This is a genomic window from Streptomyces sp. NPDC056061 (genome assembly GCF_042266885.1).
Lineage (GTDB): Bacteria > Actinomycetota > Actinomycetes > Streptomycetales > Streptomycetaceae > Streptomyces.
Window position 1 is genome coordinate 1 of the sequence record NZ_JBHJWQ010000028.1, and the last position, 54,196, is coordinate 54,196.

Genomic DNA, 54,196 nt, shown 5'->3' on the forward strand with positions numbered 1-54,196 from the left:
GCTTGTTTAGCGCTCCGTGGACCCCGACCACCCCCCGGGCCTCCCGTCCGGTGGTGCCGGCGTCGTTCCGCCCCGCCGGCTGGGCCGCGACCCGCCCCCCCCCCCCCCCAACGCCGGGTGTCCGGGTCCGTGGCCCCGGCAGACCCGTACCTGCCCCGCCCGGCTCAGACCTTGGCGGAACTGCCGCTTGCCGCTGGTTCCCTGCGCGTGGCCAGTTCCGGCAGGGGCACGGCGGCCCTTCCGGCTTCCTCTTCGACGAACCGGGTCAGTGCCCTGGCGCTTTCGAGGAACTGGGCGGGGAAGACGATCGTGGAGTTCTTCTCCGCGGCAGTCTCGGCGAGGATTTGCAGGTTGCGTAGTTGCAGGGCGATGGGGTGGTCACTGATGACGTCGGCGGCCTCGGCGAGGCGGTCGGCGCTCAGGGCTTCCCCTTCGGCGGCGATGATCTCGGCGCGCTTCTCGCGCTCGGCCTCGGCCTGGCGGGCCATGGCCCGTTGCATGGTGGCCGGGAGCTCGATGTCCTTCAGTTCCACCAGCAACACGTATATGCCCATTGCTGGGTGAGGACGTCGAGGATGTCCTTGATCCGGGTATTGAGCGTCTCGGTGTCGGTGAACACCTGGTCGAGCAGCGAACGGCCGACGACATTGCGCACGGTGGTCTGGGCGACCTGCCTGATCGCTGACGACACATCCTCGATCTCGACGATGGACCTCACCGGGTCGACGCGCCGGAAGTATGCGACGGCTGCAACGCCGATGGAGACGTTGTCCCGGGTGATCACCTGCTGGGAGGGGATCGGCATGGTGACCGTCCGCAGCGTCACCTTCCACATCCGGTCCGCCAGAGGAATCATGAACCCTATGCCAGGTTTGCGTACATTGCATAGTTTTCCGAACCGGAAGACGACACCGCGCTGGTACTGCCGGACAATCGCGACTCCGAGTCTGGCCACGGGACTCATCTCCTTGAGGCTCTTGCTTTCATCGTGGTTCGGCCTACCTGCCCCGGGCTCGGGCCGACCGTCCCTCGCCAGGGGCCGACCGGCCCCGGCGCGATCTGATTTCCGTATGGGGATCCTCTCGGTGGCAGGCCGCCTTCAGCACGTATCCTGCGTGCTGTCGCGCTTTTGTCAGGGGCGCCGCCAGGAATGTCGCCGGCCGCCCGCCTATGGGCGTCGGCCGTACACGTGCAACGGCTGAGGCGGGCTGCCCCGGATTCAGGGCGCGACGGGGATCACCGGCTCACCGAGTCATCGGGCAGCGGTGCCCCAGGCCCCGGCCAGCACACTGCGAGCCAGGGCAAGGGCCTGGGGCTGTTCGCTGTCGAGGAACAGCGGTGTACCGACGTGCACGTGCAGTCTCGGGCGGTGCAGCGGAGCGGTGAGCAGTCTGGCCACCTGTTCAACGGGGCTTCCTAATGAAGCTTCTATATCCCGTCAACCCCCATCGCCGTAGCGGCGCTGTTGAGGTGGCGATAGAGGCGTCGGGCGAGGTATCGCTTGAGGCAGCGGCGGATCTCGCGGTCTGTCTTGCCCTCGGTGCGCCGTCGGTCGGCGTAGGCGCGGGTTTGGGGGTGATGCACCATGCGGACCATGGCGATGACGTTCAGGGCGCGGTTGAGACGCCTGTCGTCGCCGCGGTTGAGCCGGTGGCGGGTGGTGTTGCCCGAGGAGGCGGGAAGCGGGCTCACTCCGGCGAGGGCGGCGAAAGCGGCCTCGTTGCGGATCCGCCCTGGGTGAGACCAAGCGACCAGGACGGTGGCGGCGGTGACGGGACCGATACCGGTTTCCTCAACCAGCTCGGCGGCAGGGCTGGCGTCGACCAGCTCGCCTATCCGGTTCGTGTTGTCCGTGATCTCGGCATCGAGGACGAGGATCCTCTTGGCAAGGCGGACTGCCTCGGTGCGGGCCGTCGCGGTGGCGAGGTCTTCCTCGCGGGGGCGCCAACGAGCGATCTCGCCAACCTTCTTGGCACCGAGGGAACGCCGGGCATCGATGCCGAGGTCAGCGGTGCGCACGAGGGCGGTCAGGGCGTTCACAGCCCTGGTTCGCTCGCCGGTGAGTTCGTCCCGCGCGGTGAGGAGGATCTGGGCTGCCGCGCGAATCCCCTCGTCCATCCGCGGGTTTCGCAGCTGTTCTTCGGAGAGCGGAAACACGGCTGCGGCTATGCGCCGGGCATCGATTGGGTCGGACTTGCCGATTCCGCGGCGCCCGCCGCGGCCCATGCGGGCGGCCTCGGCCACCCGGTAGCCGGCAAGTGCGCTCTGGCGGGCGATCTGGGCCCCGTAGCTGCCGATGCCTTCGATAACCCACAGGGCGCCAAGGTCCCCGCCGGTGCGGCGTCCGACCCAGTTGATCGCGCGAGCCCTGCCGGCGTGGGTGTTGGGGAATGTCTCCGTGTCCAGGTGCTCGCCGTTCGCGGCGAGAACGGCGTAGGTGTGGGTCCTGGCGTGGGTGTCGACGCCGATGACGAACGAACGTGTGTGGGCGACAATGGTGTTCACGCGATCGGGATTCCTCTCCGTGAGACGGTAATCGCGGTCGCTGCGGACCGGCGCCGTGCCCGGGAGAGGTCACTTCGAGGCAGAACTGTGATGGGCCACGGCCCCTTCGGGGTCGGGCAGGCTTCTTATCAGGCCACCGAGGTGGGCCGGGTCGGCGCCAGCCGCCCGCCGCTGTCGGACAGTTCATTAGCAAGGCACCTACGGGGCCATTGTTGTCACGAGTCACGACAGCGACGAGGCGACCGACGTCAACCCTGCCAGCCGGTCCCGGACCAGCCAGGTAAAGACTCACAGCTGTTGTCAAGCAGCTGTAGTCACTGGGCAAGGCCACGAAGTTAAGGGCTTGCCGATCAATAACTCGCCGTCTTGATCTCCGGTTTGGGGATGCCGAGGTGTGTGGCGAGGTCGGTGAGATCGTCGAGGGTGGCCAGTTGCGTCACGGCGGGTTCGATGACGTGCCCCATGTCGTGGAGGAGTCGGCGGGTTTGGCTGATGGCCCGGTTGAGGGTCACGGGAGTCACGGTGAAGAGCGGGGCGAGAGCGACCTGGGGGAGCTTGAACCTCTGGTAAAGGATGGTGGCCAGGACGGTCGACGAGGGTGAGGCCGGGGCGTCGGCCGGTGTAGAGGCCGGCGGCAGGGGTTTTCTGCCGGTCGCCGCCGCGTCGCTGGTGGAGGTCTGCTTCCCGCTGCGCCACGCGGGCCGCTGCCAACTGGGTGACCAGCGAGTCCCACTGTTCGTGCGGGATGCCGGTGAGGGCGGGATGGGTCAGCCAGTGTCGTCCGGGGCCGGCTTCGTTCTGGGGCGGCATCGGGAGGACGCCGTCCCGGCGGTGTTCCTGGGGGCGGAGCGTGTAGTTCCAGTCGCCGTGCCAGTGGTGGCGGCTCAGTGGCAGGGCACTCAGTTGCCCGTCACTGATGCGGACGCCGGTCTCGTAGACGGCGGTGTCGAGTTCGGCGCGGACTGTCAGTCCCGTGCGGGTGGTGGTCGCTTCGATGCTGTTCACGATGACTTCATGGCTGGTCAGCGGCCTGCCCCGCCAGTTCATCGTGATGTGGGAGAACAGTCGGTGCTCGATTCGGTTCCACTTGGATGTGCCCGGAGGAAAGTGACACACGGTGATCTCCAGGCCGGTCGCGACAGCCAGCGCGGCCAGCTCGAACTTCCAGGCCCGGGTGCGGTAGCCGTTGGAACCGCCCGCGTCCGCCGTGATCAGCAGACGGTGTGAGCGCGGGTAGGTGTCGCGCCCGACCGCGTGCCACCAGCGGCGGACGGAGGCGACGGCGAAGGCTGCGGTGTCGTGGTCGGTGCCGACGTTGACCCAGCCCGTGTCCGCGGTCAGGTCGTAGATCCCATAGGGGATCGCCTTGCCCAGTTCGGCATCGGGAAAGTCGTGAGTGTGAACCTGGGCCGGATCACCTTTGCGATGCCACTCGTGGCCGGCGTTCTTGTAGTTACCGACCAACTCCTTCTTCTTGGTATCCACGCTGATCACCGGGTCGCCGGTGGCCTGGAAGTCCTTGGCTTGGCCGTTGATATAGCGGAACTGTGCATCACGGTCAGGGTGTTGGGCGCCTTCGACGGTCTTGGCGTTGCCCTGGAGACTGAAGCCCTCCTCGCGCAGCACGACGGCCACGGTGTCCGCCGAGACCCGGTGCCCCTGCCGGGTCAGCTCGGCAGCCAGGTGCCGGGTCGACTTCGTCGTCCAGCGCAGCGGCGACATCGGGTCCCCGCGTACATCTGGTTCCACCAAGGCCAGCAACGCGGGCCGAAGGCCCGGATCCAGGTCCACCGAACGCTTGCGGCCCCCACCGGGCCGGCGCACCCGCCCCAACGGCGCCTCGCCCGAATCCAGCTCCGACACCCCGCGCGACACCGTCCTCTCGCGGGCTCCCGCCGCACGAGCAACGAGCCTGATGCCTCCATGGCCCAGCGACCGTGCCTCTGCTCCTATGGCCAGCCGCCGCTGCCGCTCGTCGAGATGCGGGAACAGCGTCGCGAACTTCGCGGCCAGGGCCGCCTCAATCCCCTCCGAACTCCCCATACCAGGGCAACGAGCCTCAGAGCCGAAAGCGACGGCTTATTTCCCGGCAGACTCTAAAACTACCCGGCCTTGGGCCAAGGCCCCAGCGGCATCTCACCCCATTTCCGGCCCCGCCGACACCTGATGACCACCGCCGAACACCGCTTGGAGATGAACATCCTCTTCACCATCTGGGACCAGATCACCGAGAACATCAGCCGGCCAGCCGCGGGCTGAACCGGGATCCCGCCGCAGGGGAAACCGCGCCCGAACGCGCCGTCAGACACCCACGCACCCAACAACGCCCTCGCGGTCGATGTCGGATCCGACTTCCATCCGACATCGACGCCGCATCCGGTGCTGCCGAAACGCGCCCCACAGGAGCGGTATGGGCCGTTCCACAGGGCGCTTCCAGCCATTCCGTCACATGTGTGGCTCCCCTCACTCTGGCCCCTGTGATCGCCGCTTATGTTCATTGGGCCCGATCAACCGAAGACCGAACAAGGAGTCATGTACGTGTAATAGTGACCGTCGGTCTCGTGGCGGCACTGGCACTGCCTGCCACCGCCGCCGTCGCCGTCGCCGTCGAGATCTCCGGCAGCCGCCTGCCCTTTTCCATCGCGACGTCCGGCTCCGCGGAGGACAGCGACCGCTGGAACGGCCCGAGCTCCGGCCATGCCAAGCCGTGCGGGGACGTCCCGGCCTCGCAGCCCAACTCGTTCAGCGCCTACATCTACGAGGACAAGTCATTCCTGCCCGACCCGCAGATCGCCTCGACCTCGCGGGCCTATTCTCAGGCGTACGGCTGCGGCTCGTACAAGGGCACCAACACGGGTGGCAAGTACTACACCAAGGCCACGTGGTCCGGCATACCCGGCAGCCGTGCCAACGGCTACGTGGCCGCGGAGAACTGACCGGACGCCGGACCGGACAGGCCGGAAGGCAGACCGGAAACCGAACGACAGACCGGACGAACTGGCAGGAAACCGTGTCCGTAGAAAGTCACACCACCGCAGCCGGCAGCGCGCCGACCGCGACCGTCGAGGGTGCCACGGTCCGATACAAGACCGTGGTCGCCCTCGACGGCGTCCACGCGGAGTTCCACCCCGGCACCACCGCCCTGCTCGGGCCGAACGGCGCGGGCAAGACCACCCTGCTCTCGCTGCTGAGCACCGCCCGGCAGCCGGACCAGGGGACGGTAAGCCTGCTCAGCGCGTCCGTGCGCGGACGCGCCGGAGTGCGCGGGGTGCGGGAGCGCATCGGCGTACTGCCGCAGTCCTTTGGCTACTACCCGCGCTACACCGTCCGGGAGTTCACCGAGTACGCAGCCTGGCTGCGCCGGGTGCCGCATGTGGAGCGGACCGAGCGGGTGCGCGAGGCGCTGAACCTAGTGGAGCTGGAGCGGTACGCGGACCGGCGGATGGGTGCCCTGTCCGGCGGCATGCTGCGCCGGGCCGGGATCGCGCAGGCAGTGGTCAACCGCCCGGCCCTGGTCCTGCTGGACGAGCCGACGGTGGGCCTCGACCCGGTGCAACGGATCGGCTTCCGCACCCTGATCCGGGCGCTCGGGGAGCGTTCCGCGGTGGTGATGAGCACGCACCTGGCGGAGGACGTGGCACAGGTTTGCGACCGTATTCATGTCCTGCTGCAAGGCCGGATGCGGTTCACCGGGACGGCTGCCGAGCTGTGCGCCCAGGCCGACGGCCACGACGGTGCGACGCTGGACGGCTCGGCGGTGGAGGCCGGCTACCTGGCCGTAGTGAAGCGGAACGGGGCGCCGGTATGAGGCGGGTGCTGTTCACCGAGATGCGGCGCGGCGAGGCGGGCAAGGCCGCGCTGCTGTCGGGCGTGGCCGGCCTCTGGTACCTGCTTTCCGCAGACGCCGCGACCAGCGACTGGATCGGCTGGTGGAACCAGGCGAGCATCAAGGTCCAGGTCTTCGGCGTAATCGTGATGGGCTCGCTGATGAGCGCCGCCGCAGCGTGGACGGCGGGCCGCGCCCGGCGGACGCGGGCAGACGCCTGGACCGACACCACGCCCCGCGGCGGCTGGCCACAGGCGGTGCTGCTGTGGGCAGCCGCCTGGCTGTGGTCGCTGCTGGTATACGCGGTGATGACCGCTGTCGCCTTCCAGCGTACGGCGGCCGTCAGCGAGGCCACCGAGCCGGTGTGGAGTCCGCTGATGCTGGGCGCCGCGATGACTGGGCTTCAGATCGCGGCGGGCGTCTGCGCGGGCACCCTGCTGCCGTCCCGGATCACCGCGCCGGCCGTGGGTGCGTTGTGGTACCTGGTGTTCGTTCTCTTCGCTTTCCTCCCGGGCGTCCCGCTGGCACGGCTGTTCCCGGCAGTCGACGAGCACTGGGACGCCATGTTCCAGCCGCACACGGGCCGTCTGCTGATCGCGGCCCTGTGGTGCGGCGCGGCAGCGCTTGTCCTGTTGGCGCTGCCCGCGCTGGTGCGGCGCGCGCCGCTCTCGCCGGGGCCGATCGTCGCTGTACCGGCTGTGTTGGCGGTGGCGGCCGGCGGAGCGCTGTTGGCCTTCCGTGCCCCGGTGTCCGAGCCGTTCTGGGCGGTACGCGCCGAGCAGCCCGCCGAGCCGGTGTGTGTGACAGAGGGCCACGTCCGCGCCTGCCTGTGGCCGAACGACCGGCATCTGCTGCCACAAGCGCGCGAGGCGGCCCGGGCCGTCGACCGCACGGTCGGCCCGCTGCCGGGGTTCCGCCGCGACTTCCGCCAGGTCGGGCTACGGTTGGTCGGCCCGGGCAGCGCGGAACTCCCGGTGTACCGGCCGGTCCTGGACTCGGGCACGATGACCGAGGCCATGCTGAGCGCCGCCCTCCCGCCGCGGCCGGAGGGGTGTGCGCCGCACGTCCTGCCGGATACCGGCGGCTATCCAGATGCCTTCCTGGTGGAGGCCGTGGTCAACTCCCGTGCGAAGATGCCCACGCCGTACTACGGGGACCGTTTCGCCAAAGCCCTGGAGCGGGTCCTCGCCGCGCCGACCGCCGACCAGGACCGCTGGCTGTCCGCCGCCGCCGGTGCCATCGGCGCGTGCCGGCCCGTCCCCGTACCGCCCCGGTGACCCCCGTCCTCGCCTTCGCCCGCAGCCGCAACCTGCCCCGTGCGGCGGCTGGTGCGCTGGTGATGGCTCTGGCCACCGCGGTGTTCGCCGGGACGCGGGTCGAGATCCCAGACTTCCGCTACCTGGTCGACTACGGCATTCCGGTGGCGGCGGTCGCGCCGGTGGCCCACGCCGTCGTCCTGGGCACTACGCTCCACTCTCCCATGGCCGACCTGGAGCACACCGCCGCCCAGCCCATGGCTCTCTTCCGGCGCCTGCACCTGCTCGCGCTCACCCTGATGGCAGCCGCCCTTTCCGCGCTGCCGATTCTCTTCGGGCTGCCCGCCGACGTAGCCGCTGCCTCGGTCCGCAACGCGGTCGGCTATCTGGGCCTGGCCGGGATCAGCGCACGGTTCTTCGGCAGTGGCCTGGCCTGGCTGCTGCCGCTGGGCACCTTCGGTCCTACCCTGCTGCTTGGTGTGGCGCCGGACAACACCCCGGAGTGGTGGGCTTGGTCGATCCACGCCCCGTCCGCTCCCGGGTCCCTGGCAATCGCCGCTCTCCTCTGGCTGACCGCCTTCCTCCTGCCGACCGCCCCGCCCCGGGCAGACGACCGCGCGGAGGCGTAGCACCGTAGGGGCGTTGTCACGTTGTTGGGTGCGTGGGTGTCTGACGGCGCTTTCGGGTGCGGTTTCCCTGCGGCGGGATCCCGAGTCAGCCCGCGGTTGGCCGGCTGATGTTCTCGGTGATCTGGTCCCAGATGGTGAAGAGGATGTTCATCTCCAAGCGGTGTTCGGCGGTGGTCATCAGGTGTCGGCGGGGCCGGAAATGGGGTGAGATGCCGCTGAACGCGGACAGGAACCTTTGGACTCCACCGACGCTGCGGAAGCCCTTCATCGCTCGTTCGCGCCGGCGGGTGGGCTGGTGGCTGTTCTCCGCCCGGTTGTTCAGCCCCTTGTGCGAGCGGTGCTCGATGGAGGGCATGACCTCACGGTGGGCCGCGCCGTAGGAACGGAGCTTCTCGGTGACCATCACCCTCGGCACCGCACTGGTCTTCTTCATCAGGCGACGCAAGAAACGCCTGGCCGCGGCCTTGTCCCGGCGGCTCTGAACGAGGATGTCCAAGACGTTGCCATCCTGGTCGACGGCCCGCCACAGGTACTTCCGCTCTCCGTTGGTCTTGACGAACGCCTCGTCCAGGTGCCATTTGTCGCCGGGCCGGGGCCGGCGGCGGCGCAGACCGTCGGCGTAGGGCCTGCCCGAACTTGGCGCACCAGCGGCGGACCGTCTCGTAGGAGACGATCACGCCGCGCTGCAGCATCAGCTCCTCCACCTCACGGAACGACAGTGGGAAACGGAAGTACAGCCACACGCAGTGCGCGATGATCTCCACCGGGTACCGGTGCCCCTTGTACGACGGCGACGCGGACGACACGAGTGAACCCCTCGCGGCACGATCAACCACAAGATCATCCCGCGCGGTCAGTCAACGTGACAGTGCCGCCTGAACAACCGGGCCGAGAACAGTCATCAGCCCACCCGGCAGCGCGAACGCGCCATGAAAGGCTTCCGCAGCGTCGGCGGAGCCCAGCAGTTCCTGGCCGCGTTCAGCGGCATCCCGCCCCACTCCCGCCCCCACCGCCACCTGATCACCGCCTCCGACCACCGAGCCGAAATGACCGTCCGCTTCGCCATCTGGGACCAGATCACCGACGTCACCCTCCTGCCCACCACGGCCTGACCACAGGCCCGGACCGCGGGCCCCGCCAGGCCACGACGCACCGTCAGGCACCTGCAACCCAACAACGTGACAGCACCCTATGGAGCAATGAGATGAGCAACCCCGCAGCAGCAGGCGGACCCCTGGCGCCCGTGACCGTCCTCGGCCTGGGGCCCATGGGTGCGGCGCTGGCCCACGCGTTCGTGGACAAGGGCCACCCGACGACCGTCTGGAACCGCTCCGCGCACAAGGCCGACGACCTCGTCGCCAAGGGGGCACTCCGCGCGGAGACCGCCGCCGATGCCCTGAAGGCCGGCTCCCTCGTGGTGGTCTGCGTCTCCGACTACGAGGCGATGCGGCAGATCCTGGAGCCCGCGAAGGCCGAACTGTCCGGCAAGACCCTCGTCAACGTCACCTCCGGCACCCCCGACGAAGCCCATGCGGCCGTGAGCTGGGCCGCCGAGCACGGCGCGGAATACCTGGACGGGGCCGTCATGGTTCCCCCGGCGGCCGTCGGCGCCCCGGAGGCGGTGTTCTTCTACAGCGGATCGCGCGCACCGTTCGACGCTCACGTGGACACCCTGCGCACCATGGGCGGCGACGCGAAGTACCTCGGCGCCGACCCCGGTCTCGCCGTGCTGTACAACACCGCCCTTCTCGGCTTCATGTGGTCGACCGTCAACGGCTACCTGCACGCCGCCGCCCTGGTCGCCACAGCCGGTGCGACTGCCGAGGAGTTCACCCCCGTCGCCCTGGACTGGTTCCTGCCCTCCGTCGTGACGCCGATCACCCGGACGGCGCCAGCGGAACTCGACTCCGGTACCTACCCGGGCGACAACGGCACGGTCCGCATGAACCTCACGGCCGCCGACCACCTGCTCCAGACCAGTGTCAGGCAGGGCCTCAGCGACGCCGTCCCCGCGTTCCTCAAGGGGCTCCTCAACCGCACCGTCGCCGAAGGACGCGGTGACGAGAGCTACTTCGCCATAGCCGAGGTCCTCAAGAAGCCCTGACGGACTCCGCTCCGTCCGCAACGGTTCAAGCCTGGGCCCCGCCGCAGTGACGGCGGGGCCCAGCTGTCGTGCGTGCGGGACCTCACCGACGCGCCTCGGCCCGGTACGCGCGCAGGAAGGTCCGTACCCCCTCGACGATCAGCGGCCGTACGCGGGTGTCCTGCGCGGCATTCGCGGAGCCCAGGCGGTCCAGTGCGACGCCGAAGGTCAGCGCGAGGAACTGGTCGGCCGCCAGCCGGGCGTCGGGGACGTCGAGCAGTCCGGCCTCGGCGAAGGCCGCGAACCGCTCGGCGATCGCCTCGTCGGGGGTGTCCGCCATCGGGTTGCAGGGTGCTGTCACGTTGTTGGGTTGCAGGTGCCTGACGGTGCGTCGTGGCCTGGCGGGGCCCGCGGTCCGGGCCTGTGGTCAGGCCGTGGTGGGCTGGCCGACAGCTTGGGTGATCTGGTCCCAGATGGCGAAGCGGACGGTCATTTCGGCTCGGTGGTCGGAGGCGGTGATCAGGTGGCGGTGAGGGCGGAAGTGGGGTGAGATGCCGGCGTCCGAGTAGGAACGGACCAGGAAACCGGTGTTGCTGTCAGAAGTTTTGACAGGCCGTGATCGGCCGAAGCCCTTCGATCCGAAGGCGCCGGTGACCAGCAAAACGGCGGAGGCCTTCGACATCTCCCAGGTCGGAAGCCCCTTGGTTGTGAAGCCCGCATGGCTTGCTACGGGGTCTCGTTCCCGAGGGCGTTGACGCGGTTCGCGTACTCGCGGCGGGCCTTGCGCTGGGCCGGGATTGCCGAGGGGGCGTCGCGCGGCTGGCAGCGGTCGAGGAGTTGGCGGTGGACCGAGGGCGCCGCGGGGATGCGGAGTGTGTAGCCCTGGCCGCGCCGTACGGTCAGGCCCTGGTCGAGCGCGTCCCGCTCGGCGGGCTCCAGTTCGGCCGCGCGCAGGAAGTCGGCGACCTTGCCCGGCATGTCGAGGGCGACCGCGATCTCCGGTGCTGGGGTGTCCTGGGATGCGTCGGTGTGCTCGGGCATGAGGTCGGCGACGGCTGTACGGATGGCGCCGCGGCTGACGTGGTGGTCGCGGGCCAGACCCGCGATGGACTGGCCGCCCAGGTACCCGGCGCGCACGGCGGCCTTCGCGGCCGTGACGACCGGTCGACGGCCGCCCTTGTTGCCCTTGGCCTCGGCGGCCCGCAGCCCGTCGTAGGTCTGCTCGCGCTGGAGGTCGCGCTGGAGTTCGCCGGCGGCGGCGAGGGTCTGCACCATGAACTTCACGGTGGACAGCAGCTCTCCGGTGCGCAGGTGGCGGGCGGTGAGGTCCATGGCGGAGAACGCGCCGTCGTGGATGCGCAGGGCGAGACGGTCGCGGTGGAAGACGTCGAGTACGTCGAGGATGTGCCCGGTTCCGCGCACGAGGCGGAACATCTCGGAGATGTGCACGGTGTCGCCCGGCCGCGCGTACGTGAGCAGCTCGCCGAACTTCGGCCGCTGGAGAGGGTGGAGACGGCTGGAGGTGCCGGGGTCCTCCTCGAAGACGACCGGGTCCTCGATCCCGGCCTCATTGAGGACGAGGTTCTGACGGTCGGTCGACTGCTGGTCGGTCGACACCCGCTTGTAGACCAGGTTGGCCATGCCGCTCCCCGTTGTGGTGGTCGCATTCGACCCTAGCTGTCAGCAAACCCTGTCATCAGCCGCCATCGGATCTGATTGGATCCGAGCCGCCGTCAGGCCCCTGAAAATCGGGGTTCATTGGATGCCAGTCGCGCCTGTCGTCATTCGATCGTTTGCCGACAGGCACAAGCTGGCCGACAAAAACCTGGGGATCCGGTAGACGCAAACCCAGGACCGGTCGGCGAGGCCCCGGGCTCCACAGCGGCGGCCACTCATCGGACCGGCTCCGCAACGCCCCGCTCCTCGATCGATACTGCCGCCCTCCGCTAATCGGTGATACCGTATAGCGGTACTCGGTAGCACGTAGTACTGACAGGCTGAGGAGCACCCGCGATGGACGACCTGACGGAGATGTTGAAGGGCACGCTCGAAGGGTGCGTGCTCGAAATCATCGGCAGCGAGGAAACCTACGGGTACGCCATCACCCGTCAGCTGAACGAGCTCGGCTTCACCGACGTCATCGAGGGGACGGTGTACACCATCTTGCTGCGGCTGGAGAGGAACGGGCTCGTCCAGGTGACGAAACGGCCATCCGGGGTCGGTCCGCCGCGCAAGTTCTACGCGCTCAACGACGCCGGACGCGAGGAACTCGCGAAGTTCTGGGCCAAATGGCAGTACCTCTCATCACGCATCGACAGGCTCAAGGAGGGCGGGAGATGAACTTCTGGGAGAAGGTCACAGGCAGCGATCTCACCAGGGAATGGAAGGCGTTCGAGGCCCGGGCCGATGTCCTGCCGGACGACTACCGAGCAGCGTGGGGGCAGATCATCGCCCACCTTTTCCCCTACGGGGACTTCACCGGTCGCAACCTGATGCCGATTCTCGACTCCGCCCTGGGGCTGCTCGAAGTAGCAGCGGCGGACGGCCAGAGCGTCCACGAGGTGCTCGGCGAGGACATTCAAGGCTTCTGCACCGCGCTGGCCGGCGGAGCAGACGCCCGGACTTATCGCGACCGGTGGCGCGAGCAGTTGAACAGGAACGTCGCGAGGAAATTGAGCCGGCTGGGAGGCTGACGTGAGCATCCAGGACATCATCGAAGGCAAGAAACAGTGGCGGGCGCACGTGGCTCGGGTCAAGGCACTCCCGCCGGACTACCAGATCGTCTACAAGGAGATGCAGAAGTACCTGTTCAAGGTCGGACCGATCAGCCTGCCTGACGGTCCCCTGCTACCCGGGATCCTCGACTTCTTCGAGGAGGGCGTCGCCGCAGGCAAGGGGGCTGTGGAACTCATCGGCACCGACGTCGCCGCGTTCTGCGACGACCTGGTCAAGGACTCCCCCACCTACGCGGATATCTACCAGGCATCCATCAACGCGGAACCCGGCACTGACGAGAATTGACGCCCGCCGCACGGGTGCGGGCCGAAAACGAAGGCACTGCATAACCGTCGAGCAGCACCCTCGCGCTCACTCCTCGCCCTCTTCGTCCTCATCCAGCTCGGGCGCCTCCGGGTCGCACAGCGGACGCAAGGCACCGGCGGCAGGAACGCTGGCAGTGAAGCTGTAGTGGCCGAGCAGGTCCCCTGGGCCGCTACCTGTTCAACATCAAGGCCAGCGCTCCAGGCCAGGGCCTGCGCCCCTTCCGGGACCCGGACGCCGCCGAGAACGACGAGAGCGACTGACCGCCTCCCGAACGGCTGCACAGTGGCCGAGGGGCCTGGTAATGCCTGGCAGTCGACAGCTGCCTCAGAAGCCGAAGGAGTTGTGCGGTTCGGGATCGACGCGGAACAGCCGGGATAGCTGCGCGATCCCGCCGTCGGCGTGCGGAGTGATGCGACCCGCATACATCAGGTCATGGGCCGACATGCCGCCGAAGTAGAGCGAACTGAGCGCCGAGATTGTGATGGTCAAATCCGCCTGCTGGTCGGTGGCAAAGCATGTCACTGACGTACCGCCTGTGCGGAGAAGCCATGTCCGATTGTTCGCCGGGCACATTTGGTCGTCATCGATGGTGAACGCCACCTCGCCGACCGTGTCGTACGAGCGTTGCGTCAGGGCACGGGGGACGTCGAGAAGGCGTGCCCACAAGTTGTCGGACTGCCGGGTGATGCGCATCGCTCGCGGGTTCGCAAGCATCCACCGCAGTGGTTCGTCGCGCGGGCGGCCGGGCGCCACGATGGTCCTGGTGAGGTCGAAGTCGACCAACAACCTCCACAGTGCGCGATACGCCGTCGGGTTCGTCGCCTCCAGCGCCTCAACAACGAGTGTCCCCGCGTCGACGGCTGTCGAGGACCACGGCAGCCGGAAGTTGGCGATGCCGTCCACCTCGCCGTGCTGGTCGCGGTGGGCGAGATACCGCAGCGGTCCGTTCGTGCCGTCCGCAGCGTCGGACAGGCTGTCCCAGTGCCCGGGCAGGGGGGTGAGCTCACCGGTACGGTGTGTACGCACCTCCGCGTGCACCACAGGCCAGAACTGCTTCGCCTGCGCGGCGTCGACCAGTTCCAGCGAACCCGGGTCGGGTGCGGCCGGAAGAAGGGCAGCTTCGTGACGGTCCAGCTCCCACCGCGTGCGGAAGGTTGCCGGCGAGAACCCGAATCGGCCGTAGATACTGCCCTCGCTAGCGCTGAGCATCGCCAACGGCTCGCCTCGGTCCAAGGCGGCGTCGAACATGGCCTGCATCATCCGCCGCAGGTAACCGCGTCGGCGGTGTGTAGCGATCACCCCGGTAGAAGTAACACCGGCTATCTTGACCGCGCCCCCACCAGGAACCGTCACGTCGAAGGAGATGGCGGCCGATGCGCCGACGCACGCACCGTCTGCGAAGGTCGCGATCGGGTGGAAAGACTCGTCCTTGACGTCAGCTTCTGCCCACTCCTCTAGCTGCTCGGCGGTCGCCGGAGCGCGCCGCGGGGGCCACGGCTCCGGACCACCGTGCCACGCGGCATCAGCCGGCTCCCACTGCGGCAACCCGTTCGCGAAGGGCAAGGCCCGGTAGTACGCGTTCATCTCATCTCGCTGTGGTGGGCGCACCTGAGTAACCATGGCGGCCAGTAGATCCACAACCATCGTCTACGGACAACCGATTACTTGATCGTCGAGCTACCAATCTTCAAGAAACCTTCGTTTCTTGAAGATCACCCCGCGAGGCCGCGAGAACCCGGCAGGGCCTTCAAAAACCCCGGACCACCCTTTTCTGACATGATCCAGGGCCATGACCGCCCTCGAACCGGGCGACGAGCCGGGCCTCCTCGTCGCCGAGCCCCTCATCCGCACCGAAATCAAGATCGGGTACAACCGGGTCTCCACCGGCGGGCAGAAGCTAGAGCGGCAGCTCGACGCACTCACCGCCGCCGGATGCCGGAAGATCTTCGCGGACAAGAAGTCCGGCAAGAACGCGCTCCGCCCCGAGCTGAAGGCATGCCACGCGTTCCTTGACTCCGGCGACACCCTGGTCGTTCCCTCGCTCGACCGCTACGGCCGCAGCCTCCAGGACCTCATCAACATGGTCGCTGAACTGCGCGAGCGCGGGATCGGCTTCACCTCGCTCCACGAGAACCTCGACACCACCACCCCCGGCGGCCGGCTCGTCTTCCACGTCTTCGCCGCCCTCGCGGAGTTCATCCGCGAGCTCATCGTCATCGGCACCAACGAGGGCCTGGCCGCCGCCCGCGCCCGCGGCCGAGTCGGCGGACGCCCCAGCGTCGCCACGGACGAGGTCATCCGCACCGCCCGCGACCTCCTCCCCGACCCGGGCCGCTCGATCACCTCGATCGCCAAGCTCCTCGGCGTCTCCCCGGGCACCCTCTACAACCACATCCCCGACCTCCGGGGACTCCGCGCAAGCACCGTGCCCCGCCAGCTCGAAGCCCCCCGGAAGTAGTCCAGCACCACCAAGATCAATCTCAGCGGCACTTTCTGTACCGCAACTACTCACGCCCGTGGACCGACCCCGCCGCGCGGCCGCCCACGACGTCCGCGCGCTCGTGGCCGGGCTGCCCGAGGACGACGGCCGCCGGCTGCTCGCCGAGTTCGTCGTGGACCAGGCCGAGGACTGCCTCGCCCGGCCGTCGCACGACCTGGCCCACGCCAGGGACCGGGCCCGTACGCTGCGAGCACTGTACGAACGGCTGGACCGGCTCCAAGGCACCGCTCCTGCTGCGGAGGCGACCACCACAACCTCCCCTTGATCGTCGCCCGGCGCCGCCTCCCCCGTCGGCTCCGGGCGACCCCACGAAGCCCCCGGCGACCGCTGTACGCCAGCAGTCGCCGGCGGCTTCCCTTGTCCGCTCCCCGCTGTTGAGGCCGCACCATCGGCCCCGGCCGTGACGCCCGGTGACCCGGGCGTTCTCCAGGTGGGGGGTTGTGTCGGCTGAACCGGGCAGGGCCCGGTCCGGCCGGTTCGGCATCAGCCCGCTTTGGTCTTCGTGGCGGCGGCCCACGCGGCGGCTTCGGTCTCGCTCATGAGCAGGACCTGCGTGGGGTGGGCGGTGGAGCGCTGCACGGTGTGGAAGCGGCCCGGGTGGGTGCTGCCCTTCGGGACGGTGGCGACCTGCGGGGCCGCCTGGCTCCAGGTGCGGGTGGTGACCCGGCCCAGGAGCACGGTGGAGAACCGCTCGCGTCCCAGCGCGGCGCTGTAGCTCTGGGCGCCGGCGAGGATGTGGATGCGGGCCTCGCGCCCGGCGAAGAGGAGCTGCGCGGTCAGGGTGCGCAGGGCGATAAAGGTGCCGCCGCCGGAGGCGGAGCAGACCAGGACGTGCGGCGATTCGTTGTCCAGGTCGATGCAGACCGGCTGCCCGTCGGTGCTGCGGCCGATGAGGACCTGGGGGCGGGCAGCGCTTCCAACTGCTCGCGGACGCCCGGGTCAGTGAGGCGCAGCTGCTGCGGGAGGGTGCTCTTCTTGGTGGTCTTCCACATGGGGGCGGTGTTCCATTTCTGTGCTGTGCCTGGTGAACCGGGTGTTCTTCCAGGCGGGGGATCGTGTCGTCCGGACCGGACAGGGCCGGTTCGGACGTCGGCGAGCCGGAACTGATCAGTCCAGGTCGGTGGTGCCGACCGCGGCGCGGGGCCTGTTGCGGGCCCACTTCTTGAGGTCGCCGACGCGGTAGAGGAGTTCGGCGCCGCGCTTGTCGACCGGGCTGGGGAAGTCCGGGTCGTTGGCCCGCGCCCAGCGCAGGGCGGCGAGCGTGATCTCCGGCAGGTGGTCCTGCTGGGCTTTGCGCAGTCCGACCACCACGTCGTCCTGGTCGGGTACCGGGGCCGGGGTCGCCGGCGGCGACACCGTGGTGTCGGCGGGGTCGGCAGCCGGGGCCGCGGTCGGGGGCGGCGAGGTGAGGCTCCAGGCGTCGGCGAGGGAGGCCCTGTCGGCGGCCGGATCGGCGGCGGGCGCGGCCGGTATCTCGGGGGCGCTGAGGCTCCAGGGATCGGCGAGCAGGTCGGCGGCCGGGCCCGGGGGTACGGCCTGCTTCTGCAGGGCCGGGCCCGTCGTGCCCGTCGAGTGGGCACCCGACATCGCCCACTCGCGGGCCTCCGCGTTCGACAGGTTCAGCACCTGCGTCTCCTGGGCGCGGCCGCGGGTGACGACCTGGACGCGGCCGGGATGCTCGCTCGGCATCGGGATGGGGCTGACCTCGGGCACGAGCATGCGCCAGGCGTTGAGGGTGTAGCGGACCAGGATCCGGGTGGAGAAGTTCTCGCGCATCTCCGGGCCGCCGATGGCGCGGGCGGTGGCGGACTGCGCGACCAGGAGCACGTGCTGGCGGACCTGGCGGCCCATGAACAGGATCTCGACGAGCGCGTCGACGGCCGGGGACGTCTTCGGGTCACCGGACTCGCGGATCTTCGCCCAGTACCGCTTGAGCTGCGCCATGGTGGCGTTGACCTCTTCGAGGAGGATCACCAGACGGGGTCCGACCCGCCACGGCTCGCGCTCCAGGACGTCGTCGGCCAGCTGCTCGGCGAGGCCGAGCCGGCGCCGGCCTTCCTGTGCGAGACGGATCAGGGCCTCGTGGATCTCCGCGATGTCGCGGCAGTAGGTGACGCCGGGCACGCCACGGGCCCAGGTGTGGGAGATCCGCTTGAAGTCGATGACGAACGCGTGCGCGCCGTTGTGGATGAACTGGCAGCAGATCGCGCGCAGGATGGTCGACCTGCCGCCGCCGGTGCCCGCGGAGATCAGGACGTGCGGGGATTGGTCGTCCAGGTCGACGGAGACCTTCTTCTTGCCCGAGCCCAGGCCGATCAGCGGCGCGGACTCCGGCATCTTCGCCAGGACCTCCCGGACGCCCGGGTCGGACAGGCGCAGCATCTTGGGCGGGACCTTGCGCTTCTTCACGATGACGTGGGTGTCCTTGCCCGCGCGGCGCCAGGTGAAGGAAACGTTCTCCAGGGCGAGCTTCTTCACGATGAGGTCGGCGACCAGGTCCTCGTTGAACCTCATGTGGGTGGGGACGTCGATGCGTATCTGAGCGTCGTCGTCGGAGAAGTCGCGCGGGATGTGCAGGTAGCGGCGTGGGTCGGTCAGCTTCGGCATGCCCAGCGGCACGGCGAGCGCCTCGTGCAGCGGGATCACCCACTCACGCATGAACTCCCGGCGCCCCCGGGTCAGCAGCCCGTACGCGATGCCGCCGACAGCCGCGGCCGAGGCGGCGGCGATGCCGCCGGTCTCCAGCGTCGCCAGGGCGGGGCCGGGGTCCTCCCAGATACCGCGGGCGGTGGCGAAGGTGGCGTCCTGGTTCTCCCACAGCGCCCAGTAGCCGGTCCCGCCCGTCGCGGCCAGGCCGCCCACGCGGACGGTCAGGCGCTGCCACCCGGCCCGGTAGGAGGAGCGGGACACCTTGCCTTCGACCTTGGGCAGGACGCGGGTGCCCTTGCGCCAGAACGTCGCGTCCGTCTTCCGTTCCCCGTCCAGGGGGCGGCCGGCCAGGAACCGGCCGATGCCGAACGCTACGGATTCGGCGGCCTCTTCCACCTGCTTGTCGAATTTGGTTTGTGCCATGACGGTGCCCCTTCGGCGTGCATCCAGGCACCTCACACCCGGAAGCGGACACCCCCTTTTCCAGGAGCCCGGCCCTGTGGATAAAGTCCGGCGATTTTGCGGGCCGGGGCCCGGACCTGTGGTCGGCCTCGGGGACCAGAAATCCGCAGGCCCCACGGTTGTGGAGCGCGGACGGTACAACGAGGGAAGGGATCAACTTGGGAGGTGATCGCATGCCGGAACACGAAGAAGCGGTAGAACGCGCAAAGCGGTACGAAAGCCTTGCCGTGAGCTACGCCAAGAAGGCGCAGCAGGGCGATGCGGGCGCGGCAGTGATGGCGCAGACGTTCGCGTCGCTGGCGGTCGCTGCCCGGATGGAACGCGCGGACTATCGCATGCGGGTGCTCGGTGACCAGCTCGGAGACGTGAAGAAGGCGATGGACCTCCTTCGCCGCAAGCTGCCCGACCGCTGACCTCTACGTCGCGCGGTTCGCCGTGGCCTGTTCGCGGCCGGCGCCGGGGTGGGTCAGGGTGTGTCGCCGGAGTAGTGGAAGCGGCAGACCCCACCTGGGCCGCCCTGCGGGCGCGGGTCGCCGGGGCGCGAGTCGTACAGCGCGCGGCCGCCGGGCCACCGCGAGAGCTCGGTGGACAGGGCGACGCCGTCTTCTACTTCCTCCGGCCGCCGGCCCGTGATGTCGAGCAGGAGTCAGTCCAGCGGCCCGCCGACGAGGGCGGCGTACGTCTGGTGCGGGAGCGGGCCGGGGTTGGGGGCGTCGTGGTCGTGGCCGTACACCCGGCCGCGCAGCAGCTGCTCGTCATCGGCGTGCATCCGACCAGCCTTGCAGCCACCACCGACAGCGCGGTGGGGAACAGCGACGGGCCCGGCCTGGGTGAAGGACGGGCCCGCAGCGTGTGCGGCGCGACTACTGAGCATGGAGGGCGCCGCGGTCGATGAGGCCCTGGATGTAGGGCGGCCAGTCCCGTTCCAGGCTGGTGGTGATGGCGGCGTGGACGTCAGCGCTGACCTGCGGGGTGACGTGTTCGACGTCGCCGCCCGGGTAGTACAGGCGCACCCCGTCGCGGCTGGCGTCGCACAGGATGGCGTGGGCCTTTTGTACGAGCGTCATGTAGAGCTGCGGGACCGGTGCCTTGACGAGTTCGTCGATGACGGCTTCGTAGTCGGCTCCGAAGTCCGCCCAGTCCTTGCCCTGCTTGTCGAGCCAGAGGGTGACGTCGGAGAAGAAGACCGCTTTGCCCGGCCCGTCGTTCGGGTCGCGGGCCAGGCCGGTCGCGAGATCGAGCGCGATGCCGGCGCCCTTGCTGACGAGGTGGCGGGGGATCATCGTCGGGGCGATGGCCACGGCGCACTCACCCCAGCCGTCTTGGGTCTGCTCCGGCCAGGGCAGTCCCAGTACGAGCCAGCCGTCCGGTGCCAGCAGCTTGTTGCTCACCGTGTTCTTCCCCCTCGTTCGTGGATGGTCCGCATCCGATCTTTCCGCCCCGGCCCGGCAGCGGACAAGACGTCCTCCGCCCGCCGCCCCGCGCCGGCTACCTGCGGCGGCCGAAGAAGCCGCGGTTCTTCTTCTCCCCCGCTTCCGCCGCCTCGCGGGCCGCGGCTTCCTCCGCCTGGCGGCGGGCTACGCGCTCAGCCTCCGCGCGGTCGGCGGCCTCCGCCGCGCACGGCCCGCACAGCCGGTCCCACTCGCCGGGCCACGAGGACCGCGTCGTCTCCTGCCAGCGGTCGTCGGTGAACTTCGCACCGCACTGCGTGCACACCGGCCGCTGCGCCTCTCGGTGCGCGGCCTCGCGCTCCGCCTGGCGCTGGCGGGCGTCCCGGAGCTGGACCGCGTACAGCCGCTCGCCGTCCGGGTTGTCCAGGGCCTCGGACAGCGTCTGCCACTCATCGCGCCGAGCCTGCGCCACACCTTCCCCGCCGCCCCGGCCGGGTCGGCGGTGATCCGCTCCAGCTCGGTGACGACCACGGGCACCGCCTGGTGGTAGTCGACCGCCGTGATGCCCGCGCCGCGGCCCGGGTACGAAGCGCCGACGAAGTAGCGGCGGGCGGCCTGCTCCAGGCGCTGCATCCGGCTCGGCGCCGGTCCGGGTCGTCGACGCCGATCTCGTACCAGGACTCACCGCGCTGGAGCCGGTACAGGGTGTTCACCCAGACTGCGACGGTGATCGGGCGGCTCCGCGGGCACCTGACGCCCCAGAACGTCACCACCGACTCTCACCGCCACCGACACGAAACCGAGAGATCGCACCCGCTCCATGCGAACACCCGTCCCTGTGCCCGCAGGTGTGACCGACTGCGTTTGGCCATGCCCCTTCGGAATCCGGCGACTTTGAGTCACCAACCGCGTCGCATGCGCGACACGCCAAGGTCGTCGGGCACACTGCCGCCGGGCAAACTCGTCCGCGCAGCAACAGGAGTGAGATATGTTCAGCAAAATCCGCACCGCCAGGATCACCGCCGCCGCTGCCGCCACCCTCGCCGTGAGTCTGGGAGTCGTGGCCGCGCCGTCTGCCTCGGCGGCCGACAACTGCTGGCCCGGAGAGAGCAACCGGTGGTACTGCCACAACGTGCCCGGCTCCCCGGTCTACGGCACGGTGGGCAACAACCACAGCTACCCGGACCCCTCCACCGTAGTCGGCTACATGAACTCCAACCCCAGCTGGTTCTCGTGCAAGGAGGACAACCAGGACTGGGTCGGCGGGCCGCACCCGACCCGTTGGCTGATGACCGTCGCCGACAACGGCCAGCTCGGCTTCATGAAGGACACCGCCATCTACAGCGAGACCGATCCCGTTCCGGACTGCTACCGCTAAATCACCGGTATTGCCCCTAGATGCAATACCGGTGATTTAGGTCTTTTCCGGGAGGTCGGGGCTGGTTTGGTGCGGCCGACGAGGGTGACGACTGGGGTGTCCGGCTGGGGCTGGTTGTTGTGTTCAGCGCGTTTGAGGGCCCAGTTGGACTGTGCGGCTTCGGCAGGCTCCAGCCCTGAAAGCGTCGTAGACATCTGCGCCCGCACCCACGATCACGAAAGAGTCGACGTCGCTATCGGCGGCCTCCAGCCCTGCCTGATCCACGCGCTGTCGGCGAGCCGGGTCTACTCCGTCGACACGGTACAGATGACAGACGGTCTGATCACCGCGTACCGCAGAATCATCAATCCCGACAAACTCGTGCGCGTCCGAGCTGCCACACCCGGAGGGGCTACCTCGGCTCCCTGACGAGAACGCAGCGCGCTCGAGTCGCCCCTCCCAGTAAGGACCTGTATGCAAGCCATCACTGTGCGAGACCGTAACGCCGGTCTTGCCGGGATGTCCCTGACAGACATGCCCTACCCCCATGCGGCCGAGAACGACGTCATCGTGCGGGTGCACGCCGCGGGCTTCACCCCTGGCGAGCTGGACTGGCCGGGCACGTGGACCGATCGCGCCGGCCGCGACCGGACGCCGAGCGTGCCCGGGCACGAGCTGTCCGGTGTCGTCGTAGAGCTGGGGTACGGCACCACCGGCCTGACTGTCGGCCAGCGGGTGTTCGGCCTGGCTGACTGGACCCGCAACGGCTCGCTCGCCGAGTACGCCGCAGTGGAGGCCCGCAACCTCGCACCGCTGTCGGCGGACATCGACCACACCCTGGCAGCCGCACTGCCGATCTCCGGGCTCACCGCCTGGCAGGGGCTGTTCGACCACGGCCGCCTTACTACCGGCCAGACCGTCCTGATCCACGGTGCTGCGGGCGGCGTCGGCTCGATCGCGGTACAGCTCGCCTGCGAGGTCGGCGCCCGCGTCATCGGCACCGGCCGGTCCGCCGACCGTGACAGGGCGCTCGCTCTGGGCGTCGACACCTTCCTGGACCTGCAGACGGAGAAGCTGGAGGACGCCGGCAAGGCCGACGTCGTGTTCGATGCGATCGGCGGCGACATCCTCGACCACTCGGCCGCCCTGGTCCGGGCCGGTGGCACGCTCGTCACCATCGCCATGCCGCCCAAGGTCCAGCCCAAGGGCGGGCGGGCGGTCTTCTTCGTCGTCGAACCCGACCGCGCCCGGCTCACCGACCTCGCCCAGCGGCTGAGGGACGGCCGGCTCAAGCCGGTCGTCGGTGCTGTGCGGCCGCTCGCCGCAGCACCCGCCGCGTTCGCCCCCGGCAAGCGCACCCGGGGCAAGACGATCATCCGCGTCACGGAAGACTGAACAGGAGACCGGGCCTTTTGCCACACCTTCGGCCGTGGTGAGGGCAAGCATCAGATGGTGCCGGGCTGGCCGTACTCGAAAGTGGCCGCGCTGGAGACCGGCCGCACCTCCTGGACCGCGGTGCTGGACGCGGTCCGCCTGGAGCCCGGGGCGGACGTCGCCGCAGTGACGACGGTGCAGATCCGCGAGGTCATCGAGCGGCTGGTGGACGCCAGGCAGTGGCAGCCTGGCGACCCGGAGGTGCTGGTGGTGATGGACGCCGGATACGACGCTCCCCGCATCGCTCACCTGCTGGACGGTCTGCCGGTGCAGGTCCTTGGCCGCCTCCGCTCCGACCGCGTGATGCGGCGCCCGACGCCGCTGCGGGTCTACGACTCGAAAGGCGGCCGACCGCCCAAGCACGGGGGCGAGTTCGTCTTCGGCGATCCTGCCACCTGGGGCACTGAGCAGGCCGTGACCGTCCCGGACACCCGCCTCAACGGGAAGGCGACCGCGCGGGCATGGGACCGGCTGCACCCTCGGCTGACCCGCCGGGCGGCCTGGCTCGACCACGACGGGCCGCTGCCCATCATCGAGGGCACCGTCGTTCGCCTGGCCGTCGAGAAGCTGCCCTCCGGCGGGGTCAACAAGCCCGTCTGGCTGTGGTGGTCGGAAACCCAGCGCCACCCCCGACGACGTGGACCGCTGCTGGCAGTCATTCCTGCGCCGTTTCGATCTGGAGCACACGTTTCGCCTGTTCAAACAGACCCTCGGCTGGACGAAGCCCCGGCTTCGCAGCTCAGAAGCGGCCGACCGGTGGACGTGGCTGGTGATCGCCGCCTATGCCCAGCTCCGGCTCACCCGCCCGCTGGCCACCGACCTCCGCAGACCCTGGGAGAAGCCGATCGATCCGAACAAACTCACCCCCGCCCGCGTCCGCAGAGGGTTCAGGAACCTGCGTGCGAAGACCGTTTCCCCGGCCGGTGCACCGAAACCGACCCGCCCCGGCCCGGGCCGGCCGCTCGGCTCGAAAAATCACCGCACGGCAAACCGCTACGACGTGGGGCGAGTCCTTGCCACCGGCCAGGCATACAGCCGCCCCGCACACCACAAGGCAGGAACCAAGCCCCGCCGCACTGGATGAACCCGCAGCCCACAGCACCTACGACGACCAAGTGGGTCTCGCACCCGGCAAGATGAGCGGTATGGTCAATGAGGGAAACACGGGCTTCACGCTGCCGCGGGGTGCGACAGGCTTCTTCGTACCGAAGGACGGCCCCCTTCCGGAAACCGACCTGCGGGCGTTCCGGACCGCTTTGTATACCGCTGCCCGAGTCGTCGAAGGCCAAGTGGGCGAGATCGAGGGCCAGGAGTACCCCCGGACCTTTTACACCGCGTCGGTCGTCGATCGCACTGGCGAGAGCATCATCCTGTGTCACGCCCATCACCCCTGGATTGCCTTCGCACAAGAACGCCGGAACTGGTACGCAGAGGAGTTTCTCCCCCCTCCGCCGTGGGCCTCTACCTTCGCTGAAGCAGGCTTCGTGGTTCTGAGTAGCGAGCAGCTCGCCACACCTCTCTCCGACGTGGACACTTCGGTGCTTGCACAGGGCGAGTGGCGCCAAATTCGCTCCTACGACATCACCACGTTGGGCGGAACGCTCTTCAACGCATGGGCCTGATGACCAAGCAGGCTCGTGATTGCAGAGTTGGGGGTATGGATGGGTCGGGGACGATTGCTGCGCTGGGCTGCCTGCGCTGGGCTGGTGAGTGTCCTTGCTGCGGGGACGGGATGTACGGATCGTTCGGAGGGGGCAGAAGGGCCAGGCATGCCGGCCGCTGCCCGGTCATACCTGTCGGAGGTGCTGGACATCATGGAGAAGAATGCGCTCGTCCGCCACCAGGTCAAGTGGACGGGGGTACGCCGCCAGGCATTCTCACAGGCCCGGGCCGCGCAGAAGCCGTCAGACACCTACGACGCGATCCGCTTCGCCCTTCAAACAGTCGGCCATGGGTACAGTTCCTTCTTCGATCCCAAGCAGGTTGAAGAGGCGATCGAGGCCCCGCCGGACTCTTCCTTCCAAGGGCCGGAGGCTCGCTCGCTGGGGGATCACGTGGCGTACGTGTCACTCCCTGCAGTACAGGGATCTGACACGGTGTACGAGCGGTATGTGCGGCAAGGCCGTGAGGCTGTGGCGAAGGCTGACCGCCCGGGGGCATGCGGCTGGGTCGTGGACCTGCGCCGCAACCACGGTGGGAACATGTGGCCCATGCCCGCCGTCGCAGGCCCGGTTCTGGGGGACGGCAAGGTCGGCATGTTCGTGGATCTCGACGGTAAGAAGTACCCGTGGACGATCCAGAACGGCAGCCCGCGCGAGAACGGCAGACCGTTCAACTGGGGAGACAGCGCTCCCGTGGCTAACCCTGACGCCCCGGTCGCGGTCCTGACGGACGGGGTAACGGCCAGCGCGGGTGAGGCGGTGGCGGTTGCCTTCCGGGGGCGGCCACAAACCCGGTCCTTCGGCGAGGACACGTACGACGTCCCCACCGGGAACAATGAGCACCGCCTCTCCGATGGTGCCGTACTGGTCCTCACAGAGGTCAAGGACGCTGACCGCACCGGCCGTAGCTACGATGCGCCGATCTCTCCTGACGAGGAGATCCCCACAATGAAACTGAGGAGCGGAGCTCACGTAAACCAAGTTCTGCAGGCAGCGAAGAACTGGCTGCGCAAGCAGGCTGAGTGTCAGTGACGTCGGTCGTGAGGCGGCGCCTGCGCTCCACACGGCCCTCGGTCCGCGCCGCCTCCAGCCACCGCGCATGACCTCGCGCACCGTCAAACTCTTCGGCGACGCAGCCAACCCAGAGGACCTCTTCCGCGGGCAGTGGCAGGGCCGGCCGTCCAAGCTGGACGCGTTCAAGCCCTACCTGGATGACCGCTGGAATCAGGGCTGCACCAACGTCTGGACGGTATGGGAGGAGATCGTGCCACTCGGCTATCAGGGCAGCTACCAATGCGTTCGCGCCTACTTCCGAGAGAAGAGGACCTCTCCCAACCCGATCACAGCTCGGCCACCGTCACCCCGCGTCATCGCAGGCTGGATCCTCCGGCGCCCCGAGACACTCCCAGAGATCGCCCACCTTCGGCTCAAGGCCGTCCTGGTCCACTGCCCCGAACTCGACGCTCTCACCACTCACATCCAATCCTTCGCCCAGATGCTCACCGAGCGCCAGGGCGAACGGCTGCCGCAGTGGCTGGACGCCGTCCGGCAAGACGATCTCCCCGGCCTCCACACCCTCGCCGCAGGCATCGAACGTGACCGCGATGCCGTCATCGCTGGGCTCACCCTGCCCCGGGACTCCGGCGTCGTCGAAGGACACGTCAACCGGATCAAGATGCTCAAGCGGCAGATGTTCGGCCGTGCCGGCTTCGCTCTCCTGCGGAAGAGGGTTCTTCTGGCCAGCTGACCACAGGCACACATAGGGTGACTGCTGACGAGAGAAGATGCACTGTGGATCCCCGCGTACCCCGCCTGCGTCGCAAGCTGGCCGCGATCCCGTTCCAACCGCTGCGCAGCCACTCCTTCGGGGAAGAGCAACACGGGTTTCGCCTCGGTCCCAAGCTGGCGGAAGCACGCGTCGATGCGTTTGAGGCCGAGCACGACATCGTCCTGCCCGACGCCTATCGGCAGTTCCTCACGCACATCGGCGGCTCAGGCGCGTCGCCGTTCTACGGCCTCATGCCGCTGGAGCGGTGTTCCCTGCTGGTCATGAATCCGCGCGGAAAACCGGGGGCGCCCCGCGGCTTCGACGGCACAGGATCCGGGAACCACGAACGCGACCTCTTCCTCCACGTCATCGAAATGGGCTGCACCGACGTCTGCGTCATCGCGGTGACTGGCCCCCTCACCGGCCGCGTCCTCACCGGCAACGGGGACGGCTACTGGGGCCCCAACGTCTCCTCCGCCACCGACTTCCTCGACTGGTACGAACGCTGGCTCGACCAAATGAGCGCCGGACGCGACAACCGGGCCCTGGAACTCACCTCACCCCAGCTTCGTGCCCATCCCAACCGGCATCGCATGGCCCCGAAGATCTGACTCTCCGTAACAGCTACGCGGAATGTGAGCCAGAACCCGAGAACGGAAGGCACTTCCCGGAGCTCGGCAACAGCGTGATGACGGCCGCCATTCGATGAGGACGCGGCCTTCCGGAGGGCCACCGCGGCTACCGCGGGCCGAAGGTGTTGAGGAACACCACGGGCTCTGAGCCGAAGTGGCCGGCCGCGTCGAGGTCGAGCAGGGCGGCGAGGGCCTTGGCGGTGTAGGTGTTCTCGAGTTCCAGCCCCTCCTCGGAGCCCGCCCGGTCGAGCGCGGCGCGCCCCTGCGGGGTGGGATGAGCGTAGCCCGGGCCGATCCAGCGGTGTTCCGTGACAATGTCGTGGGGGGCGGGGGCTGCCACCGCTCGCAAGTCGGCGCCGCGTGAGCGGAGGAACGCCAGGGACCTCGCGGCGAGCCGGGCGAGGGTGGCGCTGTCGAGTCGGAGCGTGTCGTTGACGATGACGCCGAGGACACGGGTGCGCAGACCCGCGAGCCGGAAACCCAGGGCGAGGCCGGCCGCAGTGCCGCCGGATCCGACCGGGGTGACGATCCAGGCCGGTTCGGGCAGGAGCCCGTCGGCGACCTGATCGGCCAGTTCGAGCGCGCACTCGACGGACCCGAGTGCGCCGAGCGGGGAGGACCCCCCAGCGGGGAGGTAGTGCGGAAGAGCGAGCCCGTGCGTGTGGCGGGCGAACAACCACGGTGCGGCGAGGACCAGCCGCGTCCGGGTGTGCAGGAAATGCAAGGTGGCGCCGGAGGCACGCAGGCGGTCGAGCTGAGCCCGGACGTGGTCGTCCACCGGATGGTCGATCAGACCAAGGGCCACGTCGAGGCCGTACTCACGGGCGTACAGCGTAGCCGCCAGGCCCCAGTTGGTGCCGAGGCCGCCGACGGTGAGAATTGTCCGGGCCCGGCGGCGGGCCTCGGGCAGCAGCCACTCCAGCTTGCGGACCTTGTTCCCGCCCCAGCCGCCCCTGCCGTAGCTGCTGTCGTCCTTCAACCACACGGGGCATCGGAGTCCGAGCCCTGTCAGCGGACGGACCGGCGTCGGGCCGTCTCCCAGCGGCAGATGGGGCAGCGACTCGGCAAGGGTCGGCCAGCGCCGGTGGAGCAGCGGACGCGATGTCATGACAGCGACTCTAGAACGGAGTCAGGCACGCGTCTGGGCCGATGCGCGAAACGGAACCGCCTTGGAAGGCGGCCCCGGGCTTCGCACAGGGGATGAGTGCGCCGCTGCTGTGTCCGGTCCGGGCCCCTGCGGGAGGCTGGCGGACGGCCATGCTACTGAGGCCCGACATCGCCCGGTTCGGTCGGCGGAACCGCCTCCTCATGGCGGGTCGTTGCTTCGGTGAGGCGGTCCAGGCGCTCGTAGAGGGTGCGGACGAGGAGGGCCCGGCCCTGGACGCACCGGACCGAGCCGCGCAGTGGGGCGGTAAGGCGCCGTTCGGTGTCTTCGAGGATGAGGTCGGTGAGCGCGCGGGCCGGGCGGTCATCGGGCAGCTGGTGTATGGCGGTGCGGAGGTCGTGGGCGACAGCTCGGGCGTCGCCGGTGAGCTGGAGTGCGATCTGGTGGTAGTCCGCGTCGTGCAGGCCCGGGTCGCTGCCCCAGGCAAGGACGGCTTTGACCAGGCATTTGTGGGAGCGGCGGTCGAGGGGGAGTTCGGCTTCGATGCGCCCGTCGGGGTCGTGGAGCACGATGTGTGTGTCGCTCATCGGTGGCCCGCCGCGTCGTCTTGGCTGTGGTCGCCGGGGGTGGCGTCCGGGGCCTGGACGGCGAGAGGGTGGGCGTCGGCGCGTTCCAGCAGCGCTGGGGAAGGCTGGCCGCGATCGGGGCGCTGGGGGCCGGGGCCTTCCGGTGCGGGGCTGGCGGATGTGGGTGTGTTCATGGGGTGCCGCCTCCGTTGCTGGGGTGCGTCGGTGTGGTTCGACGCTACGGACGCCCCCGCACGGTACTCAACGAAATTGCGGGTAATTGCGGAGGTTCACTCCAGGGCGTCGATAGCGGCCCGGATGAGGTCGCGGGCCTCATCGCCGTAGACCGCCATCTCCGCGAGAGCGGCGAACGCCTTGGTGTAGTCGGCGATCTCGCGCGGCTGTGTCACCTTGATCTCCGCCGTGAGTGTCTCGACCACGGCCGTGGTGTCGTCGTGGACGTAGAACGCCTCCAACGGCCAGATGGTGCGCTGCGCGCTGAAGGGGATGATCCCGAGTGAGACGGACGCGAGGGGCATCACTGTCAGGAGGTGGCGCAGTTGCCCGTGCATGGTGTCGGGGTCGGCGGTGCGGTAGCGCAGGACGGACTCTTCCATGAGGACGACGAAGCGGTGGTTGCCTTCGTAGAGGAAGCGGGAGCGGGCGACGCGGGCGGCGACGGCTTCGGCGACGTCGTCGGGGGTGCCCTGAAAGGTGGTGATCTGGTTCATGAGGGTGGTCGCGAACGCCGGGGTCTGGAGGAGGCCGGGGGGCAGGTTGGAAACGTAGACGCGGCAGTGTCGGGTCTGTTGGTGGAGGGTGTACCAGTCCTGCTGGACTTGGCGCATGCCGCCCTGGTGCAGGCGGCGCCACTCCAGGTACATCGAGTCGACGGCGCGGGCGGTGGCGATGAGGCCGTCGGCCTGCTCGTCCGCATCACAGGCCGCGCACCAGGCGCGGATGTCCGAGTCGGAGGGCAGGACCGCGGCCTTCTGGATGCGGGTGGTCTTGGCGGGGTGCCATCCGCACCGGGCGGAGAGTTCCTTCCCGGTGAGGCCAGCGTCCTTGCGCAGGTGCTGCAACCTCACGGCGAGCGCCTCTCGGGCCGACTGGGCGCTGGACGAGGGGGACGTGGTCGTCATGAGGTGGCGGGCCCTTGGGTTGTGCGTCGGTCAGATGCGGTAGTAGGCGTGCGGTGTGGCCAGGTCCCACACCGAGCGGAACGACTCGGCACACAGCTTGACCGCCTGCGGGTCTTCGGTGTGGTCGGGCTCGAGGGCCTGGCCGTCGCCGGAGAAGATGTTCCAGCGCACGACCTGGTCGTCGATGAGCCAGAAGTCGTTGCCGGGCAGTGCGGGTGTGGAGGCGCGGCGGCGGGGCAGCCAGCGGACTTGTTCGCCGGCGCGGAGGTTGGCGTCGGTGATGGCGTGCTCGAAGCGGATGTAGTCGATGACGGGCTCGGACACGATCCGGGCCCGGCGGACCTTCACCCCGCGGGCGACGGTCCGCTCCACCAGTGGCAGCCACCCGCCCCAGAACACGGAATCGTCCGCGGGCACGCTTCCGTCCTCGAGGAACGCGTCGTAGACCTCTGCTTCCTCTCCCACGGCGTAGACGTCCCGCAGTTCCTGGTGGAGGGCGTGCCGTTGTGCGGAGTCGAGCAGGTCTTCAAAGCTGGGCGCCGGCGGCTTCTGCGGCATCGCACGCCTTCCTGATCTGCTCCACCATCCGGACCGGGATCCGGATGACGCCTTCACCGTCTGCGGGCGGGCTGTCCTGACTGCAGGCGGCCCGGGTCGCCGCGTCGGCGAACTTGCCCTGCAGGACCAGTTCCGGCCCCTGGGCGGTGGTGGTGTCCACCCACACCGCGGGGCAGTTCCCTCCGCCCGAGTTCGGGTCCGTACCGAAGAAAAGTAATGCCGTGATCGCCTCCGGAGAAAGCCAGTTGCTAGTAGTTGCGCATCGACAGTCCCGCGCCAGGGTGCCGGCGGTCAAGAGCGCGGGCCTTGCCCAGCGCGTCAGAGAGTGCCGGCCGGTGGGCGTCACCGTTCGAGGGCAGGAAGGCGGTCCAGGCCGGTGTCGCGCATGATGCGCTCGACTGTCGCGGCGAGGGTGCCGTCCGCGTCGATGACGGTCTCGACTCCGCCAGGCAGCAGATCGCACGGCCGGTACCACTCCTTCAGCTGCGCCTCGGTGACGGAATCGGCGATCGGCTTCGTGGCGTGCCGGGCCACGGTTTCCTCGAACGGCACGTCCAGGTAGTAGCCGTGGGTCGGGCCGCGGTGGTCGGCGCGCAGCCGGGCGAGCATGTCGCTGTAGTGGTCGGCGTAGAGGATGCCTTCCACGACGACGTGGTACCCGGCGTCCAGGGCGTAGCGGGCTGTCAGGTCGATCAGGCCGATGTTGGCCGCGCCGGGCCGGTCGCGTTCGCGGAGCACGGTGCGGCGGAGGTTGTCCTGGCCGACCAGGGCCAGGCCTCGGCCGAACCGCTCGCGAAGGCCGGCCGCGACGGACGACTTGCCCGAGGCGCTGTTGCCGCGCAGGACGACCAGCCGGGTTTGTTCGGTGCCCGGCGCGCGCTGTGTCACGCGTCGTCGCCCTTGATGCTCAGCTGCATCCGGGTGTCGTGGAGGTGCTCCCAGTTCATGATCAGGCGGAAGCGCTGGTGTGCTTCCAGTCGTTCGGCGTCGGTCGGCTCCTGGCCGCGCTGCACCTGGGCGTCCCCGGTCTCTACGAGTTCTGCGAGGGCGAGGCGGACGTTGTCGGTGTCCTGGCTGGTGGCGGTCGCCAGTCGGTCCAGGGAGGTGAGGACCTCGTGCGGTTCGCCCAGATCGTTGACCAGGTGGTTGATGAGCCCGTTGACGAGCGGGCCGGTGCGCATGGTCCAGCGGATCCAGTCGAGCCGCTTGGCGAGGTCGGTGTCCAGGGGCAGCAGGTCTCCGGGCAGCGGCAGCGCGGCGGGCATCGACCACCGAGTGTCTTCCGGCGTTTCCTCGCGGCTGGCCAGGCCCCACGTCAGGTAGAGCTCGGACAGGTCCCGCACGGTCCGGGGCACCGGGTAGCCGGCGGCCGTGAGCATGGCGCCGAACGTCTCCCAGCGGTTCGCCTCGTTCGCTTCGCGCCCCTCCGGCGCGTCCTCGTAGTCCCACTCCTCATCCGGCCAGGAGAAGGTGAGCGCGCCATCGAGGTCGCCGCCGATCATGTCCCAGTGGCCGTCGAAGATCTCCCGCAGAAGGTCGTCCAGGGAGCTGGTGAAGCCGGGCTGGCTCGCGGTCCCGATCAGCATGGTCAGCGGGAGGCCCTGGCGGGGCAGGACGTGGTCCCAGCCCGAAGCCCACCAGTCGTTGTGCATCGCCATGTCCCGGCGCGGTCCGGGCACAGACGCCTTCTCAGTCATCCGCGGCTCTTCCTCGAAAACACCTCGATGCTCGCAGCGTACGCAGCGAGACGCGGCAGGTTCTCACGGACGTCCCGCCCACGCCTGGTGGTCGGGAGCGACGCGCAGCTGCTCGCGGAGGCGGCCGCGCAGGACTCCGACGCGGGTGCGGCTCTCCAGGACCTGCAGTCCGCTGTCCGCCGGGTCCAGGAGGTGCCGGTCGATGAGGAGCGGCGGGCGCATCCACGTCCCGTGCTCTTCCCAGTGCCGGCCGACTTCCGGGGGCCGCACCTTGCCCCAGTACACCGGGTCGGCGGCGTAGCTCTCGATGCAGCCGGCGTGGCTCTCGCCGGTCGGCATGGTGGGGAAGGCCGCGGCCGGGATCGTCTCCAGCTTCCAGGTGATGGCGCATAGATCGACGTCTCTGTAGTCGTCCACGAAGGGGCCGTTGTCGCCGTGGTCGAAGAGAAAGTCCCTCAGGACGTCGTCCGGCCACTGCAGGGCGGCCAGTGCCGGGTCGGCGCGGAAGCGCTCGAAACTGAGGCCGCCGTCTTGGCGGCGGGCCATCAGCGGGCCGAGGTCGTTGAGCTTCATGTCATGCCCTGCTTTCCAGCGCGTACAGCTCGTAGGGGACTGTTCCGGTCTCGGTGTCTCGGTCGGACGTGCCGACGCGGGTGAACCCGGCTTCGGCCAGGACACGGCCGGAGGCGGGGCTGTCGGGGTGGTGCATGGCCTCCAGCCGGTTGAGGCCGGCGGTGGTGAAGGCGACGGTGACGACCTGGTGCGCGGCGTGGGTGGCGTAGCCGTTGCCCCAGGTGTCCTCGCGGAGGATGTAGCTGATGGTGCCCATGGACGGGGATCGTCGCCGCAGGGCGATCAGGCCGATCATCTCGTCCGCGGCGAGGATGCCCCAGGACCACTGGGCGCGCGGGTCTTCTGCGCCTCTGGCGAGGGCTGCACGGATCTTCTCCTGGGCTTGGTCGAGGGTGAGGGCCTTGCCGGTGGTGTACCGGATGGATGCGCCGCTGTAGATGCGGGTGAGGGCGGGGGCGTCGTCGGGGGTCAGTGCGCGCAGGGTCACCATGCGGCGGTCAGCTCCTTCGCGGTGGGCCGGTCGGCGGGGTCGGGTGCCAGGCACGCGGTGATGGCGTCCTTGAGCTCGGGGAACGGCCACGGCCGGACGTCGGGCAGCGCGGTGGTGGTGCCCGGGCGATGACGGCCAGCTTCTGAAGCCGGTCCAGGTCGTCGTCGTAGGCGACAGGGCGGTGACCGGTCCAGCACCAGAACAGGGAGGCACCAAGGCTCCAGATGTCGGCAGAGGGCTGTGCCTGGATGTGGGTGTCGGCGGGGGTGAGCCGAAGGAGGTGATCGTCCTCCTGGGCCGTCTCGGCCGCCTTGTCGCGGGCGTCGCCCCCGTCCGGGTTGTTGGCCTTCAGCGCGACGGCGCTCTTGGGGCCCTGGAGATTCCAGGCCCGGAAGCCGCGCCGGTCGCCCAGGAGCTGGACGGCGGCGAGCTCGCCGGTGTGTCCGGTGAGGAGGGCGACGACATACCCGGTGGGAATGGCTGGTTCCTGGCCAGTCAGGGCGTGGCGGGGAAGGAGAGACTGCCAGTCCGGCTGGACCACTACAAGACTTGAGGAGTACTCGTGACCCCTGTGAAGCAGATCGCCACCACCATCGCCACCGCCATCGCCTCCGTGAGCGGGCTCTTGTTCGCGGCGGCGCCCGCGTCCGCCGCGCCGACCGCCATCTGGACGTGCAACGCGCCCCAGTACGTGACGGGCAGCGGCGGGCACGCCGGTGTCTCGCTCCAGTGCTTCGGAACTCAAATGACGGACAAGTTCAACACCGCGGCAACCTGCAAGCGGTTGGACAACGGCTACGAGTACCGTCACGACGGCCCGATCGTGGTGACCGGTCACACCTCGACCGTGTGGTGTGACCTCGGCGCCCGCATTGTCCACGTAGCCTACGTCGCCCGGTGATCTGAGCTCCCTCTCGCCTCACCGACCACCTGCCTGCCGCCGCTCGACGCGGCCTTCTCCGGGAGGGGCGCGGCCTCCAGCCGGAGGCCGTCTTGCGCCTGGTGAGCGAAGGTCAGGCAGGAAGTGCGTCGATCGCGGCCCGCCACGGGTAGGCGTCGGGATTGCCCTGCTTGGGCTTGTGGGGCACGAACCCGCCCTCGCCGAGCAGCACGGTGACGCCGGCCTCGCGCAGGAACTCAACGTGCTTCGCGACGGCGGGGTGGGCGGCCTGGGCGTTGTTGAAGTGGGGCAGGGCGACGATCGGCAGGCCGAGGCCGATGCCTTCGGTGATCAGTCCGAGGGCGAGGGTGTCGGAGACGGCGGTCGCCCACTTTGCCAGGGTGTTGTTGGTGAGCGGGGCGACGAGGATCGCGTCCGGGGCGGGCAGGACGTCGGGCTGTGAGGGGAGTTTGTACTGCCAGCGGGCGGGGTGCCCGGTGAGCTCCTCCAGGGTCTCGATCTCGCTCTCGGTGTCCTCGGTGAGCCACCGGTGGGCGGAGGGGGTGAGGATGAGGCAGACGTCCCAGCCGGCCTGCTGGGCGGCTCGGACCGGGACATCGAGGCGACGGGCCGGCGGGGCCGCGCAGACAATCAGGTACAGGGTGCGGTTCGTGGTCACCGGGGCAGTCCACAGCGATCGGCGAGGCCGCGCAAGCGGCCCTCGGCGCTGCCGGCGCCGAGGAGGCGAAGGTCTTCGACGAGGCGCTTCGCGCGGGGTCGGCACACCACTTCTTCGGGGGCGAGTTCTTCCGCCTCCAGGAGTGTGTCGACCGCGGTCTCGCGCTGCCCGGCCTGCTTCTCGCCGATGGCACGGTCGGTGAGCAGGTGGGCCCGGCGCTCGCGTGGGAGACCGGCGAGGGAGACGGCCGGGATGTCCGCCGCGGCGGCCACGGCATCGGCTCCCTGGCTCAGCTGGACGTGGGCGGCGACCCTGTACAACGCACAGTTCGTCGGCCCGAACGAGGTCCACAGCAGGTTGCCGTCGTGGCCGAGGTGTTCGGCGTGCTCGTCGGCCTGGTCGAGGAAGCCGGGGACCGCGCGGGCGAGGACGTCGGGGCTGTGGTCGTCGGCCTCGGCGGCCGCGGCCTGGGCCATCGCCGCCTTCAGGAACAGCATCCCGAGCACCGAGAACCCTTCGGGTCCGCGCTGCACCAGGTCGCCCTGGAGCCGGTTGGCGGCCGCGGTGACGAACGCGACGGCGGCCGCCGCCTGGCCGTGGGCGGACGTGCCGGCCGGGACGATCGGCTGCAGCGGGGTGACGGGCTGGCGGCGTCTGCGGGACTGGACCGAGGCCGGCGTCTGGCCTCGCCTGCACGCCATTCTCCTCGCGGAACTCCGCAAGGCGGGTCTGCCGGACATGGACGACGCCGCGATCGACGGCTCGCACGTCCGGGCTCTGAAAGGGGGCTCACACCGGACCTTCGCCGGTCGACCGCGCGAGGCCCGGCAGCAAGCACCACCTGATCACCGACCGTCACGGAACACCCCTCGCCGCCTCGCTGACCAGCGGAAACCGGCACGACGTCACCCAGCTCATGCCCCTGCTGGACACCATCCCCAGCATTCGCGGCCTGGTGGGCCGGCCCCGTCACCGGCCACGGCGGCTGTTCGCCGACCGAGGCTACGACTACGACAAGTACCGACGCCTGCTCAGAGCCCGTGGCATCACACCGAAGATCGCACGCAGGGGCACCGCCCACGGATCCGGCCTGGGCAAGACCAGATGGGTCGTGGAGCGGACCTTCGCCTGGCTCCACCGGTTCAAACGCCTCCGGATCCGCTACGAGACACGAGCCGACCTCCACCTCGGGCTCCTCTAACTCGCCTGCAGCATCATCTGCTTGAGACGCCTCCGAACCTCATTCTGAAACGATCAGTTAATCGTGTCACGAGCTCCATGGTTCCATTGATTGGATGCTTATTTCAGAAAAGGTAACCGAGGAGGTCGACGACATCTTCGCCCCATGACGCTCCTGAAAGCATCTTCACCATCATCTCACCGACGGGCTTTTCTGCTATCCCGAGAGTCTCGTGATCGTTAATCATCAGCCATTTCGCACGATTTGCCACTGATTGATATCCGTTGGCGAGATAGACGCGTGGATCATCGGCGAAGAGAAGGATCGCATCGACTTCAGAAGAGCGCGCTGCGGCTTCAATTTCGACCAAGAGATGGCTGGCGATCCCGCGAGAGCGTGTCGAAGTGGCGACACAGAGGTCTATTATGCCGAAAATCCGCAACGGCGTATCACCGTTTTTGATCATTCGGTGGTCGATACCTACCTGCGCGACTAGAGCGCCGTGATCCCAGACCAGGTGCCTAAGGTGAGGGAGTTGCTTGTAGTAGGTGCGCGAAGGGTACTGAGGAAAGCTTGAACCAAGCAATTCTTGAATTTTCACGTGAGTGCTTGAGTCAATCTCATGTTCAAGTTTTGTTTCAGTTTTCACTGCTGCTCCGCCAGTTGGGTCGATGAGCGGACGGTATCAGCGACCGGCGAGACGGTGTCAAGATACTTTCGACCAGTCTGTCCGGGGGCCTTTTGCGGGTCCGCGGATTCACATCCCCGGCGCCCCCGGCCCAGGTGGTGAAAGCGCGGGCCTTGCACTCCTGGAGGTCGGCGAGCAGCGCCAAGTCGGGTTCTCAAGCGCTGCTGGCAGGCACGGAAGAGTTCACCGAGTTCATCCCGCAGGACGACGGGTCCAGGTCGTGGAGGACGGCCCGCTGCGCGGCCCTCCCGCACGGATGGCGGCGCCGGGCCGGAGGCGGCCTGAGCGATGGTAACGGCCTGTGCGCCCGGTGTGGCCCGCTCAGCGCGAACAGCACTCCAGCGCCTGCCACCAGCGTCCCTCCCGGTCGGTGACCACCGCCAGGACGACCGGCTCGCCACAGCGCCAGAGCTCGGTACGCACCTGTCAACCCTCGGGGCGGATGTGCATGCGTCAGTTCCCGGCCTTGCACGCGCGGTACGCATCGCCCCAGAGCCCTGAAGCGACCTTCAGATGGGGCTTTGAGGTGGGCGCCCGCAACTGTGCGGCCGTCGACTGCGAACGGCAGATGCTGCTCGGCGCAGGAGGGACTGCCGCACGAGACGCGCACCGCCGCACTGCCACGACCGGCAGCGGGCGCCGTTGTCGGTGAGAACGCGTTCGACCGTGATCCCGCATGAGGTGAAGTAGGCGTTGGCACGGATCCAGAAGGCGGCAGCGGTTTCCTTCTTCTCGTTGGTGAGGATTCGCTGCAGGCGAGGCCGGAGTGATCGTCGACGGCGGTGTGGAAGCAACTGTAGCCGGCGTTCGCCCGGTTCTTGCGGCTCGCTGGGCGACCGAGGGCTCTGTGGCCGCCCTCGTCGGCGGATGTTGCCGATTTTCTGGATGTCCACGTGGACAAGTTCGCCGGGTCTATCGCGTTCGTAGCGGCGTATGTTCCAGCGGTGGCCCGGTCCAGGTGTATGAGCCGGGCCAGGCCGTAGCGGGTCAGCACGTGGTGCACGGTGGAGAGCGCCAGCCCGAGCAGGTGGGCGATGTGGTCCGGCTCCCACCGGTGCAGGAGCCGGACCTTGGTGATGCTGAACCGCCCCGGGTTCGGTGGAGATTTCAGGGCGTTGTCGTATGCATCGCCGACGGAGCCGATCGATGCCGCGATGCCGGCCGCGTCCAGGTGCTCGGCCGGCCGGAAACTGGTGTACTGGCTGCTCGCGCCGCTGTGGTGTATCAACTCGCCGCGAACGTAGGGGTGTTCGTCGCGGGCCGCGCTGCCACGGCGCCATCTCCAGGGCGTCCAGGACGAGCTGGGTCTCCTTCGACGTCGCGGTGGACCAGCCGACGATCCGGCGGGAGAAGGTGTCCACGACGAAGGTGGCGTAGACCACTCCGGCCCAGGTGGCCACGTGCGTGAAATCCGCGACCCAGCAGCGATTCGGCGCGTCGGCGAGGAAGTCGCGGTCCACCCGGTCCGGTGCCCGATCGGGGCACGGAATGAGGAGGGCCCAGCCCTGGACGCACCGGACCGTGCCGCGCGGTGGGGCGGTGAGGCGGCGTTCGGTGTCTTCGAGGGTGAGGTCGGTGAGCGCGCGGGCTGGTTGGTCGCCGGGCAGTTGGTGGGCAATGGTGCGGAGGTCGTGGGCGACGGCGCGGGCGGCGCCGGTGAGCTGGGGTGCGATCTGGTGGTAGTCCGCGGTGTGCAGGCCCGGGTCGCCGCCCCAGGCGAGGACGGCTTTGGCCAGGCATTCATGGGAGCGGCGGACGAAGGGGAGTTCGGCTTCGATGCGTCCGTCGGGGTCGTGCAGGACGGTGTGGGTGCTGGTGCGTGTGGGAGGCATTGGTGCGGTCCGGTGCGGGTGGTCGGCGCTCGTCGTGGAGTGTGACCGGTGCCGTCGGCCTGGTCGTGCCGGCTTTCGGTCTGCTGGGTGAGAAACCGGGCACAGCCGCGGTCGGCGCGGGTCAGCAGGGCCTGGGAGGGCTGGCCGAAGGCGCGGGGCCGGAGGCCGTGTTCTTCGGGTTGGGTGTCGATGGTTGTGGGTGTGCTCATGGGGGCGTCGCCTCTGTTGCTGGTGTGTCGGTGTCGTTCGACGCTACGGAGGTGGCCTTGGTTGTCTCAATCAAGTTGCACGAAGTTGCTGTCGGTCACCCGAGTGTGTCGATTGCGGCTCTGATCAGGGCGCGGGCGGGGCCCCGAAGACGGCCAGTTGCTGGAGTTCGGCGAACGCCTTGGTGTGCACGGCGATCTCGGTGGGGCGGCTGATGGCGATTTCGGCGGACAAGGTCTCGACCAGTACGCGGTCGGTGTCGAAGACCATGAACGTCTCCAGCGGCCAGATGGCGCGCTGGGCGGTTTGCGGGATGATTCCGAGGGCGACGGCGGGCAGGGACATCAGTCCAGGAGCTTGCCGAGTTGGCCGGCCATCACTTCGGGGTCGCCGATCCGGTAGCGCAGGACGGCTTCTTCTGCCAGGAGCACGAAGCGGTGGTTGCCCTCGTAGATGAAGCGGGAGCGGCCCGGGCGGGCGGTGGCAGCGTCCGCGGCTCGTTGGGGGTGCCCTGGAAGGTGCTGATGGCTGAGAGCAGCGCGGTGGCGTTGGAGTGGGTCTGGAGGGGGCCGGGGATCACGTTGGAGCAGTAGACGCGGACGAGGCTGGTGCGCTGGTAGAGCGGGACGGCTGATTCCTGGAATGCCTTGACGTCGCTGCGGCGCAGGCGTCTCCATTCCTGGTACATCTCGTTGGCGGTGCGGGACTCGGCGATCAGGTCGGCGGTGTGTTCGTCGGCGTCGCAGGCGCGGCACCACGCGCGGATGTCGGCGTACGTGGGGAGGGTGCGGCAGTTCTCGATGCGGGATGCCTTTGACTTGTGCCGGCCGCACCGGTCCGCCACCTCGTACGACTTGAGACCGGCGTCTTTGCGCGGCCCCGTCAGGCGCCGGGCGAGGGCCGTGCGGGCGGCTTGCGCGGCCGAGGACGGACGGGGAGGCGGTCGTCATGAGGTGACGGCCTTTGGGTGTGCGTCGGTCAGATGTGGTGGTCGGCGTGCGGTACGGCCAGTTCCCACACCGACCGGAACGCCTCGGCGCACAGTTTGATCGCGCTGGGGTCTTCGGTGTGGTCGGGTTCGAGGGCCTGGCCGTCACCGGAGAAGATGTTCCAGCGCACGGCCTGGTCGTCGATGAGCCAGAAGTCGTTGCCGGGCAGCGCGAGGGTGGAGGCGCGGCGGCGATCACGCGAGGGCGCTGTCCATGCCAATGACACCAATGACAAAGGAACGGTACCGACGGGAGCCCGGTCGACTGGTCCGGCTGCGGGAGCAGGCCCTCTTTCGTGTCGGGGTTGCGGAGGAGAAGGAGGAGGTCGGGTCAGATCACGCGGAAGAGGTCGGCGGCGGCGCGGGTGTCGGTGAGGTCCTCGATGGAGCGGAGGTTGTCGCACAGGGCATCCAGGACCGAGCCGGCTCCGGCGGCGGGCAGGGCGCCTATGGCGACGCCGAAGACGCGGAAACCCAGCCGGTTTTTACTGTCGTTCCAGCCGCGCATCCATGCCTCGGTGACTCCGCATTCGTCGTCGGTGATCATCACGATGTCGCCGCGTGTGCGGGCGGCGTCGTTGAACTCCTCCTCCAGCAGGTCACCGGCCGTTGTCAGGGGCGTCTGGTAGCTGGTACCGCCGCCGAGGAAGGTCTCTGCGAAGTCGAGAGTCCGGGCGATGTCGGCGGGCCGGCCGGCCGGGAAGCGGAAGACCTGGATCTTGTCGGCGGCGGAGAACAGGATACCGACGAAGTCACGCCCTGCGTGGCGGGCCTGATCCAGCAGGGCCAGGGCGCACGCCTTGGCCCATGCCTCGCGGGTGACTCCGCCAGGCCCTTCCATGTACATGGAGTGCGAGGTGTCTACGCACGCGATGATGGCGCCCTGGCCGGTGGGCTGCTCGCCCTGGCTGTCGTAGAGCATGAGCTCCCCGGTGGCGTAGCGTGCGGCGAACACCGCACGCAGCTCGGGCAGGCCGAGACTGGCCAGCTCGGAGGGAATGACGCGGGAGAGGTCATTGCCGAGGGTGATGCCGACTAGCTCCCCGGTGGCGTTCTGCACCTTGCGGGCTCGTTCACCGTCGGCCATCTGCCGGAAGCGGCCGATCAGCTCGGCCCACTGTGCGAGATGGCTGGTGCGCAGCCGGTCGGCGAGTGAGGAGCGCTGGTCGAACGGCATCCGCTCCAGCTCGCCGGGACCGACACCCCACGCCCGCATCAGCGCGGCCTCCTCCCGCACCGCCCTCGCGGCCTTCGTCACCGCGTTCCGCGCGGCGGCACGGATGCCGGTGGCCGCGGCGGCGAGGGCCTGCGCGGCGCCCTGGGCGGCCTCATCGGCGGGCTGTTGGGGTGCCTCGGCCACGGCAGTCGCCGCGCCTTCGGTGTTCTCCTGGGCCTTCTTTGCTTGCCCGGCCTGTTCCCGGGCATCCTGGGAGCGGTCAAGGATCCGGCGCAGCGCGGTGCTCTGGGCGAGCACGGCCATGGCGGCGGCGTAGGGGTCGCCGATCGTCTCCCGGCGCAGGTCGGCGAACTCAGGTGAATCCACGAGCGCGGTGACGATCTGGTGGTTGACCAGTCGGCAGGGGTCCATCTCCGCGCGCCCGCGCAACTGCGGGTTGCCTTTGTAGGCGGCCAGGAACGTATCGGTCAGAAGGTCGGTGGCGCAGTCGTGGTGTGCGTTCAGTTCTGCGTCCAGCTCGCGCAGCCCGGTTGACTGCTCGTAGGTGTCGCGCCATGTGATCCGGTCGAACCGGTCCGCGACCACGACCGTGTGCCGTTCAGGATCAGCGGCGGACAGGCCCAGGCACGTCCCGGCCCGGCTCCCCGGCCCGTCGAGCCTGCTCGGTGCCTCACTCATGGTTCTGCTCCCCGGTGTTCAGAGCTGGGCCTGCACCGTGCTCGCGTCCATACCGAGGGCCTCGGTGAGGACGCGAGCACGGACGGCCCGCTGGCGGCCGGTGATTCGGTCGATGGCGGCGGTGGAGCGGCCGGCGCCCGCCGCCTCTTCGCGCAGCTTCTCCAGCCGCTTCCCCGCCATGGCGAGCTTGTTGTGGGCCTTCTTGATGACCCAGTCGCTCAGCGCCTCGCGGGACTGCCCGGCCATGGCGTCGAGCTGTGCCTCCAGCTCGTCGATGGTGTCGGCCAGATCGAGCGCGTCCTTGGCATCGGGATTGACCAGGTGCAGCACTTCGCGCTCGACGGTCGGGCGCTGGGCTGGGGAGTCCCACAGCACATAGGTCAGCACCGACAGGTCGGTCTCGGTGACCGCCGGACGGCCGTCGAGGTACGCGGATGCTTGGAGCAGGGCTACCGCCTGCCGCCAGCGGCGGTCGGAGGCGACGAGCTCCTTGCGGCGCAGGGCGGCGCGCAGCGTGCACACGGCATCCACGATCGCGTCCGGAACGTCCACGGCCGGGACGGCTTCGCTCACGGCATGCTGCAACGCGGGCAGTTCGACGGTGGTCCGTGTCGGCGCCACCGGGCGGCTGACGGCGGAGCGGACCAGCGCGGCGAAGTTCGAGGGGTCCTCCAGGTACCCGACCTCGATCCGCACCAGCAGCCGGTCGTAGATCGCGGCAGTATCCTCCCCGCTGGGAAGTTCGTTGCTCGCTGTGATGGCTCCGATCAAGGGGCAGCGGATCGGCTCGCCGCCGCTCTCGGGGTGGTAGATCCGCTCGTTGAGGTAGCCCAGCGTCTCGTTCAGCGCCGCTGTGGAGCACTTGAAGATCTCGTCGATGAACGCAATGTGCGCGGTCGTGGCACGGCCGTCGTAGATCTGGCGGTACTCGCCCCGGGCCAGCGCGGCGACGTCGATGGGACCGAACATTCTCGTGGGCGCGGTGAACTTCGACAGGAGGATCTCCCAGTAGGCGGCACCCTCGATCCTGCCCGTGAGTTCACGGGCCATCTCGGACTTGGCTGTTCCGGGCGGGCCGAGCACCAGCGAGTGCTGCCCTGCCAGCAGCGTCACCATCAGGATCCGCACCACGTCGGCCCGTTCGTGGAAGCGGTCCGACAGCTCGCCGCTGATCGCCCGCAGCCTCGTAGCCGTGTCCTGCGAGTCCTGCGGTCCCATATTCGGCTCCTGGCCTGTAACGCCCTGTTGGGCTGACGAGACGCCCCCAGGGGTCACGACGAAGCGCAAAGCAGCTGAGGGCGAGGGTGGTTGCCCGTGAGATGTTCTCAGAAGCGGTCCTTTGCCAGAAGGAGATCGCTTGAGGACCTGGAGGTCAACACCGTTGTGTTTGCTTCCGTGGGCGGTTCGCGAGCCCGCGCCCGAAGAACGTGATGGCGGTTCGGTGGTGTGGTTCAGGCCGGTCGTGGGGGGCGGTGTTCGGCCCGTATGTGCTGGTGGGGTTCTTACGACCCGGGGAGCAATTGGGCTCGACGTCGCGGCTGCCGTGCTGGACGACGTTCCTTCTGCTGAGCCCTATTGCTTCTTGGGTCGCGACTTCGAGGCTGCCCAGATCAGCTGCAGCTGCAGCTGCCCGATCTCAGCACCGTTCTTCATCGGCTCGGCGTTCAGCGTGATGGCCAGGAGCGGGTGCGCTCGTAGGTGCCGCAGTTCTTCGCCCGGTACAACGATGGCGTCGGCATGCACCCCCCATCGGGGTCCCGGCCGTCGCCTGCCATCCCTGTGGCACGGGCAGCTGACCGTGGCACTGGACGTGCCACTGCACGGACGGATCCTGGTCCGCTTCCCCACGGTCCTTGTGGGTGCGGGAGGACCGGCTGATCGCCTAGGCGGCACCGTCCAAGGTCGCGACGCCGTCCGTGGTTGCGGCGGCGGGCATGAGGCGGGCGGGAGAGCAAGGGGCCGGGCAGGGACGCGTCCGGGCTCAGAGTGAGCGGGATGTCGCACAGTCGTGATCCCGGAGCGGACAGGAAGGGGTTGTGTCATCTGACGTTGCGTCCTTTTCGATGCCGGTGACGCTCGTATGCGAGAGGAGTAGCGGCCGTGTCGGCGGGTGCTCCGGGGACCGCCCGGTGCGGGCGGCCCCGGCTGTCCTGAGACGGGAAACCCGGGGCACCCCGTCCCCGGACAGCGCGGCGGCCTGGGTGGGGCTCGCCTACTTGCTCTGCAGCGTCCCCAGCGGGTCGGGACCTTCCTCCAGCGCGGTGGCGTCCGCCTTCCAGTCGCTGTCCTCGCCGAGGAGGGTACTGCGCAGGAAGGCCGTTGTGAGGTGCTGGATCAGGGCGACGCGTGCGGGGTTCTCGTCGGTGGTCTCGGCGACCTCGTAGCCGGGGATGCCGCCCAGCGAGTGCTCCGCGCCGAACAGGGTGAGCAGGCTCTTGGGGCCGGGGCTGAGGGTGTAGGGGTCGGTGAACCAGTCCGGTCCGCGCGTGGACAGGTGGGACTGGTCCTTGTCGCCGGCGACAACGAGGGCGGGGGCAGCCATGGTGGCGAAGGACGGCCTCATGAAGGGGAAGTGCTCGGCGGCGAACGGCGTCAGGTCGTCGCCGAGACCGGTCAGAGCGAGCAGCACGCCCGCCTTGGCCCTCGGGTCGGACATGTCCTCGCCAGGTGTGCCGTCGGCATCGAGGACGCGTGCGCCGAGCAGGGCGCTCGCGCTCTGGGCACCCCAGGAGTGGCCGGCCACGGCGATACGGTCGCGGTCGAGGCGCCCGGCGAGGCCCGGGACGGCGGCCTGGAGGGTGTCGAGGCCGTCGAGCACGCGGGTGAGGTCTTCGATGCGGTGGCGCCACATCCGGGGCGTGCGGGGGTCCTCGGCGGGGATGCCGAGCGTGCGGGAGTCGAGGTGGGTGGGCTGGACGACCACGAAGCCCTGCGCGGCCCAATGGTCGGCGAGCGGGGCGTAGCCGTTCATCGACCAGCCATAGCCGTGGGAGAAGACGATCACGGGCAGGTCGCCGCCGGTCGCCGGGGCGGACAGGCGGACCTGGAGGTCCTCGCCCCGGCCCGGGGCGGACAGGACGACCGGCCGCGCGGATATCACCGTCACCGGCGCACCCGTGGACCTGCGCTCGTTCGGGATGCTCGATTCCGACATGGAGGTGCCTTCCGTTCAGTGCCTTTGCACTCTGGGGTCGTGTGCCCGGCCGTCGGTGTCGCCGAAGGCCGGGCGGGATGGGGGAAGGAGTGCCTTCTCGTGTGGGGCCGCACGGGCTCCGGGTGTGGCCGTTCACTCTCTTCGTCCCGGGGTGGAGCGGGATGACGGGAGCCGTCAGCCGTCCGGTCTGTCATCATGAATGAAACGGAACCTTGTTCCATTTACGATACGGAACACGGTTCCGTATTTCAACGTCGATCGATGGAAGGAGTGCCGCGGTGAACGACAGCGGCCAGACGGCGGGCAGTTCGGCCCGGTCCAAGCGCAAGGACGCACGGCGCAACCAGCAGGCTCTGCTGGACGCGGCTGCCGCCGTCTTCGTCACGTCCGGCGTGGAGGCGCCGGTCCGCGACATCGCGGCCGAGGCCGGCGTCGGGGTGGCCACGATCTACCGCCACTTCCCCACCCGGGCGGAACTCGTCATCGCCGTCTACCGCCACCAGATCGATGCCTGCGCCGAAGCCGGTCCGGCCCTGCTCGCGGCCGGCCCGACACCCCACGCCGCGCTCGCGCGGTGGGCCGACCTCTTCGTCGATTTCCTGGTCACCAAACACGGACTCGCCGCCGCGATGCAGGCCGACAGCGCCGGCTTCGAGACGCTGCACACCTACTTCCTCGACCGCCTTCTGCCCGTGTGCACCGAACTCCTCGACGCCGCCGCCGCCACCGGCGAGATCCGCCCCGGAATCGACGCCTACCAGCTCATGCGCGGCATCGGAAACCTCTGCATCGGCGCCGAGGACGATCCCCGCTACGACGCGCGCCGACTCGTCACGCTCCTCGTCGCCGGACTCCGCGACCCGCGCTGACGGTGACGGTGACGTCGGCGATGACGGGACCTCGCACAAGCGGGTGACACCCTCAAGTGATCAACGCACCACCCGCACGACCCGGTCTGCGGGCGCCGGTGGAGGCCAAACCGGCACTGTACTGGTCGCCGGAGCAGATCGCCGGCCGGCTCGGACTCCAGTTCTCCGGCGGCATCTCCAGGCATGTCTCGCACGAGGCGATCTGCCTCTCGTTCGACGCCCCGCGATGTCGTCAGGCGATCGATCGCAGCCTCACCCAGCGGCTGCGGTCCGTGCAGCCGCTGCGCCGGCCGAAGGTCGCCCGTCGGCCCACCGGCCGGGGCATCATCCGCGGCATGGTGTCCATCAGCGCCCGCCCTGCCGAAGTCAAGGACCGCAAGATGCCCGGTCACTGGGAGGACAACCTCGTGATGGGTGCACGACCCTCGGCGATCGCCACGCTCGTCGAGCGCACCACCCGCCGCACCGCCATCGTCGCGCTGCCGGACGGCATCAGGGCCGAGCAGGTCGCGCCGTACCTCACCCGAAGCCTCCTCGGCGTCCCGCCCCGGATTCGGCGGGCGCTCACTTGGGACCGGGGCCGCGAGATGGGCGAACACCAGGCCATCGCGGCCGAGACCGGCATGCCGATCTGCCTCTGCAAACCACGCACCCCTCGGCAGCGAGGCGCCAACAAGAACACCGACCGCCGGCTATGGCAGTACTCGCCCAAGGGTGCGGATCTCCGCACATTCAGCCAGGCCGACCTCGACGCCATCGACCACGAGCCCAACCACCGTCCCCGCAAAGTCCATAGCCACCGCACTCCGACAGAGGTCCACGCTGACCGCCTGAACAGCGGTGATGCGCCGACCGCTTGAGCTCGCCCCTCGCCGGCGCCGGTCCTTGCGCGCCAGGGCCGTGAAGACCTCGGCCACGAAATCACCGGGGTCCCCGCGGAGCTTCTCTACCTCACCGAGATCCACGAGCCGTGGCATGCACCGCCACGACCACCAAGAACTGGGCAAGGGGCTGGTGTCAGACCCGGCGGCGAGCGTCCTCCAGGTAGTGCAGTACGGCGGCGACGCGCCGGTCGACCTGCTGGGTGGGCGCAAGGTCGAGCTTGGCGAAGATGCTGCGGATGTGTTTGTGGATGGCACCGTCGGTGACGACGAGCCGTTCGGCGATGGCGCTGTTGCCCAACCCCTCGGCCATCAGGGCGAGTACGTCCTTCTCACGTGGGCTGAGGCGTTCCAGCCGGGTGTCCCGGCGTGAGCGTGTGAACAGCTGCGCGACGACTTCGGGGTCGACGGCGGTACCGCCGTCCACGACCCGTCGCAGTGCGTCGAGGAACTCTTCGACCCGTCCGACACGTTCCTTGAGAAGGTAGCCGATGCGGCTGATGCCGCCGGTGAGCAGTTCGGTGGCGAAAGTCTGCTCGACGTATGCGGAGAGGACGAGGACGGCGAGACCGGGGTGCCGACGCCGGGCCTCGATGGCGGCGCGGATGCCTTCGTCGGTGTGGGTGGGCGGCATTCGCACGTCAAGGATGGCGACATCGGGCCGGTGCGTGTCGATGGCGTCCAGCGCCTCGTCGGCCGTTCCGGCCTTGGCCACCACGTCGAGCGACTCCGCGCGCAGCAAGAGAGCGAGGCCCTCGCGCAGCAATGGGTCGTCCTCCGCTATCACGATCCGCATGGAAGATTCACCTCAAGGGTTGTCGGTCCGCCGAGCGGACTGGTCAGGTGAAGAGTCCCGTCATGGGCCGCGACGCGGCGGCGGATGCCGGTGAGGCCGGAGCCGGCCTTCTCGTCGGCACCGCCCCGGCCGTCGTCCTCGATGCGTAACAGGAGTCGGCCGCCCCGGCTTCGGACGGTTACGGTGGCCTGGGCGGCGCCGCTGTGCTTGGCGATGTTGGTGAGGGCCTCGGCCGTCACGAAGTAGGCGGTTGCCTCGACGGAGGAGGCGCACCGCTCCGGCAGGCGGGCGTCGGTCCGGCAGGGCACTGCGCAGTGTGCGGCCAGCCCGGAGAGCGCGTCTGCCAGGCCGCGGTCGGCGAGCACGGGCGGCAGGATACCGCGGGCGACGGTCCGTAGTTCGGCCAGCGCCTGTTCGGCGGCGGACTGGGCGCGTTCGAGGAGTTCGTCGGCGCCGACCGGGTCGCGGGCCACCATACGGCGGGCGGCACCGAGCAGCACGGTGACGGTGACGATGCGGTTCTGGGTGCCGTCGTGGAGGGAACGTTCGATACGGCGGAGTTCGGCGGCGTGGGCGTCCAGCGCGGCGGCCCGGGTCGCGGTCAGCTCGATGATGCGCAGGGGGAGATCGGTGTCCGGCCCTGCCGTCAGGAGGCGCACGCCGGGCCATGCCTGAAGTCGGGCCAGACTGGGGCCGAGGCCGAGGATGATGGCGATCCAGCCCACGCCGAGCAGGCACACCGCGGCGGCGTCCAGCCAGGATTCCGCAGTTCCGAACCCCAGTGCGGTGCTGGTGGCATCCGCAGGCGCGAACGGCCACAGCAGCGGGAAGGCGGTGTCGCGGACGGCAAAGATTGGCAGCACAATGCCGAGCAGCCCGAGGAACAGGCCGAACGTGGCGTGCGTCACCAGCCAGCCGGCCTCGCGGCGGGTGGTGGCATCGACGAGGGCGAGACGCAGCTGGGTGGGCGGTGGGTTCGGGACGACGACCTCGGCACCGTGGCGGCTGAGCCGGTCGCGCTCCTGGCCTGCCAGCGCGTGCAGGGCGCGCAGCCCGGTCGGCGCGACGAGCAGGCCGATGCCCACCAGGCAGGCCGCGGCCGTCAGGGCGAGCCAGCCGAGGACGGCCAGCGCGAGCAGAGCCGTACCGAAGCCGCTCGCGAGCTGTCTCAGCGCGGCGGAGGCGGCACCGACGACGTCCTTGACGAAGCCCGTCGCACCGGGCCCGGCCCGGTCGTCGGCCCCGAAGTTCTGCTGGATGGTCACCCCGCTCCTCCTCACTTCGCCCTGCGGATGTGCCAACCACCTTATGCCTGGGCCGACATGGCGGTTTCGGTGGTACAGCCTGCTGTACCACCGATTCGGCAGCACGAGGGATGGGCCGGGGAGAGACCGGTCCGTAGCGTCGATGACACCGCAAATCTCTGGAAGGAGTTCCCGTGGCGCACACGGACCCCTACCGCCTCACTCTGGCCGACAGCCGGGACGGGGCGCAGGCCGACATCGGCCCCACGGACTTCGTCGGCGTCCTGCTCCGGGTGGCCCTGGTGGTCAGCGTGATCGGCAACATGGTGGTTTCGTACGGTGTGGCGGGCAGCGGGGCACACCTGGCCTTCGGCGGGGTCACCGCGGTGTGCGTCACCGTGCTGGTCGTGCGCCGTCTGCGGAGCCGTCGATGAGCTCTGCCGCCTTCAGCCGCCGCGAAGCCGTCCGCGCGGCGCCCGACGCGCCGTCGGGCCCGGCGGTTGTGCTGACGCAGGTCAGCACGGTGTACACGGGAGGAACACGTGCCCTGGACGATGTGCGCCGGCTGTGTGGCATGGCATATTCCTCGCCGTGATGGGACCGTCGGACTCCGGCAGGAGCACCTTGATGCACCGCGCGGCCGGACTGGACTTGCGGTCGCCCACCCGGACCCCGGGCGTGGCTGTATCGATCGCGGGGCAGCGCCGCGTGAACGCGCGGAGCCTCCGCGTACCTCGTCGCGGGCGGCAAACCGTCGTGACACCTCATTTCGCGGCACGGCAACACGGGCCGCAGGCGCTCGCCGCGGTCCACTCAGGACCACGGCGAGCGAACATGTCGGTGAACTGTGCAGGTCAGACCGCCGGCGCGGGTCGCACATCCTCAGCGACCGGTGCGGGCTCGTAGCCGAGCCGACCGCGGGTGGCGATCAGCAGGACCACGGTCGCGACGAACGAGCTGATCAGGAACGCATGCGTGGTGTTGTCGGAAGAGAGCCATGGGAACATCTCCGACCAGGCGACGGAGAAGTAGTTGTTGACGCTGACGTGCAGCAGCATGGCCAACGGCAGACTCTCGCCGGTGCGATTGAACACCCAGGTCATCACGAAGCTGAAGACGATGGTGGTGGCGACGAATTCCGTCGGCTGCCACCAGGACACGTCCGGCCAGCCGCCCCATTCCGTCAGGAACAACGGCAGATGCCACACACCCCACAGCGGGCCGATGATCAGGGTGCCGATCAGGGCGCCGTGCCGGCGCTGAAGGTGCGGCATGGCGAAGTCGCGCCAGCCCGGCTCCTCGGCGAGACCAGTAGTGATCATTTGCATGAGCAGTCCGGGCACGAACACGACCAGCACCATGACGCTCGGCATCACCGGCTTGGTACCGCCCAATGCCATGGAGACCAGGGTGAGCGCTGCGGGCGCGGAGAGGGTGACCCCCACGTACCAGCGCCAGCTGACACGCCACTTGGCCATTCGCCGCAGCCAGTTCCGCAGACCCGCACGTCCCTCGGAGGCATTGGTGACCAGGAACGCCGACAGGAGGGGGCCGAGATAGGCGCCGGGCAGAACGCCCAGCAGCTGACCGGCCGCGCCGCCGGGATAGGAGAAGTCCAGGGCGCCCACACCGCTCCCGGACAGGATGTACGGCGTCCACGCCAGCCAGCTGAGCAGGTACGCCAGCGAGAAGAACCAGGTCAGCGGTCGGCAACGGAGGCTCCCCCGCAAGCCGCCCGGACGGCCGTGCCGGTCTGCTGGAAGCGTCGGATCATTGTTGTGTTCCGGTCCGGAACCCGTACTGAGGGGCGTGCGCGTGCTCACCGGAGCATCCCTTCTGGTGTGTGTCAACTGGCCTTCTCAGAACACCAGTTGAGGGAGCCCGGATCATTGTCGCGCACACCCCGAATCGGAGTACAGCAGGCTGTACCCGCTGAATGAGGCCGAGAGGCATTCACGGCCGGGACCACTATTCCGAAAGCGTTCTCCGTGAATTGTGGGACTAACCGGCCAACGGACTTGAAATACGAGAAAGAGAGAGGGCGGGCAGGAGCATCACCATGATCGAGCCTTTGGGGCCGGGGGATCCGGCCGAGATCTCGGGATACATGCTGCGTGGAAAGCTCGGCGAGGGAGGAATGGGCAGCGTCTATCTGTCCCACACCCGAGGCGGGCAGCCCGTCGCCCTGAAGGTGATCCGGCGTGAGTTCGCGCAGGACCCCGAGTTCCTGCGGCGTTTCGCCCGCGAGGTGCAGGCGGCACACCGGGTGCAGGGGGCATACACCGCCGCAGTGGTCGACAGCAGCATCGACGGGCAGCAGCCATGGATGGCCAGCGCGTATGTCCCGGGTCCTTCGCTGGCGAACGCCGTGCTTGAACACGGGCCGCTGCCGTTGCAGACGGTACTGCTGCTGACCGCGGGTGTGGCCGAGGCGCTCCAGTCCATTCACGCGGCCGACGTGGTGCACCGCGATCTGAAACCGTCGAACGTGTTGCTCGCCGCGGACGGCCCCCGCGTCATCGACTTCGGCATCGCACGGTCCACGGAGGCGACGGCGCTGACCGGCACCGACGTGCGCCTGGGCACGCCCGCGTACATGTCGCCGGAACAGGCGGAGGGCAAACCCGCGACATCGGCACTCGACATCTTCGCGCTTGGCCTCATCGCATATTTCGCGTCAACCGGTGGTCATGCGTTCGGCGAGGGCGACGGGCACGCGCTGCTGTACCGGATCGTGGCCCGGCAACCGGACCTGGCCTCGTGTCCCGAGCCACTGCGTCCGTTGATCGCGCGCTGTCTGGCCAAGGAGCCGGGGGAACGGCCCGTGCTCTCCGAGATCATCGAAGAATGTCACAGGATCGCGGTGGCGAAGGGCATGACACTGGCCCGGGGAGAGGGCTGGTGGCGGCCGGTCACGGGGGCCGAGGATTCGACGGGACCGGCCGGGTCCATACCATCGGCGCAGCCGTCGTACGAGCCGACCGCACCAGAGTCACCGCAGGCACACGAACCGAACGCGCTCGATCCGCGGATGTATTTCGCACAGCAGGCGGCATCCACCCAGTTCGCCCCACAGCCATCGGCCCCGCACTCGGGCAGGGACCGCGGCGCAGCGACAGTCCCCGCGGTGTCCGGGGAGGGCGACAGCTCCGAACGGACCAACATGACTCCGTCCGATGGCAGCCTGCACCGCCTGATCGGCTGCCTGCGCGGTCTGTTCGACGGCCGGCACCGCCGGGTGGCGATGGTTGTGGCAGCAGCACTGGTGCTTCTCGTGATCGTGACCGGGCTGCTGAACGGGCTGGGGGTCCTGAAGGACCAGTAGCACTTCGTTGGGTTGATTTGATCTCGGTGGTCGTGGCGGTGCTTGCTGCGACAGCGGGAACGCGTCATGGAGGGCTTCCGCTCGGTCGGCGGAGCGCAGAGGTTCCTGGCCGCTTTCAGCGGCAGCTCACCCCCACTTCCGGCCCCGCCGCCACCTGATGACCGCCACACCGCACCGCCTCGATATGATCACCCCTTCACCATCCGGGACCAGGTCACCAGCAGCGTCGGCCGACCACGGCAGCCTGACCCAAGACCACCGCACGGGCTGTCACTGCCCCCTGATATACGGTCAGGCAGGCCGCCGTGACAACGCCTGGTGAGGTGTTCGTCTCCATGGCCGGACCGCGTGTGTGTCCCTGCGAGCAGCGGCCGTGTCCGGCACTCCCCTTTTTTGCAGCCGACCGCCGCTCCAGCGGGCTCGTCCACGACACCGTGACGTCACTCCGTTGCGACGGCACTCCCTCCGGTTCCTGCCGCATGTCCGCCGACCGAGGACAGGCGCTCGTAGAGCACGGCGTACGCGGTGTGGGCAGCGGGAAGTATCAGGGCCGCCGTCAGCAGCACGGCGGCGGCGATCGGAGCCAGGACACCCGCGGCGTACGCGGCATACGGTTTGTCGGTGCCGTGCGTCAGAACAGCGGACCTGGCCCCGTCACGCAGCGGCCCTCCGGCACGGTGCAGAACCCCGTACATCCCAACGGTGATCACGCCTGTCGGCAGGACGACGGCCGCGGTCCGCAGCGACGACGTCCGACCCCACACCAGTGACCACGACCGGCGCAGCGCCGCCATGGGAGTGAGCCCGTCCCCTGCTGCCGCGGCCGGAGCCAGGGCCAGGCCGAGCCGGGGGCACGTCCCGCGTGGCGGTCATCGCCAGGCCCCCGGTGCGGCCAGGCCGGTGACGCGCACCGTCCGCCCCAGCAGGACGCGCCAGTTGCGCCGCATGACGGTCACGGTGGCGCGGGCGACGCCGCCGTGCGAGCCGTCGTGCCTGCTGCCCCCGTCCGCCTCCGGACGGTGTGCGCCGACCACTTCGTCCTTCATGCCGTCTCGCTCTCGTTGCGCACCGGAGCCGAGGCCCGGAGCGCGGGCCCCTCACCCGTCAGTGACGATCGCGGGCAGGCGCGGGTTCCGGGTGAGTCTGCCCTCGGCCGTTCAACACGGCCCGGCGGCCGTACGGACACAGGCCATGAGTATCTCTTGCTCCCAGGTGCGTCCTCTCCCCAAGTCCACAGTGCCGACCGCCGTAGCGTCCCGGCAGGGCGCGTGCTCCTGGGCATGCTCTCGGGCTGGGCGTCGTCGCCGGGCCCACCGCGCGTTCCTCGCGAGCGTTCGCGTCCTGGATGAAGGCGACCACCGGCACCGGCTGTGTGCAGCGCTGATCGGGGGCGGTGCCGGAAAGAAGCGTTCGGTGGTGCCTGCACTACTTCACATGGGCAACTGGCTGCATTGATGGGGCGGGGCGCTGTTCCTACCGTCGAAGGCTGTCGAACTCAGGCTCCCGGAAGGTACCCGCCCATGTCAGTGCCCCTGCCCGCCGACGCCGTCCGCCTTGAGCGGGTCAGCAGGACCTACGGAGGTGATCAACCGGTCACGGCGCTGGCCGAGGTCGATGTCCGGTTCCTCCGCAGGACGATGACGGCGGTGATGGGGCCGTCCGGGTCCGGTAAGAGCACCCTGCTGCACTGCGCGGCCGGACTGGACCGGCCCACCTCAGGCCGTGTCATGATCGGTGCCACCGACCTGTCATCGATGTCGGAGAAGCGGCTGACCGAGCTGCGCCGCGACCGGATCGGCTTCATCTTTCAGGCGTTCAACCTGGTCGGCGCGCTCACCGTGGAACAGAACATCCTGCTGCCGTCCCGGCTGTCCGGCAGACGCCCGGACCTGGCGTGGCTCGCGGAGGTGATCGGACGGGTCGGGCTGGGCCACCGGCTCGGGCACCGCCCGGCGGAACTGTCCGGCGGCCAGCAGCAGCGAGTGGCGATCGCACGGGCGCTGGTCACCCGGCCCGAGGTGATCTTCTGCGACGAGCCGACCGGGGCACTCGACACGCAGACAGCCGCCGAGGTTCTGGCTCTGCTGCGGTCGGTGGTCGACCAGGCCGGGCAGACAGTGATCATGGTGACCCACGACCCGGTCGCCGCGTCGTACGCCGACCGCGTCATGGTACTGGCCGACGGCCGGATCATGCGGGACACCCCGCAGCCAGGCGTCCAGCGGATCGCCGAGCAGCTGGCGATGCTCGACCGCCGCCGGCAGCAGCCCGTCGCGAGCCGGGAGGGCTGAG

The 54,196-nt window shown here is 69.2% G+C and carries 57 protein-coding genes and 14 pseudogenes; 29 read left to right on the top strand and 42 right to left on the bottom strand.

Going from position 1 to position 54,196, the window contains the following annotated elements; genetic code table 11:
• Positions 1-164: 164 nt before the first annotated feature.
• The 4 genes and pseudogenes from ACFC79_RS30305 to ACFC79_RS30320 all read right to left on the bottom strand — a co-directional run bounded on the left by ACFC79_RS30305 (position 165) and on the right by ACFC79_RS30320 (position 4,548).
• Positions 165-964: pseudogene (locus tag ACFC79_RS30305) on the bottom strand (slipin family protein).
• 288 nt (positions 965-1,252) lie between these two features.
• Positions 1,253-1,399 (bottom strand): hypothetical protein, encoded by a 147-nt coding sequence (locus ACFC79_RS30310; RefSeq protein WP_376246641.1) that lies wholly within the window; start codon positions 1,397-1,399, stop codon positions 1,253-1,255.
• A gap of 29 nt (positions 1,400-1,428) precedes the next feature.
• On the bottom strand, positions 1,429-2,505 hold the full coding sequence (locus tag ACFC79_RS30315) for an IS110 family transposase (protein WP_376246644.1): 1,077 nt from the start codon (positions 2,503-2,505) through the stop codon (positions 1,429-1,431).
• Between the two features lie 350 nt (positions 2,506-2,855).
• A pseudogene (locus tag ACFC79_RS30320) lies at positions 2,856-4,548 on the bottom strand (ISAzo13 family transposase).
• Between the two features lie 84 nt (positions 4,549-4,632).
• On the opposite strand from ACFC79_RS30320, the pseudogene ACFC79_RS30325 reads away from it, so the two are divergent.
• The 5 genes and pseudogenes from ACFC79_RS30325 to ACFC79_RS30345 form a co-directional block, all read left to right on the top strand.
• Positions 4,633-4,764, top strand: a pseudogene (locus ACFC79_RS30325) (IS6 family transposase); the annotation flags it as partial.
• Positions 4,765-5,066: 302 nt separating this feature from the next.
• Positions 5,067-5,441, top strand: a complete 375-nt coding sequence (locus ACFC79_RS30330) for a hypothetical protein (protein WP_376246647.1) — start codon at positions 5,067-5,069, stop codon at positions 5,439-5,441.
• Positions 5,442-5,515: 74 nt separating this feature from the next.
• Positions 5,516-6,313: an ATP-binding cassette domain-containing protein gene (locus ACFC79_RS30335; protein ID WP_376246649.1), complete on the top strand. Its 798-nt coding sequence runs from the start codon at positions 5,516-5,518 to the stop codon at positions 6,311-6,313.
• Positions 6,310-7,608 (top strand): hypothetical protein, encoded by a 1,299-nt coding sequence (locus ACFC79_RS30340; RefSeq protein WP_376246652.1) that lies wholly within the window; start codon positions 6,310-6,312, stop codon positions 7,606-7,608. The genes ACFC79_RS30335 and ACFC79_RS30340 overlap by 4 nt, the downstream gene beginning before the upstream one ends.
• Positions 7,578-8,216: a hypothetical protein gene (locus ACFC79_RS30345; RefSeq protein WP_376246655.1), complete on the top strand. Its 639-nt coding sequence runs from the start codon at positions 7,578-7,580 to the stop codon at positions 8,214-8,216. The genes ACFC79_RS30340 and ACFC79_RS30345 overlap by 31 nt, the downstream gene beginning before the upstream one ends.
• A gap of 85 nt (positions 8,217-8,301) precedes the next feature.
• Here the strand turns inward: ACFC79_RS30345 and ACFC79_RS30350 are convergent.
• Positions 8,302-9,022 (bottom strand): annotated as a pseudogene (locus tag ACFC79_RS30350) (IS6 family transposase).
• 69 nt (positions 9,023-9,091) lie between these two features.
• Between ACFC79_RS30350 and ACFC79_RS30355 the strand changes: the two are divergent.
• Positions 9,092-9,328: pseudogene (locus tag ACFC79_RS30355) on the top strand (IS6 family transposase); the annotation flags it as partial.
• A 92-nt stretch (positions 9,329-9,420) separates the two neighbouring features.
• On the top strand, positions 9,421-10,320 hold the full coding sequence (locus tag ACFC79_RS30360) for an NAD(P)-dependent oxidoreductase (protein ID WP_376246658.1): 900 nt from the start codon (positions 9,421-9,423) through the stop codon (positions 10,318-10,320).
• An 82-nt stretch (positions 10,321-10,402) separates the two neighbouring features.
• On the opposite strand, the pseudogene ACFC79_RS30365 reads toward ACFC79_RS30360, so the two are convergent.
• The 3 genes and pseudogenes from ACFC79_RS30365 to ACFC79_RS30375 all read right to left on the bottom strand — a co-directional run.
• Positions 10,403-10,645, bottom strand: a pseudogene (locus ACFC79_RS30365) (TetR/AcrR family transcriptional regulator C-terminal domain-containing protein); the annotation flags it as partial.
• A gap of 81 nt (positions 10,646-10,726) precedes the next feature.
• Positions 10,727-10,858 (bottom strand): annotated as a pseudogene (locus ACFC79_RS30370) (IS6 family transposase); the annotation flags it as partial.
• Positions 10,859-11,025: 167 nt separating this feature from the next.
• Positions 11,026-11,940 carry a recombinase family protein gene (locus tag ACFC79_RS30375; protein ID WP_376246661.1) on the bottom strand — a complete coding sequence of 305 codons (915 nt, stop codon included), beginning with the start codon at positions 11,938-11,940 and terminating at the stop codon, positions 11,026-11,028.
• A 372-nt stretch (positions 11,941-12,312) separates the two neighbouring features.
• Here ACFC79_RS30375 and ACFC79_RS30380 point away from each other — a divergent pair, with 372 nt between their 5' ends.
• From ACFC79_RS30380 to ACFC79_RS30390, 3 genes are read left to right on the top strand one after another with little or no spacing between them, the layout of a single operon-like run.
• Positions 12,313-12,639, top strand: a complete 327-nt coding sequence (locus ACFC79_RS30380; protein ID WP_053711998.1) for a PadR family transcriptional regulator — start codon at positions 12,313-12,315, stop codon at positions 12,637-12,639.
• Positions 12,636-12,992 carry a DUF1048 domain-containing protein gene (locus ACFC79_RS30385; RefSeq protein ID WP_376246665.1) on the top strand — a complete coding sequence of 119 codons (357 nt, stop codon included), beginning with the start codon at positions 12,636-12,638 and terminating at the stop codon, positions 12,990-12,992. Before ACFC79_RS30380 ends, ACFC79_RS30385 begins: the two co-directional genes overlap by 4 nt.
• Before the next feature lies 1 nt (position 12,993).
• On the top strand, positions 12,994-13,320 hold the full coding sequence (locus tag ACFC79_RS30390; RefSeq protein ID WP_376246668.1) for a DUF1048 domain-containing protein: 327 nt from the start codon (positions 12,994-12,996) through the stop codon (positions 13,318-13,320).
• Positions 13,321-13,665: 345 nt separating this feature from the next.
• On the opposite strand, the gene ACFC79_RS30395 is transcribed toward ACFC79_RS30390, so the two are convergent.
• Positions 13,666-14,961, bottom strand: a complete 1,296-nt coding sequence (locus tag ACFC79_RS30395; RefSeq protein WP_376246671.1) for a GNAT family N-acetyltransferase — start codon at positions 14,959-14,961, stop codon at positions 13,666-13,668.
• A gap of 169 nt (positions 14,962-15,130) precedes the next feature.
• Between ACFC79_RS30395 and ACFC79_RS30400 the strand changes: the two genes are divergently transcribed.
• Complete coding sequence (locus ACFC79_RS30400; RefSeq protein ID WP_376246674.1) at positions 15,131-15,799, top strand: recombinase family protein; 669 nt, start codon at positions 15,131-15,133, stop codon at positions 15,797-15,799.
• Positions 15,800-15,857: 58 nt separating this feature from the next.
• Complete coding sequence (locus tag ACFC79_RS30405; protein ID WP_376246677.1) at positions 15,858-16,106, top strand: hypothetical protein; 249 nt, start codon at positions 15,858-15,860, stop codon at positions 16,104-16,106.
• A gap of 218 nt (positions 16,107-16,324) precedes the next feature.
• On the opposite strand, the gene ACFC79_RS30410 is transcribed toward ACFC79_RS30405, so the two are convergent.
• Positions 16,325-16,519, bottom strand: coding sequence for a hypothetical protein (locus ACFC79_RS30410; RefSeq protein ID WP_376246679.1), 195 nt, complete (start codon positions 16,517-16,519; stop codon positions 16,325-16,327).
• Between the two features lie 429 nt (positions 16,520-16,948).
• Positions 16,949-18,913 (bottom strand): pRL2-11, encoded by a 1,965-nt coding sequence (locus tag ACFC79_RS30415; protein ID WP_376246682.1) that lies wholly within the window; start codon positions 18,911-18,913, stop codon positions 16,949-16,951.
• A 212-nt stretch (positions 18,914-19,125) separates the two neighbouring features.
• Between ACFC79_RS30415 and ACFC79_RS30420 the strand changes: the two genes are divergently transcribed.
• Positions 19,126-19,365 (top strand): hypothetical protein, encoded by a 240-nt coding sequence (locus tag ACFC79_RS30420; protein WP_376246685.1) that lies wholly within the window; start codon positions 19,126-19,128, stop codon positions 19,363-19,365.
• A gap of 53 nt (positions 19,366-19,418) precedes the next feature.
• On the opposite strand, the pseudogene ACFC79_RS30425 reads toward ACFC79_RS30420, so the two are convergent.
• From ACFC79_RS30425 to ACFC79_RS30435, 3 genes and pseudogenes are all read right to left on the bottom strand, one after another.
• Positions 19,419-19,721, bottom strand: a pseudogene (locus ACFC79_RS30425) (hypothetical protein).
• A 94-nt stretch (positions 19,722-19,815) separates the two neighbouring features.
• A complete protein-coding gene (locus ACFC79_RS30430; RefSeq protein WP_376246688.1) occupies positions 19,816-20,343 on the bottom strand; it encodes a hypothetical protein in 528 nt (175 codons plus the stop codon).
• 97 nt (positions 20,344-20,440) lie between these two features.
• On the bottom strand, positions 20,441-20,815 hold the full coding sequence (locus ACFC79_RS30435) for a hypothetical protein (RefSeq protein WP_376246690.1): 375 nt from the start codon (positions 20,813-20,815) through the stop codon (positions 20,441-20,443).
• Positions 20,816-21,331: 516 nt separating this feature from the next.
• Here ACFC79_RS30435 and ACFC79_RS30440 point away from each other — a divergent pair.
• The 7 genes and pseudogenes from ACFC79_RS30440 (at position 21,332) to ACFC79_RS30470 (ending at position 27,174) form a co-directional block, all read left to right on the top strand.
• Positions 21,332-21,721, top strand: a complete 390-nt coding sequence (locus ACFC79_RS30440) for a hypothetical protein (protein ID WP_376246693.1) — start codon at positions 21,332-21,334, stop codon at positions 21,719-21,721.
• A gap of 453 nt (positions 21,722-22,174) precedes the next feature.
• A complete protein-coding gene (locus ACFC79_RS30445) occupies positions 22,175-23,095 on the top strand; it encodes an NADP-dependent oxidoreductase (RefSeq protein WP_376246696.1) in 921 nt (306 codons plus the stop codon).
• A 6-nt stretch (positions 23,096-23,101) separates the two neighbouring features.
• Positions 23,102-24,218 (top strand): annotated as a pseudogene (locus tag ACFC79_RS30450) (transposase); the annotation flags it as partial.
• Between the two features lie 31 nt (positions 24,219-24,249).
• On the top strand, positions 24,250-24,756 hold the full coding sequence (locus tag ACFC79_RS30455) for a hypothetical protein (protein WP_376246698.1): 507 nt from the start codon (positions 24,250-24,252) through the stop codon (positions 24,754-24,756).
• 192 nt (positions 24,757-24,948) lie between these two features.
• The gene (locus tag ACFC79_RS30460; protein ID WP_376246701.1) at positions 24,949-25,827 is read left to right on the top strand and encodes a S41 family peptidase; all 879 of its coding nucleotides are present in this window, start codon (positions 24,949-24,951) and stop codon (positions 25,825-25,827) included.
• Between the two features lie 67 nt (positions 25,828-25,894).
• Positions 25,895-26,542 carry a transposase gene (locus ACFC79_RS30465; RefSeq protein ID WP_376246703.1) on the top strand — a complete coding sequence of 216 codons (648 nt, stop codon included), beginning with the start codon at positions 25,895-25,897 and terminating at the stop codon, positions 26,540-26,542.
• 44 nt (positions 26,543-26,586) lie between these two features.
• Positions 26,587-27,174, top strand: a complete 588-nt coding sequence (locus tag ACFC79_RS30470) for an SMI1/KNR4 family protein (RefSeq protein WP_376246706.1) — start codon at positions 26,587-26,589, stop codon at positions 27,172-27,174.
• 127 nt (positions 27,175-27,301) lie between these two features.
• Here the strand turns inward: ACFC79_RS30470 and ACFC79_RS30475 are convergent, their stop codons facing one another.
• The 11 genes from ACFC79_RS30475 to ACFC79_RS30525 form a co-directional block, all read right to left on the bottom strand.
• Positions 27,302-28,303: a 1-aminocyclopropane-1-carboxylate deaminase/D-cysteine desulfhydrase gene (locus ACFC79_RS30475; RefSeq protein WP_376246709.1), complete on the bottom strand. Its 1,002-nt coding sequence runs from the start codon at positions 28,301-28,303 to the stop codon at positions 27,302-27,304.
• Between the two features lie 152 nt (positions 28,304-28,455).
• Positions 28,456-28,887, bottom strand: coding sequence for a restriction endonuclease (locus ACFC79_RS30480; protein WP_376246712.1), 432 nt, complete (start codon positions 28,885-28,887; stop codon positions 28,456-28,458).
• A complete protein-coding gene (locus ACFC79_RS30485) occupies positions 28,884-29,060 on the bottom strand; it encodes a hypothetical protein (RefSeq protein ID WP_376246715.1) in 177 nt (58 codons plus the stop codon). Before ACFC79_RS30485 ends, ACFC79_RS30480 begins: the two co-directional genes overlap by 4 nt.
• A 96-nt stretch (positions 29,061-29,156) precedes the next feature.
• Positions 29,157-30,008, bottom strand: a complete 852-nt coding sequence (locus ACFC79_RS30490; protein WP_376246718.1) for a helix-turn-helix domain-containing protein — start codon at positions 30,006-30,008, stop codon at positions 29,157-29,159.
• Between the two features lie 30 nt (positions 30,009-30,038).
• The gene (locus tag ACFC79_RS30495; protein WP_376246721.1) at positions 30,039-30,566 is read right to left on the bottom strand and encodes a DUF6879 family protein; all 528 of its coding nucleotides are present in this window, start codon (positions 30,564-30,566) and stop codon (positions 30,039-30,041) included.
• Positions 30,535-30,726 carry a hypothetical protein gene (locus tag ACFC79_RS30500; protein WP_376246724.1) on the bottom strand — a complete coding sequence of 64 codons (192 nt, stop codon included), beginning with the start codon at positions 30,724-30,726 and terminating at the stop codon, positions 30,535-30,537. The genes ACFC79_RS30495 and ACFC79_RS30500 overlap by 32 nt, the downstream gene beginning before the upstream one ends.
• A 182-nt stretch (positions 30,727-30,908) precedes the next feature.
• Positions 30,909-31,454, bottom strand: a complete 546-nt coding sequence (locus ACFC79_RS30505) for an AAA family ATPase (RefSeq protein WP_376246727.1) — start codon at positions 31,452-31,454, stop codon at positions 30,909-30,911.
• A complete protein-coding gene (locus tag ACFC79_RS30510) occupies positions 31,451-32,263 on the bottom strand; it encodes a DUF6042 family protein (RefSeq protein ID WP_376246730.1) in 813 nt (270 codons plus the stop codon). The genes ACFC79_RS30505 and ACFC79_RS30510 overlap by 4 nt, the downstream gene beginning before the upstream one ends.
• Before the next feature lie 63 nt (positions 32,264-32,326).
• Positions 32,327-32,836: a hypothetical protein gene (locus ACFC79_RS30515; protein ID WP_376246733.1), complete on the bottom strand. Its 510-nt coding sequence runs from the start codon at positions 32,834-32,836 to the stop codon at positions 32,327-32,329.
• Position 32,837: 1 nt separating this feature from the next.
• Complete coding sequence (locus tag ACFC79_RS30520; protein ID WP_376246736.1) at positions 32,838-33,326, bottom strand: GNAT family N-acetyltransferase; 489 nt, start codon at positions 33,324-33,326, stop codon at positions 32,838-32,840.
• 7 nt (positions 33,327-33,333) lie between these two features.
• The gene (locus ACFC79_RS30525; RefSeq protein WP_376246739.1) at positions 33,334-33,867 is read right to left on the bottom strand and encodes a hypothetical protein; all 534 of its coding nucleotides are present in this window, start codon (positions 33,865-33,867) and stop codon (positions 33,334-33,336) included.
• Between the two features lie 21 nt (positions 33,868-33,888).
• On the opposite strand from ACFC79_RS30525, the gene ACFC79_RS30530 reads away from it, so the two are divergent.
• Positions 33,889-34,227: a hypothetical protein gene (locus ACFC79_RS30530; RefSeq protein ID WP_376246741.1), complete on the top strand. Its 339-nt coding sequence runs from the start codon at positions 33,889-33,891 to the stop codon at positions 34,225-34,227.
• Between the two features lie 112 nt (positions 34,228-34,339).
• Here the strand turns inward: ACFC79_RS30530 and ACFC79_RS30535 are convergent, their stop codons facing one another.
• The gene (locus ACFC79_RS30535) at positions 34,340-34,885 is read right to left on the bottom strand and encodes a flavoprotein (protein ID WP_376246744.1); all 546 of its coding nucleotides are present in this window, start codon (positions 34,883-34,885) and stop codon (positions 34,340-34,342) included.
• A complete protein-coding gene (locus tag ACFC79_RS30540) occupies positions 34,882-35,586 on the bottom strand; it encodes a hypothetical protein (protein ID WP_376246916.1) in 705 nt (234 codons plus the stop codon). Before ACFC79_RS30540 ends, ACFC79_RS30535 begins: the two co-directional genes overlap by 4 nt.
• Here ACFC79_RS30540 and ACFC79_RS30545 point away from each other — a divergent pair.
• Positions 35,483-36,086: pseudogene (locus ACFC79_RS30545) on the top strand (IS5 family transposase); the annotation flags it as partial. The gene ACFC79_RS30540 and the pseudogene ACFC79_RS30545 overlap by 104 nt on opposite strands.
• A 103-nt stretch (positions 36,087-36,189) precedes the next feature.
• Here the strand turns inward: ACFC79_RS30545 and ACFC79_RS30550 are convergent.
• The 3 genes and pseudogenes from ACFC79_RS30550 to ACFC79_RS30560 form a co-directional block, all read right to left on the bottom strand.
• A complete protein-coding gene (locus tag ACFC79_RS30550; protein ID WP_376246747.1) occupies positions 36,190-36,714 on the bottom strand; it encodes a GNAT family N-acetyltransferase in 525 nt (174 codons plus the stop codon).
• Between the two features lie 662 nt (positions 36,715-37,376).
• A pseudogene (locus ACFC79_RS30555) lies at positions 37,377-37,546 on the bottom strand (IS481 family transposase); the annotation flags it as partial.
• 517 nt (positions 37,547-38,063) lie between these two features.
• Positions 38,064-38,213 (bottom strand): annotated as a pseudogene (locus ACFC79_RS30560) (DDE-type integrase/transposase/recombinase); the annotation flags it as partial.
• On the opposite strand from ACFC79_RS30560, the gene ACFC79_RS30565 reads away from it, so the two are divergent.
• Positions 38,154-38,630: a hypothetical protein gene (locus ACFC79_RS30565; RefSeq protein WP_376246750.1), complete on the top strand. Its 477-nt coding sequence runs from the start codon at positions 38,154-38,156 to the stop codon at positions 38,628-38,630. The pseudogene ACFC79_RS30560 and the gene ACFC79_RS30565 overlap by 60 nt on opposite strands.
• A gap of 288 nt (positions 38,631-38,918) precedes the next feature.
• Here ACFC79_RS30565 and ACFC79_RS30570 read toward each other — a convergent pair whose 3' ends face one another.
• The 7 genes and pseudogenes from ACFC79_RS30570 to ACFC79_RS30600 form a co-directional block, all read right to left on the bottom strand.
• Complete coding sequence (locus ACFC79_RS30570) at positions 38,919-39,137, bottom strand: Scr1 family TA system antitoxin-like transcriptional regulator (protein ID WP_376246753.1); 219 nt, start codon at positions 39,135-39,137, stop codon at positions 38,919-38,921.
• Positions 39,137-39,469, bottom strand: a complete 333-nt coding sequence (locus ACFC79_RS30575) for a Scr1 family TA system antitoxin-like transcriptional regulator (protein ID WP_376246903.1) — start codon at positions 39,467-39,469, stop codon at positions 39,137-39,139. The genes ACFC79_RS30570 and ACFC79_RS30575 overlap by 1 nt, the downstream gene beginning before the upstream one ends.
• A 104-nt stretch (positions 39,470-39,573) precedes the next feature.
• Positions 39,574-39,636 (bottom strand): annotated as a pseudogene (locus ACFC79_RS30580) (hypothetical protein); the annotation flags it as partial.
• 134 nt (positions 39,637-39,770) lie between these two features.
• Positions 39,771-40,001 (bottom strand): DUF6879 family protein, encoded by a 231-nt coding sequence (locus ACFC79_RS30585; RefSeq protein ID WP_376246756.1) that lies wholly within the window; start codon positions 39,999-40,001, stop codon positions 39,771-39,773.
• 110 nt (positions 40,002-40,111) lie between these two features.
• The gene (locus tag ACFC79_RS30590; protein WP_376246759.1) at positions 40,112-41,635 is read right to left on the bottom strand and encodes a VWA domain-containing protein; all 1,524 of its coding nucleotides are present in this window, start codon (positions 41,633-41,635) and stop codon (positions 40,112-40,114) included.
• A gap of 18 nt (positions 41,636-41,653) precedes the next feature.
• A complete protein-coding gene (locus ACFC79_RS30595) occupies positions 41,654-42,853 on the bottom strand; it encodes an AAA family ATPase (protein ID WP_376246762.1) in 1,200 nt (399 codons plus the stop codon).
• 994 nt (positions 42,854-43,847) lie between these two features.
• A complete protein-coding gene (locus ACFC79_RS30600; protein ID WP_376246765.1) occupies positions 43,848-44,789 on the bottom strand; it encodes an alpha/beta hydrolase family protein in 942 nt (313 codons plus the stop codon).
• Positions 44,790-45,067: 278 nt separating this feature from the next.
• Between ACFC79_RS30600 and ACFC79_RS30605 the strand changes: the two genes are divergently transcribed.
• Together ACFC79_RS30605 and ACFC79_RS30610 are read left to right on the top strand one after the other, a co-directional pair.
• A complete protein-coding gene (locus ACFC79_RS30605; protein ID WP_376246768.1) occupies positions 45,068-45,658 on the top strand; it encodes a TetR/AcrR family transcriptional regulator in 591 nt (196 codons plus the stop codon).
• Positions 45,659-45,714: 56 nt separating this feature from the next.
• Positions 45,715-46,518, top strand: a complete 804-nt coding sequence (locus tag ACFC79_RS30610) for an IS30 family transposase (RefSeq protein ID WP_376246771.1) — start codon at positions 45,715-45,717, stop codon at positions 46,516-46,518.
• A 157-nt stretch (positions 46,519-46,675) separates the two neighbouring features.
• Here the strand turns inward: ACFC79_RS30610 and ACFC79_RS30615 are convergent, their stop codons facing one another.
• Both ACFC79_RS30615 and ACFC79_RS30620 read right to left on the bottom strand, forming a co-directional pair.
• A complete protein-coding gene (locus tag ACFC79_RS30615; RefSeq protein WP_376246774.1) occupies positions 46,676-47,335 on the bottom strand; it encodes a response regulator in 660 nt (219 codons plus the stop codon).
• On the bottom strand, positions 47,323-48,507 hold the full coding sequence (locus tag ACFC79_RS30620; RefSeq protein WP_376246906.1) for a sensor histidine kinase: 1,185 nt from the start codon (positions 48,505-48,507) through the stop codon (positions 47,323-47,325). The genes ACFC79_RS30615 and ACFC79_RS30620 overlap by 13 nt, the downstream gene beginning before the upstream one ends.
• 266 nt (positions 48,508-48,773) lie before the next feature.
• Between ACFC79_RS30620 and ACFC79_RS30625 the strand changes: the two genes are divergently transcribed.
• The gene (locus tag ACFC79_RS30625; RefSeq protein ID WP_376246776.1) at positions 48,774-49,013 is read left to right on the top strand and encodes a hypothetical protein; all 240 of its coding nucleotides are present in this window, start codon (positions 48,774-48,776) and stop codon (positions 49,011-49,013) included.
• Between the two features lie 420 nt (positions 49,014-49,433).
• Here the strand turns inward: ACFC79_RS30625 and ACFC79_RS30630 are convergent, their stop codons facing one another.
• Positions 49,434-50,402 carry a CPBP family intramembrane glutamic endopeptidase gene (locus ACFC79_RS30630; RefSeq protein WP_376246779.1) on the bottom strand — a complete coding sequence of 323 codons (969 nt, stop codon included), beginning with the start codon at positions 50,400-50,402 and terminating at the stop codon, positions 49,434-49,436.
• A 236-nt stretch (positions 50,403-50,638) separates the two neighbouring features.
• Between ACFC79_RS30630 and ACFC79_RS30635 the strand changes: the two genes are divergently transcribed.
• Together ACFC79_RS30635 and ACFC79_RS30640 are read left to right on the top strand one after the other, a co-directional pair.
• The gene (locus tag ACFC79_RS30635; protein ID WP_376246782.1) at positions 50,639-51,904 is read left to right on the top strand and encodes a serine/threonine-protein kinase; all 1,266 of its coding nucleotides are present in this window, start codon (positions 50,639-50,641) and stop codon (positions 51,902-51,904) included.
• 48 nt (positions 51,905-51,952) lie between these two features.
• A pseudogene (locus ACFC79_RS30640) lies at positions 51,953-52,141 on the top strand (IS6 family transposase); the annotation flags it as partial.
• Positions 52,142-52,344: 203 nt separating this feature from the next.
• Here ACFC79_RS30640 and ACFC79_RS30645 read toward each other — a convergent pair.
• The gene (locus tag ACFC79_RS30645) at positions 52,345-52,698 is read right to left on the bottom strand and encodes a hypothetical protein (protein ID WP_376246785.1); all 354 of its coding nucleotides are present in this window, start codon (positions 52,696-52,698) and stop codon (positions 52,345-52,347) included.
• A 75-nt stretch (positions 52,699-52,773) separates the two neighbouring features.
• A complete protein-coding gene (locus ACFC79_RS30650) occupies positions 52,774-52,950 on the bottom strand; it encodes a hypothetical protein (RefSeq protein ID WP_376246788.1) in 177 nt (58 codons plus the stop codon).
• Positions 52,951-53,424: 474 nt separating this feature from the next.
• Between ACFC79_RS30650 and ACFC79_RS30655 the strand changes: the two genes are divergently transcribed.
• Positions 53,425-54,195 carry an ABC transporter ATP-binding protein gene (locus ACFC79_RS30655; RefSeq protein ID WP_376246791.1) on the top strand — a complete coding sequence of 257 codons (771 nt, stop codon included), beginning with the start codon at positions 53,425-53,427 and terminating at the stop codon, positions 54,193-54,195.
• The last annotated feature ends 1 nt before the right edge of the window (position 54,196 follow it).

Excerpts from the sequence above, each read along its gene's own strand:
- ACFC79_RS30340 (WP_376246652.1), top strand. The coding sequence starts at position 6,310 with ATGAGGCGGGTGCTGTTCACCGAGATGCGGCGCGGCGAGGCGGGCAAG.
- ACFC79_RS30360 (WP_376246658.1), top strand. The coding sequence starts at position 9,421 with ATGAGCAACCCCGCAGCAGCAGGCGGACCCCTGGCGCCCGTGACCGTC.
- ACFC79_RS30375 (WP_376246661.1), bottom strand. The coding sequence starts at position 11,940 with ATGGCCAACCTGGTCTACAAGCGGGTGTCGACCGACCAGCAGTCGACC.
- ACFC79_RS30380 (WP_053711998.1), top strand. The coding sequence starts at position 12,313 with ATGGACGACCTGACGGAGATGTTGAAGGGCACGCTCGAAGGGTGCGTG.
- ACFC79_RS30385 (WP_376246665.1), top strand. The coding sequence starts at position 12,636 with ATGAACTTCTGGGAGAAGGTCACAGGCAGCGATCTCACCAGGGAATGG.
- ACFC79_RS30395 (WP_376246671.1), bottom strand. The coding sequence starts at position 14,961 with ATGGTTACTCAGGTGCGCCCACCACAGCGAGATGAGATGAACGCGTAC.
- ACFC79_RS30400 (WP_376246674.1), top strand. The coding sequence starts at position 15,131 with ATGACCGCCCTCGAACCGGGCGACGAGCCGGGCCTCCTCGTCGCCGAG.
- ACFC79_RS30415 (WP_376246682.1), bottom strand. The coding sequence starts at position 18,913 with ATGGCACAAACCAAATTCGACAAGCAGGTGGAAGAGGCCGCCGAATCC.
- ACFC79_RS30420 (WP_376246685.1), top strand. The coding sequence starts at position 19,126 with ATGCCGGAACACGAAGAAGCGGTAGAACGCGCAAAGCGGTACGAAAGC.
- ACFC79_RS30440 (WP_376246693.1), top strand. The coding sequence starts at position 21,332 with ATGTTCAGCAAAATCCGCACCGCCAGGATCACCGCCGCCGCTGCCGCC.
- ACFC79_RS30445 (WP_376246696.1), top strand. The coding sequence starts at position 22,175 with ATGCAAGCCATCACTGTGCGAGACCGTAACGCCGGTCTTGCCGGGATG.
- ACFC79_RS30460 (WP_376246701.1), top strand. The coding sequence starts at position 24,949 with ATGGAGAAGAATGCGCTCGTCCGCCACCAGGTCAAGTGGACGGGGGTA.
- ACFC79_RS30465 (WP_376246703.1), top strand. The coding sequence starts at position 25,895 with ATGACCTCGCGCACCGTCAAACTCTTCGGCGACGCAGCCAACCCAGAG.
- ACFC79_RS30475 (WP_376246709.1), bottom strand. The coding sequence starts at position 28,303 with ATGACATCGCGTCCGCTGCTCCACCGGCGCTGGCCGACCCTTGCCGAG.
- ACFC79_RS30480 (WP_376246712.1), bottom strand. The coding sequence starts at position 28,887 with ATGAGCGACACACACATCGTGCTCCACGACCCCGACGGGCGCATCGAA.
- ACFC79_RS30485 (WP_376246715.1), bottom strand. The coding sequence starts at position 29,060 with ATGAACACACCCACATCCGCCAGCCCCGCACCGGAAGGCCCCGGCCCC.
- ACFC79_RS30490 (WP_376246718.1), bottom strand. The coding sequence starts at position 30,008 with ATGACGACCACGTCCCCCTCGTCCAGCGCCCAGTCGGCCCGAGAGGCG.
- ACFC79_RS30495 (WP_376246721.1), bottom strand. The coding sequence starts at position 30,566 with ATGCCGCAGAAGCCGCCGGCGCCCAGCTTTGAAGACCTGCTCGACTCC.
- ACFC79_RS30510 (WP_376246730.1), bottom strand. The coding sequence starts at position 32,263 with ATGACTGAGAAGGCGTCTGTGCCCGGACCGCGCCGGGACATGGCGATG.
- ACFC79_RS30515 (WP_376246733.1), bottom strand. The coding sequence starts at position 32,836 with ATGAAGCTCAACGACCTCGGCCCGCTGATGGCCCGCCGCCAAGACGGC.
- ACFC79_RS30520 (WP_376246736.1), bottom strand. The coding sequence starts at position 33,326 with ATGGTGACCCTGCGCGCACTGACCCCCGACGACGCCCCCGCCCTCACC.
- ACFC79_RS30540 (WP_376246916.1), bottom strand. The coding sequence starts at position 35,586 with ATGGCGTGCAGGCGAGGCCAGACGCCGGCCTCGGTCCAGTCCCGCAGA.
- ACFC79_RS30570 (WP_376246753.1), bottom strand. The coding sequence starts at position 39,137 with ATGTCCCTGCCCGCCGTCGCCCTCGGAATCATCCCGCAAACCGCCCAG.
- ACFC79_RS30575 (WP_376246903.1), bottom strand. The coding sequence starts at position 39,469 with ATGGAGACGCCTGCGCCGCAGCGACGTCAAGGCATTCCAGGAATCAGC.
- ACFC79_RS30590 (WP_376246759.1), bottom strand. The coding sequence starts at position 41,635 with ATGAGTGAGGCACCGAGCAGGCTCGACGGGCCGGGGAGCCGGGCCGGG.
- ACFC79_RS30595 (WP_376246762.1), bottom strand. The coding sequence starts at position 42,853 with ATGGGACCGCAGGACTCGCAGGACACGGCTACGAGGCTGCGGGCGATC.
- ACFC79_RS30600 (WP_376246765.1), bottom strand. The coding sequence starts at position 44,789 with ATGTCGGAATCGAGCATCCCGAACGAGCGCAGGTCCACGGGTGCGCCG.
- ACFC79_RS30615 (WP_376246774.1), bottom strand. The coding sequence starts at position 47,335 with ATGCGGATCGTGATAGCGGAGGACGACCCATTGCTGCGCGAGGGCCTC.
- ACFC79_RS30635 (WP_376246782.1), top strand. The coding sequence starts at position 50,639 with ATGATCGAGCCTTTGGGGCCGGGGGATCCGGCCGAGATCTCGGGATAC.
- ACFC79_RS30645 (WP_376246785.1), bottom strand. The coding sequence starts at position 52,698 with ATGGCGGCGCTGCGCCGGTCGTGGTCACTGGTGTGGGGTCGGACGTCG.
- ACFC79_RS30650 (WP_376246788.1), bottom strand. The coding sequence starts at position 52,950 with ATGAAGGACGAAGTGGTCGGCGCACACCGTCCGGAGGCGGACGGGGGC.
- ACFC79_RS30655 (WP_376246791.1), top strand. The coding sequence starts at position 53,425 with ATGTCAGTGCCCCTGCCCGCCGACGCCGTCCGCCTTGAGCGGGTCAGC.